At 59.0% G+C, this 57671-nt stretch carries 47 protein-coding genes, 1 pseudogene and 1 riboswitch (2 of these 49 running past the window's edge); of the genes and pseudogenes, 19 read left to right on the top strand and 29 right to left on the bottom strand.

Features of this window, described 5'->3' with window-relative positions; genetic code table 11:
* A protein-coding gene (locus TAN611_RS03705; RefSeq protein ID WP_105229752.1) for a sugar efflux transporter crosses the window boundary here: on the bottom strand, window positions 1–863 show its 5' portion. 322 nt of this gene lie to the left of the window's left edge; 863 of the gene's 1185 nt are visible here — the first part of the coding sequence; its start codon is at window positions 861–863; its stop codon lies off the left edge, out of view.
* A 221-nt stretch (window positions 864–1084) separates the two neighbouring features.
* The gene (sgrT, locus tag TAN611_RS03700; protein WP_105229751.1) at window positions 1085–1261 is read right to left on the bottom strand and encodes a glucose uptake inhibitor SgrT; all 177 of its coding nucleotides are present in this window, start codon (window positions 1259–1261) and stop codon (window positions 1085–1087) included.
* Between the two features lie 92 nt (window positions 1262–1353).
* Here sgrT and sgrR point away from each other — a divergent pair, with 92 nt between their 5' ends.
* The 7 genes from sgrR (at window position 1354) to ilvN (ending at window position 8771) form a co-directional block, all read left to right on the top strand.
* Window positions 1354–3015: an HTH-type transcriptional regulator SgrR gene (sgrR, locus tag TAN611_RS03695; protein ID WP_105229750.1), complete on the top strand. Its 1662-nt coding sequence runs from the start codon at window positions 1354–1356 to the stop codon at window positions 3013–3015.
* A 37-nt stretch (window positions 3016–3052) separates the two neighbouring features.
* A riboswitch (TPP riboswitch) is annotated at window positions 3053–3151 on the top strand.
* A 55-nt stretch (window positions 3152–3206) separates the two neighbouring features.
* Entirely contained in the window at window positions 3207–4193 is a 987-nt protein-coding gene (gene thiB / locus TAN611_RS03690; protein ID WP_105229749.1) for a thiamine ABC transporter substrate binding subunit, read from the top strand.
* Window positions 4169–5776 carry a thiamine/thiamine pyrophosphate ABC transporter permease ThiP gene (gene thiP, locus TAN611_RS03685; protein ID WP_111737733.1) on the top strand — a complete coding sequence of 536 codons (1608 nt, stop codon included), beginning with the start codon at window positions 4169–4171 and terminating at the stop codon, window positions 5774–5776. The genes thiB and thiP overlap by 25 nt, the downstream gene beginning before the upstream one ends.
* Complete coding sequence (gene thiQ / locus TAN611_RS03680; RefSeq protein ID WP_187043634.1) at window positions 5763–6467, top strand: thiamine ABC transporter ATP-binding protein ThiQ; 705 nt, start codon at window positions 5763–5765, stop codon at window positions 6465–6467. The genes thiP and thiQ overlap by 14 nt, the downstream gene beginning before the upstream one ends.
* An 87-nt stretch (window positions 6468–6554) precedes the next feature.
* Window positions 6555–6668, top strand: a complete 114-nt coding sequence (ivbL, locus tag TAN611_RS03675) for an ilvB operon leader peptide IvbL (protein ID WP_154747116.1) — start codon at window positions 6555–6557, stop codon at window positions 6666–6668.
* Between the two features lie 111 nt (window positions 6669–6779).
* On the top strand, window positions 6780–8474 hold the full coding sequence (gene ilvB, locus TAN611_RS03670) for an acetolactate synthase large subunit (protein WP_203067302.1): 1695 nt from the start codon (window positions 6780–6782) through the stop codon (window positions 8472–8474).
* A gap of 3 nt (window positions 8475–8477) precedes the next feature.
* A complete protein-coding gene (ilvN, locus tag TAN611_RS03665) occupies window positions 8478–8771 on the top strand; it encodes an acetolactate synthase small subunit (RefSeq protein ID WP_105229745.1) in 294 nt (97 codons plus the stop codon).
* 30 nt (window positions 8772–8801) lie between these two features.
* Here the strand turns inward: ilvN and TAN611_RS03660 are convergent, their stop codons facing one another.
* On the bottom strand, window positions 8802–9569 hold the full coding sequence (locus TAN611_RS03660) for a DedA family protein (protein ID WP_105229744.1): 768 nt from the start codon (window positions 9567–9569) through the stop codon (window positions 8802–8804).
* 234 nt (window positions 9570–9803) lie between these two features.
* On the opposite strand from TAN611_RS03660, the gene TAN611_RS03655 reads away from it, so the two are divergent.
* The 3 genes from TAN611_RS03655 (at window position 9804) to rluA (ending at window position 16037) form a co-directional block, all read left to right on the top strand.
* Window positions 9804–12158 carry a DNA polymerase II gene (locus tag TAN611_RS03655; RefSeq protein ID WP_203067749.1) on the top strand — a complete coding sequence of 785 codons (2355 nt, stop codon included), beginning with the start codon at window positions 9804–9806 and terminating at the stop codon, window positions 12156–12158.
* A gap of 265 nt (window positions 12159–12423) precedes the next feature.
* Window positions 12424–15330 carry an RNA polymerase-associated protein RapA gene (rapA, locus tag TAN611_RS03650; RefSeq protein WP_203067301.1) on the top strand — a complete coding sequence of 969 codons (2907 nt, stop codon included), beginning with the start codon at window positions 12424–12426 and terminating at the stop codon, window positions 15328–15330.
* A 56-nt stretch (window positions 15331–15386) separates the two neighbouring features.
* A complete protein-coding gene (rluA, locus tag TAN611_RS03645; RefSeq protein WP_105229742.1) occupies window positions 15387–16037 on the top strand; it encodes a bifunctional tRNA pseudouridine(32) synthase/23S rRNA pseudouridine(746) synthase RluA in 651 nt (216 codons plus the stop codon).
* Window positions 16038–16100: 63 nt separating this feature from the next.
* On the opposite strand, the gene djlA is transcribed toward rluA, so the two are convergent.
* The gene (gene djlA / locus TAN611_RS03640; protein WP_105229741.1) at window positions 16101–16928 is read right to left on the bottom strand and encodes a co-chaperone DjlA; all 828 of its coding nucleotides are present in this window, start codon (window positions 16926–16928) and stop codon (window positions 16101–16103) included.
* Window positions 16929–17156: 228 nt separating this feature from the next.
* Between djlA and lptD the strand changes: the two genes are divergently transcribed.
* The 6 genes and pseudogenes from lptD to apaH all read left to right on the top strand — a co-directional run.
* Entirely contained in the window at window positions 17157–19520 is a 2364-nt protein-coding gene (gene lptD / locus TAN611_RS03635) for an LPS assembly protein LptD (protein ID WP_105229740.1), read from the top strand.
* Window positions 19521–19586: 66 nt separating this feature from the next.
* Window positions 19587–20885, top strand: coding sequence for a peptidylprolyl isomerase SurA (gene surA, locus TAN611_RS03630; protein WP_105229739.1), 1299 nt, complete (start codon window positions 19587–19589; stop codon window positions 20883–20885).
* Window positions 20875–21867, top strand: coding sequence for a 4-hydroxythreonine-4-phosphate dehydrogenase PdxA (gene pdxA / locus TAN611_RS03625; protein WP_111737738.1), 993 nt, complete (start codon window positions 20875–20877; stop codon window positions 21865–21867). Before surA ends, pdxA begins: the two co-directional genes overlap by 11 nt.
* On the top strand, window positions 21857–22675 hold the full coding sequence (rsmA, locus tag TAN611_RS03620) for a 16S rRNA (adenine(1518)-N(6)/adenine(1519)-N(6))-dimethyltransferase RsmA (RefSeq protein ID WP_105229737.1): 819 nt from the start codon (window positions 21857–21859) through the stop codon (window positions 22673–22675). Before pdxA ends, rsmA begins: the two co-directional genes overlap by 11 nt.
* Window positions 22676–22688: 13 nt before the next feature.
* On the top strand, window positions 22689–23066 hold the full coding sequence (apaG, locus tag TAN611_RS03615; RefSeq protein ID WP_105229736.1) for a Co2+/Mg2+ efflux protein ApaG: 378 nt from the start codon (window positions 22689–22691) through the stop codon (window positions 23064–23066).
* A gap of 1 nt (window position 23067) precedes the next feature.
* Window positions 23068–23865 (top strand): annotated as a pseudogene (gene apaH, locus TAN611_RS03610) (bis(5'-nucleosyl)-tetraphosphatase (symmetrical) ApaH); the annotation flags it as partial.
* Between the two features lie 93 nt (window positions 23866–23958).
* On the opposite strand, the gene TAN611_RS03605 reads toward apaH, so the two are convergent.
* The 4 genes from TAN611_RS03605 to TAN611_RS03590 all read right to left on the bottom strand — a co-directional run bounded on the left by TAN611_RS03605 (window position 23959) and on the right by TAN611_RS03590 (window position 27988).
* Window positions 23959–25848: a PhoX family phosphatase gene (locus TAN611_RS03605; protein WP_203067300.1), complete on the bottom strand. Its 1890-nt coding sequence runs from the start codon at window positions 25846–25848 to the stop codon at window positions 23959–23961.
* 196 nt (window positions 25849–26044) lie between these two features.
* Window positions 26045–26524 carry a type 3 dihydrofolate reductase gene (gene folA, locus TAN611_RS03600; RefSeq protein ID WP_172606351.1) on the bottom strand — a complete coding sequence of 160 codons (480 nt, stop codon included), beginning with the start codon at window positions 26522–26524 and terminating at the stop codon, window positions 26045–26047.
* A gap of 232 nt (window positions 26525–26756) precedes the next feature.
* Complete coding sequence (locus tag TAN611_RS03595) at window positions 26757–27227, bottom strand: threonine/serine exporter (RefSeq protein WP_105229732.1); 471 nt, start codon at window positions 27225–27227, stop codon at window positions 26757–26759.
* Window positions 27218–27988, bottom strand: a complete 771-nt coding sequence (locus tag TAN611_RS03590) for a threonine/serine exporter ThrE family protein (RefSeq protein ID WP_238404506.1) — start codon at window positions 27986–27988, stop codon at window positions 27218–27220. The genes TAN611_RS03595 and TAN611_RS03590 overlap by 10 nt, the downstream gene beginning before the upstream one ends.
* 146 nt (window positions 27989–28134) lie before the next feature.
* Between TAN611_RS03590 and TAN611_RS03585 the strand changes: the two genes are divergently transcribed.
* Window positions 28135–28749 carry a LysE family translocator gene (locus TAN611_RS03585; protein WP_160028447.1) on the top strand — a complete coding sequence of 205 codons (615 nt, stop codon included), beginning with the start codon at window positions 28135–28137 and terminating at the stop codon, window positions 28747–28749.
* A 56-nt stretch (window positions 28750–28805) separates the two neighbouring features.
* Here TAN611_RS03585 and TAN611_RS03580 read toward each other — a convergent pair whose 3' ends face one another.
* The 11 genes from TAN611_RS03580 to TAN611_RS03530 all read right to left on the bottom strand — a co-directional run bounded on the left by TAN611_RS03580 (window position 28806) and on the right by TAN611_RS03530 (window position 44050).
* Complete coding sequence (locus tag TAN611_RS03580; RefSeq protein WP_238404505.1) at window positions 28806–29486, bottom strand: ankyrin repeat domain-containing protein; 681 nt, start codon at window positions 29484–29486, stop codon at window positions 28806–28808.
* 110 nt (window positions 29487–29596) lie between these two features.
* Window positions 29597–30280 carry an ankyrin repeat domain-containing protein gene (locus TAN611_RS03575; protein WP_232251625.1) on the bottom strand — a complete coding sequence of 228 codons (684 nt, stop codon included), beginning with the start codon at window positions 30278–30280 and terminating at the stop codon, window positions 29597–29599.
* Between the two features lie 110 nt (window positions 30281–30390).
* Entirely contained in the window at window positions 30391–31080 is a 690-nt protein-coding gene (locus TAN611_RS03570; RefSeq protein ID WP_105233208.1) for an ankyrin repeat domain-containing protein, read from the bottom strand.
* 71 nt (window positions 31081–31151) lie between these two features.
* On the bottom strand, window positions 31152–32576 hold the full coding sequence (locus TAN611_RS03565) for a lipase (protein ID WP_203067299.1): 1425 nt from the start codon (window positions 32574–32576) through the stop codon (window positions 31152–31154).
* A gap of 402 nt (window positions 32577–32978) precedes the next feature.
* On the bottom strand, window positions 32979–34832 hold the full coding sequence (kefC, locus tag TAN611_RS03560) for a glutathione-regulated potassium-efflux system protein KefC (RefSeq protein ID WP_105229726.1): 1854 nt from the start codon (window positions 34830–34832) through the stop codon (window positions 32979–32981).
* Window positions 34825–35379, bottom strand: a complete 555-nt coding sequence (gene kefF / locus TAN611_RS03555; RefSeq protein WP_111737744.1) for a glutathione-regulated potassium-efflux system oxidoreductase KefF — start codon at window positions 35377–35379, stop codon at window positions 34825–34827. Before kefF ends, kefC begins: the two co-directional genes overlap by 8 nt.
* A gap of 188 nt (window positions 35380–35567) precedes the next feature.
* Window positions 35568–38792 (bottom strand): carbamoyl-phosphate synthase large subunit, encoded by a 3225-nt coding sequence (gene carB, locus TAN611_RS03550; RefSeq protein ID WP_105229724.1) that lies wholly within the window; start codon window positions 38790–38792, stop codon window positions 35568–35570.
* An 18-nt stretch (window positions 38793–38810) separates the two neighbouring features.
* Window positions 38811–39959 carry a glutamine-hydrolyzing carbamoyl-phosphate synthase small subunit gene (carA, locus tag TAN611_RS03545; RefSeq protein ID WP_111737745.1) on the bottom strand — a complete coding sequence of 383 codons (1149 nt, stop codon included), beginning with the start codon at window positions 39957–39959 and terminating at the stop codon, window positions 38811–38813.
* A 469-nt stretch (window positions 39960–40428) separates the two neighbouring features.
* Window positions 40429–41250 (bottom strand): 4-hydroxy-tetrahydrodipicolinate reductase, encoded by an 822-nt coding sequence (dapB, locus tag TAN611_RS03540; RefSeq protein WP_105229722.1) that lies wholly within the window; start codon window positions 41248–41250, stop codon window positions 40429–40431.
* A gap of 153 nt (window positions 41251–41403) precedes the next feature.
* Window positions 41404–42666 (bottom strand): MFS transporter, encoded by a 1263-nt coding sequence (locus TAN611_RS03535; protein ID WP_105229721.1) that lies wholly within the window; start codon window positions 42664–42666, stop codon window positions 41404–41406.
* A gap of 76 nt (window positions 42667–42742) precedes the next feature.
* Window positions 42743–44050, bottom strand: coding sequence for an alpha-glucosidase/alpha-galactosidase (locus TAN611_RS03530; protein ID WP_105229720.1), 1308 nt, complete (start codon window positions 44048–44050; stop codon window positions 42743–42745).
* A 222-nt stretch (window positions 44051–44272) separates the two neighbouring features.
* Between TAN611_RS03530 and TAN611_RS03525 the strand changes: the two genes are divergently transcribed.
* On the top strand, window positions 44273–45169 hold the full coding sequence (locus tag TAN611_RS03525) for an AraC family transcriptional regulator (protein ID WP_111737746.1): 897 nt from the start codon (window positions 44273–44275) through the stop codon (window positions 45167–45169).
* A gap of 48 nt (window positions 45170–45217) precedes the next feature.
* Here TAN611_RS03525 and ispH read toward each other — a convergent pair whose 3' ends face one another.
* From ispH to ribF, 5 genes are read right to left on the bottom strand one after another with little or no spacing between them, the layout of a single operon-like run.
* Window positions 45218–46171 carry a 4-hydroxy-3-methylbut-2-enyl diphosphate reductase gene (gene ispH / locus TAN611_RS03520; protein WP_105229718.1) on the bottom strand — a complete coding sequence of 318 codons (954 nt, stop codon included), beginning with the start codon at window positions 46169–46171 and terminating at the stop codon, window positions 45218–45220.
* Window positions 46152–46622, bottom strand: a complete 471-nt coding sequence (gene fkpB, locus TAN611_RS03515; protein ID WP_105229717.1) for an FKBP-type peptidyl-prolyl cis-trans isomerase — start codon at window positions 46620–46622, stop codon at window positions 46152–46154. The genes ispH and fkpB overlap by 20 nt, the downstream gene beginning before the upstream one ends.
* A 1-nt stretch (window position 46623) precedes the next feature.
* A complete protein-coding gene (gene lspA, locus TAN611_RS03510) occupies window positions 46624–47130 on the bottom strand; it encodes a signal peptidase II (RefSeq protein ID WP_054305905.1) in 507 nt (168 codons plus the stop codon).
* Complete coding sequence (gene ileS / locus TAN611_RS03505; RefSeq protein WP_105229716.1) at window positions 47130–49946, bottom strand: isoleucine--tRNA ligase; 2817 nt, start codon at window positions 49944–49946, stop codon at window positions 47130–47132. The genes lspA and ileS overlap by 1 nt, the downstream gene beginning before the upstream one ends.
* A 40-nt stretch (window positions 49947–49986) precedes the next feature.
* Window positions 49987–50925 carry a bifunctional riboflavin kinase/FAD synthetase gene (gene ribF / locus TAN611_RS03500; protein WP_105229715.1) on the bottom strand — a complete coding sequence of 313 codons (939 nt, stop codon included), beginning with the start codon at window positions 50923–50925 and terminating at the stop codon, window positions 49987–49989.
* A gap of 392 nt (window positions 50926–51317) precedes the next feature.
* Between ribF and rpsT the strand changes: the two genes are divergently transcribed.
* Window positions 51318–51581 carry a 30S ribosomal protein S20 gene (rpsT, locus tag TAN611_RS03495; RefSeq protein WP_015670851.1) on the top strand — a complete coding sequence of 88 codons (264 nt, stop codon included), beginning with the start codon at window positions 51318–51320 and terminating at the stop codon, window positions 51579–51581.
* A gap of 65 nt (window positions 51582–51646) precedes the next feature.
* Here the strand turns inward: rpsT and nhaR are convergent, their stop codons facing one another.
* From nhaR to TAN611_RS03470, 5 genes are all read right to left on the bottom strand, one after another.
* Entirely contained in the window at window positions 51647–52543 is an 897-nt protein-coding gene (gene nhaR, locus TAN611_RS03490) for a transcriptional activator NhaR (RefSeq protein ID WP_105229714.1), read from the bottom strand.
* A 169-nt stretch (window positions 52544–52712) separates the two neighbouring features.
* Window positions 52713–53882 (bottom strand): Na+/H+ antiporter NhaA, encoded by a 1170-nt coding sequence (nhaA, locus tag TAN611_RS03485; RefSeq protein ID WP_105229713.1) that lies wholly within the window; start codon window positions 53880–53882, stop codon window positions 52713–52715.
* A gap of 232 nt (window positions 53883–54114) precedes the next feature.
* Window positions 54115–55242 carry a molecular chaperone DnaJ gene (gene dnaJ / locus TAN611_RS03480; RefSeq protein WP_105229712.1) on the bottom strand — a complete coding sequence of 376 codons (1128 nt, stop codon included), beginning with the start codon at window positions 55240–55242 and terminating at the stop codon, window positions 54115–54117.
* 106 nt (window positions 55243–55348) lie between these two features.
* Window positions 55349–57265, bottom strand: a complete 1917-nt coding sequence (gene dnaK / locus TAN611_RS03475) for a molecular chaperone DnaK (RefSeq protein WP_105229711.1) — start codon at window positions 57263–57265, stop codon at window positions 55349–55351.
* Between the two features lie 281 nt (window positions 57266–57546).
* Window positions 57547–57671: the final stretch of an MFS transporter gene (locus TAN611_RS03470; RefSeq protein WP_203067298.1), read on the bottom strand. It continues 1189 nt past the right edge of the window; the window shows 125 of its 1314 coding nt (coding positions 1190–1314); its start codon lies beyond the right edge, outside the window — the gene reads right to left on this strand; the stop codon is at window positions 57547–57549.

The following is a 57671-nucleotide window of genomic DNA, read 5'->3' as shown; positions in this document are numbered from 1 at the left end:
AACAGCATCATCCGGCGCTTGCCGAAACGCTTGACCACATAGCCCGCCAGCAGCATAGCCGGGATTTCCAGCCCGGCGGCGATGCCCATCAGAATGCCGGCCAGCCGCTCCGGCAGCCCGAGATCGCGGGTGATATACAGCGGCATATCGATGATATACATGGTGTTGCAGGTCCACATCAGCATCGAGGCGACAAACAGCCGGCGCACGTCGCGGTTGCGCCAGGCGCTGGGCGGCGCGACCGGCGTCACATTCAGGCTGCCGGTTTGCGCCTCGCGCGGCACCGAAGGCAGGCAAAACCCCACCAGCAGCGCGCTGACAACGAAGATCCCCGCGGCGATCAGGAACATGGTGGTAAAACCGTAATTGAGCGCCAGCATAAACGACAGCGGCGGGCCGATGACCCAGGCCAGCGACAGCTGGGCACGCATCACCGAGCTGAACATCACCACTTCACGGCCGCTGCTGTCGGCATATTCCCGCGCCAGGGCGAAAATCTGCGGCATCGCGGTATTGGCCAGCGCCGCCATCAGCACGCCGGCGGTAATCAGCGTCAGATAGTCGCGGTTAAAGGCGAACAGCAGGCAGTTGCCTACCGCCATCAGACAGCAGCCTAAAATCAGCTTACGCCTGTCGCCGCGGGTGTCCGAGCGTTTGGCCAGCAGGAAGCTCACCACGATGCCGGCCACCGCGTTGACGGTATAAAACAGCCCGACCCACAGCGGCCGCACTTTGACTTCCGAAGTCAGAAACAGGCTGAGCGTCGGCGTCTGCAACGCCCCGGCGATACCGGCCAGAAAAGCGACGGCAAGGAATGCGGCGAAAACGGGGTTAAAACGGCGTAGCGACCAACGGTTATTCATAGCGGCATTCCTGAACAAGGCGAAAACGGCGCAATAAAAAAATCAGCGTAGAAGAAGTCAGCGAATAGTAAAAGCACCGCCCGACAACGGCAATCACCCGCCGCAAATAAAAATGCCAGTGGGTCGCCCCACTGGCTGGTGAAAAGCACCATTACTCAGAAACACTTGGTCTCCCCAGGTTTTCAGGCGTCGCCTGAAAACCCACGGATAGCGGGGAAAGATCAGAGGCGCTTGCGATAGGCTTCGTCGCTCAGCGTCGGCATATCCCACTGGGTTAAATGGGACAATATTTCCAGCCTGGCCTGCTCCGGCACCAGCCGGGTCAGCCAGTCGGCGTGCTGGCGGCGAACGGCGGCGAAATAGCGCTGATAAAACTGTTTCGACAATAAAACGTTCATAAGCCCGCCCTCCTCTCTTTCGTCTGAGCAAATTATCGGCGTAATATAGGGAAAGATAAATTGTCGGATTACTGTCGGGGAGTTCCTCTTTTATGTCCACGCCACGCCTGCAACAGCAGTTTATTCGTCTCTGGCAACGCTGCCAGGGCGAAGCCCGCGATACCACGCTGCAGGAGCTGGCCGACGCGCTCAGCTGTTCGCGCCGTCATGTACGCTCGCTGCTTGGCGCCATGCAGCAACAGGGGTGGCTGACCTGGCAGGCAGAGGCCGGGCGCGGCAAGCGTTCGCGGCTGGAGTTTCACTACACCGGCCTGGCGCTGCAGCAACAGCGGGCGGAAACGCTGCTGGAACAGGATCGCATCGACCAGCTGGTGCAGCTGGTCGGCGATAAAAAAGTGGTGCGACAGATGCTCCTGTCCCAACTGGGACGCAGTTTCCGCCAGGGTAAACATATCCTGCGCGTGCTCTACTACCGGCCGCTGTCCAATCTGCTGCCCGGTTCGGCACTGCGCCGTTCGGAGACGCACCTGGCCCGGCAGATTTACAGCGGCCTGACGCGGATAAATGAGGAAAACGGGGAACTGGAGTCCGACCTTTCCCACCACTGGCAGGCGCTGACCCCGCTGCACTGGCGCTTCTATCTGCGCCCCGCTATCCACTTTCATCATGGACGCGAGCTGGAGATGGAAGACGTTATCCAGACGCTGACGCGCCTGACGTCGCAGCCGCTGTTCGCCCATATCGCACGCGTCGACTCGCCGACGCCCCATGTGATCGATGTGCATCTGCACAGCCCCGATTACTGGCTGCCCTGGCTGCTTGGCAGCGTGCCGGCCATGATTCTGCCGCAGGAATGGCGCACTCTGCCGGATTTTGCCCGCCATCCGATCGGCACCGGCCCGTACAGCGTGGTGCATAACCAGCAGAGCCAACTGAAGATCCAGGCGTTTGACGATTACTTCGGCTATCGCGCCCTGATCGATGAAGTGAATATCTGGGTCCTGCCGGATATTACCGAAGAGCTGATGCACTCCGGCGTGCAGCTGCAGGCCGACGATACCGGCAAAAATGAGCTGGAAAGCCGGCTGGAGGAAGGCTGCTACTTTCTGCTGTTCGACCGGCGTTCGCCCGTCGGCGACGATCCGGCCATCCGCAGCTGGCTGTGCGAACTGCTCAATCCTATTGCCCTGCTGAACCTCTCCGGGCCGGTCAGCCAGCGTTACTGGTCGCCGGCCTACGGCATTTTGCCGCGCTGGCACCATAACCGCGAACTGACCCAGAGGCTGAAACCCGCCGCTCTGCGCCGGCTGACGCTGACCTACTACGGCGAACACTCGGAGTTCAACGCCATCGGCGACGCCCTGCAGCCGCTGCTGGCGCAGCACGGTGTAGAACTGACGGTCAATATCGTCGATTACGACGTCTGGCACCGGGGAGAGGCGCAGAGCGATCTGTGGCTCGGTAGCGCCAATTTCACCCTGCCGCTGGAATTCTCACTGTTCGCCACCCTGTATGAGCTGCCGCTGCTGCAACACTGCATGAGCGAAGATCTGGCGCAGGACGCCGCGCTGTGGCGCGATAACCGCCTGCCGCTGGCGGAATTTTGTCGCCGGCTGGTCAGCCAGCATCAGTTGCATCCGCTGTTCCATCACTGGCTGCAGCTGCACGGCCAGCGCAGCATGCGCGGCGTACGGATGAATACGCTGGGCTGGTTCGACTTCAAATCCGCCTGGTTCGCGCCGCCGGAGACATAAGCATCTTTCGCCGGCGGCGCTAACTCTTTACAATAGCGCCGTCTCAACGGGGTGCGGAACAAGGTTTTCGCTGAGAGCAAACCCGTCGAACCTGAACCGGCTAATACCGGCGGAGGGATTTGAGTGCCAGCCAACCGGCTCCCCAGGAGCCCCTCAGATGCCTTTGCTGCCCTAACTATCAGGAGTGCAAAGTGATCAAGAAATTCCTGCCTTGCCTGTTGCTGCTGGCCGCCGCGCCGGCGCTGGCGAAAGACACGCTGACGGTTTACACCTACGACTCCTTCGCCGCCGACTGGGGCCCTGGCCCGGCAATCAAAAAAGCCTTTGAGGCCGACTGCAACTGCGAACTGAAATTCGTGGCGCTGGAAGACGGCGTCTCACTGCTTAATCGTCTGCGGATGGAAGGCAAAAATAGCAAAGCGGACGTGGTGCTGGGGCTGGATAACAACCTGCTGCAGGCGGCGCGCCAGACCAGACTGTTCGCCGCCAGCACGGTGGACCACTCGCGGCTGAACGTGCCCGGCGGCTGGCAGGACAGCACCTTTATCCCCTATGACTACGGCTACTTCGCCTTTGTCTACAACAAAGACCGGCTGAAAAACCCGCCGAAGAGCCTGAAAGAGCTGGTGGAAAGCGACCAGCCATGGAAAGTGATCTATCAGGATCCGCGCACCAGCACCCCGGGTCTCGGCCTGCTGCTGTGGATGCAGAAAGTCTATGGCGACGCCGCGCCGCAGGCCTGGCAGAAGCTGGCGAAGAAAACCGTCACCGTCACCAAAGGCTGGAGCGAAGCCTACGGTCTGTTCCTGAAAGGAGAAGGCGATCTGGTGCTGAGCTATACCACTTCGCCGGCCTACCATCTGCTTGAAGAGAAAAAAGACGCTTACGCCGCCGCCAACTTCAGCGAAGGGCACTACCTGCAGGTCGAGGTCGCCGCTAAATTGCAGGCCAGCCGCCATCCGCAGCTGGCGGAGCGCTTTATGCAGTTTATGCTGACGCCGGCGTTCCAGAACGCCATCCCGACCGGCAACTGGATGTATCCGGCGATCAAAACCCCTCTGCCGGCCGGCTTTGCGCAACTGCCGGTGCCGCAGACCGCGCTGCAATATGGCGCGGATGAGGTGGCAAAACAGCGAGGCAACTGGATCCGTTCATGGCAAAGCGCCGTCAGCCGTTAATCCCCCACTGGCTGTGGCCGGGGCTGCTGGCCGCCGGCCTGATTCTGCTGGTGGCCGCGCTGGCCTTCGGTTCGCTGCTGAACCATGCGCCGCACAGCGACGCCCTGTCGATATGGCAGGATGACTACCTGTGGCACGTGGTGCGCTTCACCTTCTGGCAGGCGCTGCTGTCGGCGCTGATCTCGGTGCTGCCCGCCATCCTGCTGGCGCGGGCGCTGTACCGCCGCCGCTTCCCCGGCCGCGCGTTGCTGCTGCGTTTATGCGCCATGACGCTGGTGCTGCCGGTGCTGGTGGCGGTGTTCGGCCTGCTCAGCGTCTACGGCCGGCAGGGCTGGCTGGCGGCGCTGTGCGCCTGGCTGGGGCTCGACTATCAGTTCTCGCCTTACGGCCTGCAGGGGATTCTGCTGGCGCATATGTTCTTCAACCTGCCGCTGGCGACCCGCCTGCTGCTGCAGGCGCTGGAAAACGTGCCGGTTGAACAGCGCCAGCTTGCCGCACAGCTGGGCATGAACGGCTGGCAGCAGTTCCGCTTTGTCGAATGGCCGGCGCTGCGCCGGCAGATCCTGCCGGGCGGCGCGCTGATCTTCATGCTCTGCTTCGCCAGTTTCGCCACCGTACTCTCGCTGGGCGGCGGGCCGCAGGCCACCACCATCGAGCTGGCCATCTACCAGGCGCTGAGCTACGACTATGACCTTAGCCACGCCGCGCTGCTGGCGCTGATCCAGCTGGCCTGCTGTCTGGGGCTGGTGATGCTCAGCCAGCGTCTCAGCCAGGCGCTGCCGGTGGGCGCAACGCAGGCGATGCAATGGCGCAACCCGCAGGACAGCCGCCGCCGGCGTCTGACCGATGCGCTGCTGATCGTCGCCGCTCTGCTATTACTGCTGCCGCCGCTGCTGGCGGTGGTGGTCGACGGCGCCAATCAGGCAATCGCCAGCGTGCTGCAGCAGCCGGCGCTGTGGCAGGCGCTGTTCACCTCGTTGCGCATCGCCGTCGGCGCCGGCCTGCTATGTCTGCTGCTGACCATGATGCTGTTGTGGAGCAGTCGCGAGCTGAAACTGCGCCAACAGCGACGCTGGGGCCAGGCGCTGGAACTGAGCGGCATGCTGATTCTGGCGATGCCCGGCATCGTGCTGGCTACCGGCTTTTTCCTGCTGCTGAACGACACCGTCGGGCTGCCGCAGTCGCCCTATGCGCTGGTGATCCTGACCAACGCGCTGATGGCGGTGCCCTATGCGCTGAAAGTGCTGGAAAACCCGATGCGCGACGTGGCGGAGCGCTACAACCCGCTGTGCCTGTCGCTGGGCATGCAGGGCTGGCGGCGGCTGCGCTGGATCGAACTGCGCGCCCTGCGTCGCCCGCTGGCACAGGCGCTGGCCTTCGCCTGCGTGCTGTCGATCGGCGATTTCGGCGTGGTGGCGCTGTTCGGCAACGAGCAGTTCCGCACCCTGCCGTTCTATCTTTACCAGCAGATCGGCGCCTATCGCAGCAATGACGGTGCGGTCACCGCCCTGTTATTGTTATTACTGTGCTTCCTGCTTTTTACCCTGATTGAACGTTTACCGGGCCGCGATGATAGAACTTAACCAACTGACCTACCTGTATGAGCACCTGCCGATGCGCTTTGATCTGCGTATCCGCCCGGGCGAACGCGTGGCGGTGCTCGGGCCGAGCGGCGCGGGGAAAAGCACCCTGCTCAGCCTGATTGCCGGCTTTCTGAGCGCGGACGGCGGCAGCCTGCGTCTTGACGGCGACGACCATACCCGCACGCCGCCGGCGCAGCGGCCGGTGTCGATGCTGTTTCAGGAAAACAATCTGTTCGCCCACCTGACGGTGGAACAAAACATCGGGCTGGGGCTGGATCCCGGTCTCAGGCTGAACGCCGGGCAAAAACGGCAGCTGGCGCAGATAGCCGATCAGGTCGGCCTGACGGAACACCTGCCGCGCCTGCCGTCGCAGCTCTCCGGCGGCCAGCGCCAGCGCGCCGCGCTGGCCCGCTGTCTGATCCGCCAGCGGCCGATTCTGCTGCTGGACGAACCTTTCTCTGCGCTCGACCCGGCGCTGCGCGGCGAGATGCTGCAATTGCTGGATACGGTGTGCCGACAGCGCGAACTGACGCTGCTGATGGTGTCGCACAACCTGGACGACGCCGCGCGCATCGCCCCGCGCACGCTGCTGGTGGTGGACGGCCGCATCTATTATGACGGCCCGACGCAGCCGCTGCTGGACGGCAGCGCCCCCGCAGCGCATATCTTGGGCATCAACGGAAAAGCGTGATCTGACGCGCGTTTTTTATGCTGCGGCAATAAAGCGGTTGTGCGAATTTTGCACCTGTGCTTTTATAAAATCCTGAGTTTTTTACTGATGATAAGGTTCCCTGTGATCGCATCCTCGCTGACTTCGACCCTACTAGTTACCGCGCTACCAGCCGCGGTGGTCGTCGTGCGTGTGGTGGTGGTCGTCGGCAATGCGCCGTAGGGTCCGAATCAACGCATCGATTCCCAAACCCCGCCGGCGCAAACCGGGCGGGGTTTCTTGTTTTAGCACCCTGCCCGCCAAAGCTCACCGGCCTTGAGAAAGGACAGGAACATGGCAATTACGGGCACGCCTCACGCAGGCAAACGCTTTACCGGCGCGCAGCTGATCGTTCATCTGCTGGAGCGTCAGGGCATCACCACCGTCGCCGGCATTCCCGGCGGCGCTGCGCTGCCGCTGTATGACGCGTTAAGCCAAAGCGCCACCATCCGTCACGTGCTGGCGCGTCACGAACAGGGCGCCGGTTTTATGGCGCAGGGCATGGCGCGCGCCAACGGTAAAGCGGCGGTCTGCATCGCCTCCAGCGGCCCGGGCGCCACCAACCTGGTCACCGCCATCGCCGACGCCAAGCTCGACTCCATTCCGCTGGTGTGCATTACCGGCCAGGTGCCCTCCTCAATGATCGGCACCGACGCCTTTCAGGAAGTGGACACCTACGGCATGTCCATCCCGATCACCAAACACAACCATCTGGTACGCGACATCCGTGAGCTGCCGCAGGTAATCTGCGATGCGTTCCGCATTGCCGAATCCGGCCGCCCCGGCCCGGTGTGGATCGACGTGCCGAAGGATATTCAAACCGCCGAGATTGAGCTGGACCAGCTGCCGCCGCTGGCGCAGCCAGACGCCGCGCCGGCCTTCAACCCCGCCGACGTGGCCCGGGCGGCGGCAATGATCAATCAGGCCCAGCGGCCGATTCTCTATCTGGGCGGCGGCATTATCTGCGCCGACGCGCACCGCGCCGCGCTGCAGCTGGCCGAGCGCGCCAGCCTGCCGACCACCATGACGCTGATGGCGCTGGGCGCCATGCCGGTCGACCATCCGTTATCGCTGGGGATGCTGGGCATGCACGCCGCGCGCAGCACCAACTTTATCCTGCAGGAGGCCGATCTGCTGGTGGTGCTGGGCGCGCGCTTTGACGACCGCGCCATCGGTAAAACCGAGCAGTTCTGCCCGAACGCCAAAATCATCCACGTAGATATCGACCGGGCGGAGCTGGGCAAGGTAAAACAGCCGCAGGTGGCGATCCACGGCGATGTCGGACAGGTGCTGCAACAGGTGCTGCCGCAGATCGACGCCCAGCCGCGCAGCGCCTGGCTGAATACCGTCAACGACCTCAAGCGCGAATTTCCGTTCAGCATGCCGCACGCCGACGAACCGCTCAGCCATTACGGACTGGTGCTGGCCGCCGCGCGCTGCGTGGATGAAAACGCCATCGTCACCACCGACGTCGGCCAGCATCAGATGTGGGTGGCGCAGGCCTATCCGCTGCGCCGTCCGCGCCAGTGGCTGACCTCCGGCGGGCTGGGCACCATGGGCTTCGGCCTGCCGGCGGCGATCGGCGCGGCGCTGGCCGAACCGCAGCGTAAAGTGCTGTGTTTTTCCGGCGACGGCAGCCTGATGATGAACATTCAGGAGATGGCCACCGCGGCCGAGCACCATCTGGACGTCAAAATCATCCTGATGAACAACCAGGCATTGGGACTGGTGCATCAGCAGCAAACCCTGTTCTATCAGCAGCGCATCTTTGCCGCCGCTTATCCGCAGCGTACCGATTTCCTGACCATCGCCGCCGGCTTCGGGCTGGACACCTGCGACCTGAACGCCGCCGCCGATCCGCAGGCTGCATTGGCGGAGGCCATTGCGCGCCCCGGCCCGTGCCTGATCCACGCGCTGATCGACACTAACGAAAAAGTCTTCCCGATGGTGCCGCCGGGCGCCGCCAACATCGACATGATTGGAGAATAAGCCATGCTACAACCCCAACAGAAATCACAGGTCATTCTCGAACTGGCGGTCCGCAACCATCCCGGCGTGATGTCGCACGTCTGCGGCCTGTTCGCCCGCCGTGCGTTTAACGTGGAAGGCATTTTGTGTATGCCGCTGAAAGACGGCAGGCAGAGCCGCATCTGGCTGCTGGTGGCCGATGACCAGCGGCTGGTGCAGATGATCAGTCAGGTGGAAAAGCTGGAGGATGTGCTGCAGGTAAAACGCCACAGCGAAGACCTGCGGGTGTTTGAACAGCTGGAAGCGTTTTTCCAGTAATGAAACGGGGCGGAACACTCCGCCCCCAGATTACCCGGCCAGCACCTGCCACAGCAGATGGCGGTATACCGGCATCAGCGGCTGCTGGCTCATGAGGTAACAGCAGACAGCGGCGGCGATCCAGCCGACCACGCAGGCCATACGCAGCCGCAGCGGCGTCAGCCAGCGGCTCAGTCGGTCGCTGCCGCGTTTGTCTTCCCGCCACCAGCGCCAGCTGAGCCAGGCGGCCAGCCACAGCAGGACTATCGAACCAAACAGCAGCCACTTAAACAGCGCGCTGTTGTCCGAGGACGGAATATCAATCGCCACCCCCGCCAGAATGCCGGGGAAGAAGTAGACCGGCGGCCAGGTAATGCAGCCGATAATATTCGGCAACGCAAATTTATACGGCGGTAAATCGAGCATGCCGGCCACCATCGGTACCAGCGGCCGCGTCGGCCCGACGAAACGCCCCAGCAGCACGGTAAAGATGCTGTGCTGATGCAGCGCATGTTCGGTGCGGTCAAGCATCGCCTTATGCTTCTGCAGGAACGACCAGCGGTGCAGCGGCTCTTTAAACGCCCGGCCGATAAAATAGGAGATCCAATCGCCGAGGAAACAGCCGATGCCGCCGGCCGCCCAGGCCAGATACAGATCCACCTGGCCGCTGCCGATCAGTGCGCCAACGCTGGCCATCATCACGGTGCCCGGCAGCAGCAACCCCACCAGCGCCAGCGATTCCAGGAAGGTCACCAAAAAAATGACCATCAGAGTGAAAGCCAATGATTGAGCGAGCAAATGTTGTAAATAGGCTTCCATCAAACCTCTGTTCGTTATCTAAAGCGCCTGGGCGAAGGATTGTCCGGTGCGGGCCAGAGTGAGTCAACTCCTGAATTGTATGCGTTTTTGGCAGCGCGGCCACAGGGGATGCAATACTGTATAAAAAACCATGTTATACTTTACGTCTGACAACGCATCGGCGCCGCCCGCGCGATGCCTTCCTATTCGGCTACGCAGATAAATACCGCCTTGAACGATAACGCCGCATCCCCGATGCAGGGTTTCCTGCTCACCCGCCACTGGCGCGATACGCCAGCCGGCACCGAAGTCGAATTCTGGCTGGCGACGGATCGCGGCCCGCAACGGCTGCGCCTGCCGCCGCAGACCTCGGTAGCGTTTATTCCCGCAGAGCAGCGCCAGCGGGCGGAACTGCTGCTGCGCGGCGAACGGCACTGGGAGCTGAAAGCGTTGCCGCTGCAGGATTTTCACGCCCGACCGGTGCTGGGGCTGTATTGCCGCCAGCATCGTCAGCTGATCAAGCTGGAAAAAGTGCTGAAGGAGAACGGCGTCAGCGTCTATGAGGCCGATATCCGTCCGCCGGAGCGCTATCTGATGGAGCGCTTTATCACCGCGCCGGTCTGGTTCAGCGGGCGCTCCGGCGGCGACGGCGTATGGCTTAACGGCCAGATGAAGCCGGCGCCGGACTACCGTCCGCAGCTGAAACTGGCATCGCTGGATATTGAGACCACCGCCCACGGCGAACTGTACTCCATTGCGCTGGAAGGCTGCGGCCAGCGGCAGGTGTATATGCTCGGCCCGCCCAACGGCGGCAGCGAACCGCTGGATTTCGCACTGGAGTACTGCACCAGCCGGCCGCAGCTGCTGGAGCGCCTGAACCAGTGGCTGGAGCGCCACGATCCGGACGCCATCATCGGCTGGAACCTGATCCAGTTTGATTTGCGCGTGCTGCAAAAACACGCCGAACGCTACCAGATCCCGCTGCTTTTCGGCCGCGGCGGCAGCCCGCTGGAGTGGCGCGAACACGGCTTTAAACAAAACCACTTCTTTTGCTCCGCCGCCGGCCGGCTGATTATCGACGGTATTGAAGCGCTGAAGTCCGCCACCTGGAACTTCCCCTCCTTCAGCCTGGAATACGTGGCGCAGACCCTGCTGGGAGAAGGCAAGTCCATCGATAATCCCTATCAGCGCATGGCGGAAATCGACCGGCAGTTTGCCGAAGATAAACCGGCGCTGGCGCGCTATAACCTGAAAGACTGCGAACTGGTGACGCGGATTTTCGCCGCCACCGAACTGCTGCCCTTCTTACTGGAGCGCGCCACCGTCACCGGGCTGGCGGCGGACCGCAGCGGCGGTTCGGTAGCGGCCTTCAGCCATCTGTATATGCCGCGCATGCATCGCCAGGGCTATGTGGCGCCCAACCTCGGCGAACTGCCGGAAGAGCACAGCCCCGGCGGCTTCGTGATGGATTCACAGCCCGGCCTGTACGACTCGGTGCTGGTGCTGGATTACAAAAGCCTGTACCCCTCGATCATCCGTACTTTCCTGATTGACCCGGTCGGGCTGGTGGAGGGCATGCTGCACCCGGACGATGCCGATTCGGTGCCCGGCTTTCGCAACGCGCGCTTCTCACGCAGCAAACACAGCCTGCCGGCGATCGTCAGCCAGATCTGGCAGGGGCGCGAACAGGCGAAACAACAGCACAACAAGCCGCTGTCGCAGGCGTTGAAAATAATTATGAACGCCTTCTACGGCGTGCTTGGCGCCAGCGGCTGCCGCTTCTTCGATCCCCGGCTGGCGTCATCGATCACCCTGCGCGGCCATGAGATCATGCGGCAAACCCGGGAACTGATCGAAGCCCGCGGCTATCAGGTAATTTACGGCGATACCGACTCCACCTTCGTCTGGCTGAAACAGGCGCACGACGAACAGCAGGCGACGCAGATCGGCCGCGAGCTGGTGCAATATGTCAATCAGTGGTGGCAACAGCATCTGCAGCAGAACTACCGGCTGACCAGCGCGCTGGAGCTGGAGTTTGAAACCCACTACAGCCGCTTTCTGATGCCCACCATCCGCGGCGCGGAACAGGGCAGTAAAAAACGCTATGCCGGCCTGATCGCCAGGCCCGGCGCCGAACCGCAGATGGTGTATAAAGGGCTGGAAACGGTGCGCACCGACTGGACGCCGCTGGCGCAGCAGTTCCAGCAGCAGCTGTATCAGCGTATTTTCCTGCGCCAGCCGTATCAGGACTTTGTGCGCGACTACGTCGCCAAAACGCTGGCCGGCGAATTCGACGATCAGCTGGTATACCGCAAACGCCTGCGGCGCCAGTTGGACGACTATCAGCGCAACGTGCCGCCACACGTCCGGGCGGCGCGCATCGCCGACGACTATAACCGCCGGCAGGGCCGCCCGCTGCAGTACCAAAACGGCGGCTGGATCAGCTATGTGATCACCCTGGCCGGGCCGGAGCCGCTGGAAACGCAAAGTTCGCCGCTCGACTACCAACATTACCTGGAGCGCCAGCTGCAACCGGTGGCAGACGCTATACTTCCCTTCCTGCACGATGATTTTACCACCCTGGTTACCGGGCAGATGGGATTGTTTTGATCCCAGCACGGATCGGGAAAACCCCACGGAACGGGCGTGTTAGGACAGAATGCGGGAAGATAAAATTCCTCCGGTTTTGCAGGTGACGAACGCGCCGCCTTCCATTACCATAGCGCCCTTCCCAAATTCTTAACCACTGACCATGCCGTCTTGCGACGTCCGCATGGAGTGAACAGCTATTGCCCGCCCAATCAGAATAAACGGGTATGAACAGGCGCTGCGCCGCAGCGAGAAGACTTACTTAAAAGAATCGAGCCGATAATATATGCCTTTTACTCTTGGTCAACGCTGGATCAGCGATACGGAAAGCGAATTAGGTCTGGGAACCGTCGTGGCGCTGGATGCGCGCATGATCACCCTGCTTTTCCCCGCCACCGGTGAAAACCGTCTCTACGCCAGAAATGATTCACCCATCACCCGCGTGATGTTTAACCCGGGCGATACCATCACCAGCCATGAAGGCTGGCAGCTTCAGGTAGAGGAAGTGAAAGAGGACAACGGGCTGCTGACCTATATCGGCACCCGCACGGACACGCAGGAAAGCGGCGTGGCGATGCGTGAAGTGCTGCTGGACAGCAAGCTCACCTTCAGCAAACCGCAGGACCGCCTGTTCGCCGGTCAGATTGACCGTATGGATCGTTTCGCGCTGCGCTTCCGCGCGCGCAAATACCTCAGCGAGCAGTATCGTCTGCCGTTCGCCGGCCTGCGCGGCATGCGCGCCAGCCTGATCCCGCACCAGCTGCACATCGCCTATGAAGTGGGCCAGCGCCATGCGCCGCGCGTATTGCTGGCGGACGAAGTCGGCCTGGGCAAAACCATCGAAGCCGGCATGATTATCCACCAGCAGTTGCTGGCCGGCCGCGCCGAGCGCGTGCTGATCGTGGTGCCGGAAACGCTGCAGCATCAGTGGCTGGTGGAGATGATGCGCCGCTTCAATCTGTACTTCTCGCTGTTCGACGACAGCCGCTACGCCGAAGCCAAGCTCGACAGCAGCAACCCGTTCGAAACCGAACAGCTGGTGATCTGCTCGCTGGACTTTGTGCGCCGCAACAAACAGCGCCTGGAAGAGCTGTCCGACGCCCAGTGGGACCTGCTGGTGGTCGATGAAGCCCACCACCTGGCCTGGAGCGAGGACGCCCCGAGCCGCGAATACCAGGTCATCGAGCAGCTGGCGGAACATACCCCCGGCGTACTGCTGCTGACGGCAACGCCGGAACAGCTGGGGCAACAGAGCCACTTCGCCCGCCTGCGCCTGCTGGATCCGAACCGTTTCCACGACTATCAGGAGTTCGTCACCGAACAGCAAAAATACCGTCCGGTGGCCGACGCCGTCACCCTGCTGCTGAGCGGTGAGCATCTGGCCAACGACAAACTGAACCTGCTGGGCGAGCTGATCGAAGAGCAGGATATCGAACCGCTGCTGAAAGCGGCCAACGGCGACGGCGAAAACAGCGAGTCCGCTCGTCAGGAGCTGGTGACCATGCTGATGGACCGCCACGGCACCAGCCGCGTGCTGTTCCGCAACACCCGCCATGGCGTCAAAGGCTTCCCACACCGTAACCTGCACCAGATCAAGCTGCCGCTGCCTGACCAGTACCAGACGGCGATCAAAGTGTCCGGCATCATGGGCGCGAAAAAGAGCCTGGAAGCCCGCGCGCGCGACATGCTGTACCCGGAGCAGATCTATCAGGAGTTTGAGGGCGAAAACGCCACCTGGTGGAACTTTGACCCGCGCGTTGAGTGGCTGCTGAACTACCTGATCGCCAACCGCCATGAAAAAGTGCTGGTGATCTGCGCCAAGGCGACCACCGCCCTGCAGCTGGAACAGGTGCTGCGCGAGCGGGAAGCCATCCGCGCCGCGGTGTTCCACGAAGGGCTGAGCATCATCGAACGCGATCGGGCGGCCGCCTACTTCGCTTCCGAAGAGGACGGCGCCCAGGTGCTGCTGTGCTCTGAAATCGGCTCTGAAGGACGCAACTTCCAGTTCGCCAGCCAGCTGGTGATGTTCGATCTGCCGTTCAACCCGGATCTGCTGGAGCAGCGCATCGGCCGTCTGGACCGTATCGGCCAGCAGCGCGATATTCAGATCATGGTGCCGTATCTGGAAAACACCGCGCAGGCGGTGCTGGGACGCTGGTTCCATGAAGGCCTGGACGCCTTTGAACACACCTGCCCGACCGGCCGCACCATCTATGACAGCAGCTACGAGCGCCTGATCGGCTACCTCGCCGCACCGACCGAGCAGGCCGGGCTGGACGAGTTTATCCACGAGTGCCGCCAGCAGCATGACCAGCTGAAAGCCCAGTTGGAACAGGGACGCGACCGTCTGCTGGAGATGCACTCCAACGGCGGCGACAAAGCGCAGGCGCTGGCGGACGCCATCGCCGAACAGGACAACGACGTCAATCTGGTGAGCTTCGCGCTGAACCTGTTTGATATTGTCGGTATCAATCAGGAAGACCGCAGCGATAACCTGATCGTGCTGACGCCGTCCGACCATATGCTGGTGCCGGATTTCCCGGGCCTGCCGCAGGACGGCTGCACCGTGACTTTCGATCGTGAGCAGGCGCTGTCGCGTGAAGACGCGCAGTTCGTCAGCTGGGAACATCCGATTATCCGCAACGGACTGGACCTGATCGTCTCCGGCGATACCGGCAGCTGCGCGCTGTCGCTGCTGAAGAACAAGGCGCTGCCGGTCGGTACGCTGCTGGCGGAGCTGGTGTACGTAGTCGAAGCGCAGGCGCCGAAGCATCTGCAGCTGACGCGCTTCCTGCCGCCAACGCCGATCCGCATGCTGCTGGACCGCAAAGGCACCAATCTGGCGGGGCAGGTGGAATTTGAAAGCTTTAACCGCCAGCTGAACGCCGTTAACCGCCATACCTCCAGCAAGCTGGTCAACGCCGTCCAGCAGGATGTACACGCCATGCTGCAGCAGGCGGAAAGCCTGGTGGAAGCCGAGGCGCGTACGCTGATCGAGCAGGCCAAACAAGAGGCCGACGATAAGCTGAGCAACGAATTGGCGCGTCTGGAAGCGCTGAAGGCGGTCAACCCGAACATCCGCGACGACGAAGTCGAAACGCTGGAGTTCAACCGTAAGCAGGTGCTGGCAAACCTTAACGACGCCAGCTGGCGTCTGGACGCCATTCGTCTGGTGGTTGTCACTCACCAATAACCGGCGATGCACGGGGAGCACAAGCTCCCCGTTCGGCCTTTCTCCGCGGAGCCAACATGGAACCCTACAATCCCCCTACCGACCCGCTGCACATCCTGTATCAGGATGCGCATATTATCGTGGTCAACAAACCCAGCGGCCTGCTGTCGGTGCCGGGGCGGGCGCCGGAAAACAAAGACAGCCTGATGACACGCATTCAGGCCGATTTTCCCGAGGCCGAATCGGTGCACCGGCTGGATATGGCCACCAGCGGCGTGATCGTCGTGGCGTTGAACAAAGCGGCGGAGCGCGAACTCAAACGTCAGTTCCGCGAACGCGAGCCGAAAAAATCCTACATTGCCCGCGTATGGGGGCATCTGGCGCAGGATGAAGGATTGGTGGATTTACCGCTGATTTGCGACTGGCCGAATCGCCCGCTGCAAAAGGTGTGTTTTGAAACCGGCAAGGCGGCGCAAACGGAATACCGGGTGCTGTCGCGCGACGCCGACGGCAGCACCCGGGTGCTGCTGACGCCGATCACCGGGCGTTCGCACCAGCTACGGGTGCATATGCTGGCGCTCGGCCATCCGATCCTCGGCGACGGCTTTTACGCGCCGCCGGCGGCCAAAGCCATGGCGTCGCGTCTGCAGCTGCACGCACAGGAGCTACGCATCACCCATCCGGTATTTCAGACGCCGATGCACTTTCGCGCCGAAGCAGATTTCTGACGCTGTACGGCTTCCACGGCAACGGCCCAATGACGCCCTTGCCGGGAAACCTGCAGGCATACCTTACTTGAAGCCTTTCTCGCGCTTGATCAGATCGTACGCCGACTGAATTTCCTGCGCCTTCTGCTTGGCCATTTCCATCATTTCCGGCGGCAGCCCCTTCGCCACCAGCTTATCCGGATGGTGCTCGCTCATCAGCTTACGGTAGGCACGCTTGATGGTTGCCGCGTCGTCGCTGCTGTTGACCCCCAGCACCTTACAAGCGTCTTCCAGCGTCGGGCCACGCTGCGCCTGCTGGTAGCCGCCGTGCGAATAACCGCCCTGTTGCTGGTAACCGCCGCCAAACTGCTGGCCGCCTTCCATCATGCGCAGGAACTGGTCAAACTGCGCGCGCGAAATCCCCAGCTCTTCGGCGATCACATACAGCACCTGGCGTTCATTAGGGTGCAATGAGCCGTCGGCAAAGGCCGCCTGGATCTGAATTTCCAGAAACATCCGAATCAGGTCGAAACGACCGAAACAGATGCTGCGGAACTGCTGCAGCGACTCACGCAGCGGGAAATGGCTCTCCTTGCCCTCGCGGAACGCCTGCTGCGCCGCGGTGCGCGATTCGCCATGCAGCTGCATGCGATCCATAAACAGGCTGGCGACCTGAATATCGGCTTCGGTCACGCGCCCTTTTGATTTGGTAAGGTGCCCCATGACCTGAAAAGTGGTGCGGAAAAACAGCGTTTGCCGCGTTTGCTGACCGGCGAAAAAGCCCCGGCTGCGCTTATTGTTACGCGCAGTATCGATCATATGGCCGATAATCAGCCCCAAAACTACGCCCCAGAAGCCCGCGCCAGCCCAAACGGCGACAATGACTCCGAGCAGTTTTCCCCAATACTGCATATACTCCTCAATTATATTACTTTCAGCACGCTGCCCGTCGCCGTAATCAGCTAAGGGTTAGGCGATTTTTCCCAAGATTTCGATTATCATACCTGTCATTTACTGCAGCACCTAACAACAGAGCAGTGAAACGGCAGGATTTAACAGTAGCGCAACGTAGATGAGTGATATAGTCTCTGACCGTTTGCCGGACATGACGCCTCTGATGACGGAACACCAAAACCGCGTATGAAAAAAAGTTTCCCAACACTGCTGGCCACAATGATTTGGACGGCACTTTACAGTCAGCACGCGCTGGCCGATCTCGCCGAGCAGTGCATGCTCGGCGTACCGACTTATGATAAACCGCTTGTCAGCGGCGATCCCAATTCCCTGCCGGTCACCATCAACTCTGATGATTCCCGTGCCGATCAAGGCAACGCCGTCTTCAGCGGCAACGTCAAGATCGAACAGGGCAACAGCACGCTGACCGCCAAACAGGTAGAACTTAACCAGGTGCAGGCCGCCGGTAAGAACGATCCGGTACGCACCGTCACCGCCACCGGCGACGTGCACTATGACGATAACCAGATCAAACTGAAAGGGCCGAAGGCCTGGTCAAACCTGAATACCAAAGACACCGACGTCTATCAGGGCGACTATCAGATGGTCGGCCGTCAGGGGCGCGGCGACGCAGACAAAATGAAGATGCGCGGCCAGAACCGTTACACCATTCTGGAAAACGGCTCTTTCACCTCCTGTCTGCCGGGCGACAACAGCTGGAGCGTGGTCGGTTCCGAAGTCATTCACGACCGCGAAGAACAGGTGGCGGAAATCTGGAACGCGCGCTTTAAAATCGCCGGCGTTCCGGTGTTCTACAGCCCGTATCTGCAGCTGCCGGTGGGCGACAAGCGCCGCTCCGGCTTCCTGATCCCGAATGCGAAATACGGCAGTAACAACGGCTTCGAATTTATGCTGCCGTATTACTGGAATATTGCGCCTAACTTCGACGCCACCATCACGCCGCACTATATGACCAAACGCGGCCTGCAGTGGCAGAACGAATTCCGCTACCTGACCCAGCCGGGCATGGGCACCATCGAACTGGACTGGCTGCCGAGCGATAACGAGTACAACAAGGATCATCCGCAGGATGACGACACCCGTTGGCTGTTCTACTGGAACCACAACGGCGTGATGGATCAGGTGTGGCGTTTCAACGTTGACTACACCAAAGTCAGCGACTCGCAGTATTTCAACGATCTGGACTCCCAATACGGTTCCACCACCGACGGCTACGCCACGCAGAAATTCAGCGCCGGTTACGCCGATGAAAACTTCGACGCCACCATCGCTTCCAAGCAGTTCCAGATCTATGACGACGTCAACCGTACCAGCACCGAGTCCTACAAGGTGCTGCCGCAGATCGATCTGAACTACTACAAAAACGATCTGGGGCCGTTCGATCTGCGCGTGTACGGTCAGGCGGCGAAGTTCGTCAATATCAACCCGTACAGCCCGGACGCCACCCGTCTGCACCTGGAGCCGACGCTGAGCCTGCCGATGACCAACGGCTGGGGCTCGCTGAACAGCGAAGTCAAACTGCTGGCGACCCACTATCAGCAGGATATCCCGGACGGCTTCAAGGCCAACTATAAAAGCCGTAACGGCCGCGACGCGCCGGAACTGGACGACTCCGTCAACCGCGTAATGCCGCAGTTCAAGGTCGACGGTAAAATGGTGTTCGACCGCAATATGGACTGGGCGCAAGGCTATACCCAGACGCTGGAGCCGCGCATGCAGTACCTGTATGTGCCATACCGCGACCAGAGCAACATCTATTCCTACGACTCAACGCTGCTGCAGACCGACTACTCCGGCCTGTTCCGCGACCGCAGCTACAGCGGCCTGGACCGTATCGCTTCGCAGAACCGTCTGGCGACCGGTTTGACCTCGCGCATTTATGATGACGCGCTGGTTGAACGTTTCAACGTTTCCGTGGGTCAAATCTATTACTTCAGCCGTTCGCGTACCGGAGACAGCAACTCCGATTACGACAAGAATGATGACACCGGCAGCGTGGTATGGGCCGGCGACACCTATTGGAAGATCGACGATCGCTGGGGCCTGCGCGGCGGCGTACAGTACGATACGCGCCTCGACAGCGTAGCCCTGGGCGACGCGGTGCTGGAGTACCGTCAGGACGGCGAACGCATGGTGCAGCTGAACTACCGCTACGCCAGCCCGGAATATATTCAGGCCACTCTGCCGCAGGTCACCAGCCCTGGCTATCAGGACGGTATCTCGCAGGTGGGCGTCACCGCCAGCTGGCCGATTGCCGACCGTTGGGCCGTGGTTGGCGCGTATTACTATGATACCCGTGCGCAACAGTCCGCCGATCAGCTGGTCGGCCTGCGTTATAACACCTGCTGCTGGGCGGTTAACATCGGTTATGAGCGCAAGATCACCGACTGGGATCGCGGCAACCAGACCAGCAAATATGACAACAAAGTTTCATTCAACATCGAACTTCGCGGTCTGAGCAGCGACCACAGCCTTGGCACTAGCGAAATGCTGCGCTCAGGCATTCTGCCTTACCAGCGCGCGTTCTGATGCTTTGTAATGCTTTGAAAAACGAGAACTTTAACCCGCACTTGCGGATTACATAATGGGAAATGTATGAATAACTGGAGAACGCTTATTCTCGGATTGGTGGTCTGCGCCAATACCGCGTTCGCTGCACCCCAAGAAGTTGATAAAGTCGCCGCCGTCGTGGATAACGGCGTAGTACTTGAAAGCGACGTCAATGGTTTACTGCAGTCGGTCAAACTCAATGCCCAACAGGCCGGGCAACAGCTGCCGGATGATAAAACGCTGCGCCATCAGATCGTTGAGCGCCTGATCATGGATAACATCCAGCTGCAGATGGCGCAAAAGATGGGCATCAACGTCAACGATGCCGATCTGGACAAGGCTATCGCCAATATCGCGGCGCAAAACCGTATGACGCCGGATCAGCTGCGCAGCCGTCTGGCGTACGAAGGCCTGAACTACAACACCTACCGTTCGCAGATCCGCAAAGAGATGCTGATCACCGAAGTGCGTAACAACGAAGTTCGCCGCCGCGTCACTATTCTGCCGCAGGAAGTGGATTCTCTGGCCAAACAGGTCGGCGCGCAGAACGGCAGCGATACCGAAATGAACATCAGCCACATCCTGATCCCGCTGCCGGAAAACCCGTCGCAGCAGCAGGTTGATGAAGCGGAAACGCTGGCGAAACGCCTGGTGGGCGAAATCAACAGCGGCGCCGACTTCGGCAAACTGGCGATCACCTACTCCGCCGACTCGCAGGCGCTGAAAGGCGGCAATATGGGCTGGGGTAAACTGCAGGAGATCCCGACGCTGTTCGCAGAGCGTCTGGTCACCGCCAAGAAAGGCGATATCGTCGGCCCGATCCGCTCCGGCGTGGGTTTCCACATCCTGAAAGTGAATGATGTCCGCGGCGCCAACCAGTCTATTTCCGTGACCGAAGTGCACGCACGCCATATTCTGCTGAAGCCGTCCGTGGTAATGACCGACGATCAGGCTCGCACCAAACTGCAGGAAGTCGCTGCGGCGATCGCCAGCGGTAAAGCAAAATTCTCCGACGAGGCCAAACAGCTGTCGCAGGATCCTGGCTCTGCCCTGCAGGGCGGCGATCTGGGCTGGGCATCACCGGATATCTACGATCCGGCGTTCCGCGATGCGCTGCTGAAGCTGAAAAAAGGCGAAATCAGCAAGCCGGTGCACTCCTCCTTCGGCTGGCACCTGATTCAGCTGGTGGATACCCGCAAGGTGGACAAAACCGACGCGGCGCAAAAAGAGCGCGCCTACCGCATGCTGTTCAACCGCAAGTTTGCTGAAGAAGCGCAGACCTGGATGCAGGAACAGCGCGCCGCCGCCTATGTCAAAATTCTTGATGGCAGCAATGCACAATAAACGTATCGTGATAACCCCCGGCGAACCTGCCGGGGTGGGGCCGGATTTGGTCGTAGCACTGGCGCAACAGGCGTGGCCCGTTGAACTGGTTGTCTGCGCCGATCCGGCCCTGTTGATTGAACGCGCGCGGCAGCTACGGCTGCCGCTGACGTTACGCGACTATCAGCCGGACGCGCCGGCGCAGCCGCAGGCTGCCGCGACGCTGACGGTGCTGCCGGTTACGCTGGCAGAGACGACGGTCTGCGGCCAGCTCAACGTCGCCAACAGCGCTTATGTGGTGGATACCCTGGCGCGCGCCTGCGACGGCTGCCTGAACGGCGAATTCGCCGCGCTGATTACCGGGCCGGTACACAAGGGCGTCATCAACGACGCCGGCGTGCCGTTCAGCGGCCACACAGAATTTTTTGCCGATCGCAGCCACTGCGATCGGGTGGTGATGATGCTGGCGACCGAAGAGCTGCGCGTCGCGCTGGCGACCACCCACCTGCCGCTGCTGGCGGTGCCGGGCGCCATCAGCGAGCAGAGCCTGCACGAAGTCATCACCATTCTCGACCATGATTTAAAAACCAAATTCGGCATCGCGCAGCCGCACATCTACGTCTGCGGGCTGAACCCGCACGCGGGAGAAGGCGGCCATATGGGCCGTGAAGAGCTGGACGTCATTATTCCGGCGCTTGAAACGCTGCGCGAACGCGGCATTAACCTGATCGGGCCGTTACCGGCCGATACGCTGTTCCAGCCCAAATATCTGCAACATGCCGATGCAGTGCTGGCGATGTATCACGATCAGGGGCTGCCGGTGCTAAAATACCAAGGGTTTGGCCGCGCGGTGAATATCACCCTCGGCCTGCCGTTTATTCGTACCTCGGTGGATCACGGCACCGCGCTGGAACTGGCCGGCACCGGTACCGCCGATGTGGGCAGTTTTAAAACCGCCTTAAATCTCGCCATTAAAATGATAAATAACTGTAATGAACAATAGAGTCCACCAAGGGCATTTTGCCCGCAAACGCTTTGGACAAAACTTTTTAACCGATCAGTTTGTCATCGATAGCATCGTCTCGGCCATTCATCCCCAGCCGGGCGAAGCCGTGGTAGAAATCGGCCCCGGCCTTGGCGCCCTGACCGAACCGGTCGGCGCGCGTATGGACCGCATGACGGTAGTGGAGCTGGACCGCGATCTGGCGGCACGCCTGGAAAGCCACCCGCAGCTGAAAGACAAACTGACCATTCGTCAGCAGGACGCCATGACGGTGGATTTCGCCGAAATGGCCGAGCAGGCGGGCCAGCCGCTGCGGGTGTTCGGCAACCTGCCGTACAACATCTCCACCCCGCTGATGTTCCACCTTTTCAGCTATACTCAGGCTATCCGCGACATGCATTTTATGTTGCAAAAAGAGGTGGTCAACCGCCTGGTTGCCGGCCCGAACAGCAAGGCGTACGGCCGTTTATCGGTGATGGCGCAATACTACTGCAACGTCATCCCGGTGCTGGAAGTCCCGCCGACCGCCTTCGCGCCGCCGCCGAAGGTCGACTCCGCCGTGGTGCGTCTGGTGCCGCACCGCGAGATGCCGCACCCGGTCGACGATGTGCGCATGCTGAGCCGCATTACCACCCAGGCCTTCAACCAACGCCGCAAAACCATCCGCAACAGCCTGGGCGATTTGTTTACCCCGGAGCAGCTGAGCGAGCTGGGGGTCGATCCGGCATTGAGAGCAGAAAATATTTCTGTGGCGCAGTACTGTAAGCTGGCAAACTGGCTATCGGCCAATCCGGCGCCGCAGCAGTAAGGAGTAAGTGGTCATGATTGATTCACCCCGCGTATGTATTCAGGTGCAAAGTCTGTATGTGGAATCCCAGTCTCTGCCTGAGGAGGAACGCTATGTCTTTGCCTATACCATTACCATTCGCAACCTGGGGCGTTTCAACGTGCAGCTGCTGGGCCGTTACTGGCTGATCACCAACGCCAACGGCCGCCAAACCGAAGTTCAGGGCGAAGGCGTCGTCGGCGAACAGCCGCTGATCCTGCCCGGCGGTGAATTCCAATATACCAGCGGCGCGGTGCTTGAAACGCCGCTGGGCACCATGGAAGGCCACTATGAAATGGTTGACCACCTGGGTCAGCCGTTCCGCACTGCGATTCCGGTCTTTCGCTTAGCCATCCCAACGCTGATTCACTAACATGTCGACATATCTTATCGGCGACGTTCATGGCTGTTTCGATGAACTGCAGTCGCTATTAGCCCAGGTTTCTTTCGACCCGCAGCAGGACACGCTGTGGTTAACCGGCGATCTGGTGGCCCGCGGCCCGGATTCGCTGGAGGTGCTGCGCTACGTACGCTCGCTCGGGCCGGCGGTACGCATGGTGCTGGGCAATCATGACCTGCATCTGCTGGCGGTATATGCCGGCATCAGCCGCAACAAGCCCAAAGACCGCATTTCGCCCCTGCTGGAGGCGCCGGATGCGGATGAGCTGATCAACTGGCTGCGCCGTCAGCCGGTGCTGCAGGTTGATGAACGGCAAAAACTGGTGATGGCTCACGCCGGCATCACGCCGCAGTGGGATCTCGATACCGCCAAAATGTGCGCGCGCGAAGTGGAAGCCGTCCTCAGCAGCGACAGCTATCCGCTGTTCCTTGACGCCATGTACGGCGATATGCCGAATAACTGGACGCCGCAGCTGAGCGGTCTGGCCCGCCTGCGCTTTAGCACCAACGCGCTGACGCGGATGCGTTACTGTTTCCCGCACGGCCAGTTGGATATGATCAGCAAAGACGCACCCGGCACCGCGCCTGCGCCGCTCAAGCCCTGGTTTGAGCTGCCGCGACTGCTGGACGAACAATACACCATTATTTTCGGCCACTGGGCGTCGCTGGAAGGCAAAGGCACGCCGGACGGCGTCATCGCGCTGGATACCGGCTGCTGCTGGGGGGGCGATCTGACCATGCTGCGCTGGGAGGATAAACGCTACTTCACTCAGCCGTCGACGCGACGCAGTGAGAAAGGCGGCGATACACTGGCGGCATCCTGAAGAGAGGGCGGAAAATATTCCGCCCTTTTCTTTTTCCCGATGTCAGGCGCCGATCACGCCGCCGTCTTTACGGGTAATCATAATCACCGACGAACGCGGCCGCGGGCTGTTGTGCGGGAAGTGAGAATCCCCCTCTTCCCCCGGATGCTGAACGTTAACGAACAGCGTTTTGTAATCCTGGGCGAAGGTGACGCCGGTCAGTTCACAGGATTTCGGCCCGACCATAAAGCGGCGGATTTCACCGCTCTGCGGATCCCCCACCAGCATCTGGTTGTTCCCCTGCCCCTGATAGTCGCCCTTATTGCTGTACTTCCCGTCGGTCAGGATCCACAGCCGTCCCGCGCTGTCGAACCCCAACCCGTCCGGACTGTTAAAGGTATTCTCGGCGGTAATATTCGGCGTGCCGCGATACATGCCTTCCGGGTGGGCAATCGGGTTGCCGCACAGCGCAAACATATCCCAGGAAAAGTGTTCCGCAGTGGCGTCGCCGCCCTCATCCCAGCGGATAATCTGGCCGTAGATGTTTTTCGGCCGCGGGTTGGCCGGGTTCAGCGGCATGCCTTCGTCACCGCGTTTGCTGTTGTTGGTCAGGGTGCAGTAAGCCCGCCCGTCGTGCGGGTTCACCGCGATCCACTCAGGACGGTCCATCTTGGTGGCGCCGACCTGCGCCGCCGCCTTGCGGGCAAAAATCAGCACTTCGGCAGCGTCACGGAAGCCGTTTTCCGGCGTCAGACCGTTTTTACCGAACTCCAGCGCGATCCAGCGCCCTTTTCCCTTCAGCGGCGTGCCGTTGGCATCGCCGTCGAACTGCGCCACAAACAGCGTGCCCTCATCCAACAGGCTGCGGTTATTGGCCGGATTGGCGTTGTCCACTTTACCTTTGGAGACATATTTATAGATATGCTCACCGCGCTCGTCATCCCCCATATACACCACCAGGCGGCCGTTTTTCGCCACCGTGACCGCCGCGTTCTCGTGCTTGAAGCGCCCCAGCGCGGTGTGTTTGATCGGCGTAGAGGTCGGGTTCATCGGATCGATTTCCACAATCCAGCCGTGGCGGTTAAATTCATTCGGGTTCTTCGCCACGTCGAAGCGCTCGTCAAAGTCCGGCCAGTTGCGTTCCGGCTCGTTAGCCTTCAGCGTATAACGCTTTTGCTCCGGCGTGGTCTGGTAATCCGCCTGTTGGGTGCCGAAGTAGGTATCGAAGTTTTCTTCACAGGTCAGGTAGGTGCCCCACGGCGTTTTGCCGTTGGCGCAGTTGCCAAAAGTGCCCAGCACCTTGCGGCCGCTCGGATCGGCGGCGGTTTGCAGCAGCGGATGGCCGGCGGCCGGGCCGCTGAACTGCATCTGCGTATTGGCGGTAATACGGCGGTTATAGCGCGACGGGCGCTCCACTTCCCAACGCGGCGTATCGCCGACGCGTTTGACCGCCACGATCGACACGCCATGCGCCGCCTGCGACTTACGCACGTCTTCCAGACTGGTGGCCTTGTCGCCGCCGTGGGCGAACAGATACTGCTCGTTGACGTATTCGTTATTAATCGCCATCACGCCGTGGTTATCGTCAATCGGGAAGAAGCTCATGCCGTCATTATTGTCGCCGAACTGTTTCTCCTGCTCGGCCGCGCTGTTGCCGCCGTTTGGATCGAACGCCACCGCGCCGTCGACCAGCGGTTCGCCCCAGGAAATCAGTACCTCGGCGTTATAGCCTTCGGCAATAGCAATATCGTCCGCGGTCGAAGCGGCAATGCCTTTGAAGCCCAACAGCTTGTTGACCGGCAGGTCCGCCGCCAGCGCATCGCCGGATACCGACCAAATCCCGCCGCCGAGAAAGCCCGCCAGCCCCACCGCGCCGGCGCTGCCCAATAACAGTTTACGACGGGTCGGATCGATCAGGCGGTCGGCGTTTAATTGCTCAATGTTATTCGTCATGATTTCGCTTCCTGTTAGCTGACGCCACGGTTCAAAGTCACCAGAGTGGCCGGGCGCTCAAAGTTGGGCTTCATACTAATCAGGAAGTGTGACGAAAATGTTACAAGCAACGGACGGCAAAAAATTTACGCGCCAAAACCAGCCAGGGCGCAAATACATTGCGCCCTGGCTGCTGAAGTCATCGGATGGCGGGGAATTAACGGCGCTCTAAAATCTCAAAGCAGTAGCTGTGGGAGTTTTGCGCATCCGCATCATGAAATTCGCTGAACGAGGTTTCCCACTCGTCAGGCTCATAATCGGGGAAGTGGGTATCGCCGCCGATCTCCGCATCAATATGCGTCAGATACAGGCGGTCGGCGCGCGGCAGAAATTGGGTATAGATATGCCCGCCGCCCATGATCATCACTTCTTCCACATTGCCGGCCGCCGCCAGGGCCTCGTCCAGCGAGGTCGCCCAGGTGACGCCGGTTTCGCTGCCCGGCCGGCTGCTCAGCACGATATTGTGACGGCCCGGCAGCGGACGACCAATCGACTCAAAGGTCTTACGACCCATAATGACCGGTTTATTCAGCGTGTTACGTTTAAACCACGCTAAATCCGCCGGCAGGTGCCACGGCATGGCGTTTTCCATGCCGATTACGCGATCCGCCGCCAACGCAGCGATCAGGCTAATGATCATTATTTAACCCTGTATAAACCTAATGGATATGCTGTAGCAGGCTGAGGACAACGCGGTACACCACCGCCAATCGGCCAGTTATATTCCCTGTCGCTCAAGCTTAAAAGCGCCAGCCGCTCAAATTGGACACACTATACGTAAAGCCCCATCGGCCGTCGATAGGGTAAACAAGCAATATGAATATATAAGACAGCTCTTATCAGAATCGCTAATGACACCGAACAATAAACTAAACGCCGGGCCGTTTACGATATAACCACAGCCCCGGTAGCGACAGGCCAATCGACAGCGCCCCGACGATAAAGCAGGCCTTGAGAAAATGGCTGACAACTACCCCCATCAGCACCTCGCTGTAGCCCTGATGGGACAGCTCCACCACCGAGATCATCGCGGTATAGGCCGGAATGCCGGGGAACATCGGAATAACCGCCGCCACGGTAAAGACTTTGGGATGCGCCAGCAGCCAACGCGACCAGGAGATGCCGAGCATGCCGATCAGCACCGCCGCCAAAAAAGAGGCCCACTCAATATTCATCCCCAGCCACATCAGCAACATGCGTGTGCCGTGCCCGACGCCCCCCAGCAGCGCACAATAGCGCAGCGCGCGGCGCGGCACGTTAAACACCATCGCGAACCCCAGCGCCGGTACGGCGGCCAGCAGCATGTCCTGCATCAGCGCCCACAGCAAACTTATGCCCATCCCCGCAGCCCCCACAGCGACATCGCCATCACCACGCCAATACAGGTCGCCAGCGTCAGCAGGCTGGCCATCGCCCAGCGCGCCAGCCCGGTGTTCACATGGCCTTTAAACATATCTGCTACCGCATTGATCAGCGGAAAACCCGGCACCAGCAACAGCACGCTGGCGGCCATCGCCACGCCCGCCGTCTGGCTAAACAGCGGCAGGCGCAGCAATAGGCCGGATACCGAGGTGGCAACAAACGCCGTCAGGCAAAAGTTAATCAGCGGATTCATCTGCCGCTGCGTCAGCCACTGCCGCACCCACATCGCCAGACCGCTGGCGATAAAGGTCACGGCAAAGGCGTCCCGGCCGCCGCCGTTCAGCATGCTGAAGCAGCCGCAGGACAGCGCCACCATCAGCACCACCAGCGGGCGCGGATAGCGCAGCGGCCGCAGTTTTTCAAAGCGTCTGGCGACGTCCTGCGCATCCGCCAGCCGGTGCTCGGCCAAAATAACGATATGCTGTACCTCGGTCACCATCTGCATATTGATGCCACGGTCGACGTTTTTACGCGTGCTGGTCAGGCACTCACCGTGGCTGATGGTGGTCAGGACGATGGCATTCGCCGAGATCGAGCTTTCTACCCGCTCCATCCCCAGCGCCAGGCCCAAACGGCCGGACAGCTGCTCCACCAGCATGCTTTCCGCGCCGTGCTGCAACAGCAGCAGCCCGCACTGGATGCACAGGCGCGTCACTTCACGTTGCTGCTGCCTGCTCATGTTATGTTCCTGCCCCATATCGCCCCACTCACTCCGCTCCATGAATATTCATCATATTGCTGAAGATAGCGGTGGTGGATTGATGCGCATCAGGGTCGGCGGCGTTATTATCGATGCCGTCCTCATTTTTTCCCGAGATTGTGAACATGCTTGAAACCTCGTTATTTGTCGCCGGCATCGCCACGCTGGGCATGCTGTCGCCGGGGCCGGATTTCTTTCTGGTGATTAAAAATGCGGCGCGCTATCAGCGGCTGCCCGCGCTGATCACCGCGCTGGGCGTTATCTGCGGCGTCGCCACCCATATGTCCTACTGCGTCGCCGGGCTGGCGGTAGTGATTACCACCACTCCCTGGCTGTTCAATCTGCTGAAGTACGCCGGGGCGGCGTATCTGATTTGGGTCGGAGTGCAGGCACTGCTGTCGCGCGGCGGCGGCAAGATGAACGTCGGCAACCTGCCACAGCAGCAGGTCAGCCTGAAGAGCGCTTTCGTACAGGGCTACCTGTGCAACCTGCTCAACCCCAAGGCGACGCTGTTTTTCCTGGCGGTGTTTACCCAAGTGCTGCAGATAGATTCCGGGATCGGCGAGAAACTGTGGTACGCGGGGATTATTTTAGGGCTGTCTGTCCTGTGGTGGCCGCTGCTGGTGTTTCTGATTCAAAGCGGCCCGGTACGACGCGGGCTGGAGAAAGCCCAGAAGGTGGTGGATAAACTGCTCGGCGGCATGCTGATTGCTCTTGGCATTAAGGTGGCGCTCAGCTAAACCGCCTTGGAAAGACGGGGGCTGCCGGCTAGCCTCCGTCATGCTCATCGCGCGCGTTACGCCTCCGGCGGCCACTTCACCCCCAGCGCAATCATCTTGTCGCGCAGCTGCTGACACTTCTGGTGGTATTCAGTATCTGGCTGGCTTTTATTAAGGCGCTTTTGCACCAGTGAAGCAAATACCCACCCCTTCTTATTTACCGGGTTAGGATCAGCACCGTGGTCCAACAAATAATTAGCGTGCTCAAAGCTATTGCTGTAAAAAGCTGCCATTAACGGTGTTTCACCTAAAGAATCTCGCGCATCAACATCGGCACCGCGCACAACTAATAATGCCAACGTATCGGTAGTCTTGGCATACATAGTTTCATAGATTATGGGATCATCATTGTCCTTATTTCTAGCATCCGGAGATAGACCACCGTCCAGCATAGCCTTCAGCCAGATATCCTTATCGCCCTTGGCCATCCATACAGCAGGCTTGTATCTTCCCTTCGGTAAAGGGTCCGCACCAGCACTGACCAGCGCCGTAATAATTTCCAGTCGATTGGCCGGATTATCGTTATACATTGCCTCGTTGATGGCGAAAAACAGCGGGGTTAATTTCTGCTCGCCGGGGGTATTCAGATCCGTTTCCGGTGCCAGCTGTTTTACCCTCTCTAGGTCGCCAGCCTCAATGGCCTTGGCCAATATCAGCTGTTGGCCGGTAAAGTAGTCTTCAGGTTCAATTTTTTTCATGCCGTTGCATCCTGCCAGCAAGATTAGCCCCCAAAAAACAACGGCGATACTTATCCATCGGTTACGCATGATCGTCCCTTTGCCTAATGCTGGCCAGTCCATCGCCACCGTTACGCCTCCGGCGGCCACTTTACGCCCAGCGCGATCATCTTGTCGCGCAGCCGCAAACAGTTCTGGTGGTATTCAGTTTCCGGCCGGCTGTCTTTGATGCCGTCTTGCACCAGCGAAGCGAATACCCATCCCTTCTTAGTTACCGGATTTGGATCAGCGCCGTGGTCCAGTAAATAATTGGCGTGCTCAAATTTACTGCTGAAAAAAGCTACCGTTAATGGCGTTTCACCTAAAGAATTACGGGTATCAACATCAGCCCCGCGCATAATTAATAATGCTAACGTATCGGTAGTCTTGGCATACATAGTTTCATAGATCATGGGATAGTCAGTGTCCTTATCTCTGGCGTTCGGAGATAGACCACCGTCCAGCATTGCCTTAAGCCAGATATCCTTACTGGCCTTAGCCATCCATAAAGCCGGTTTGTCCCCCATCCCCCTCGGTAAAGGATCCGCACCAGCACTGACCAGCACCGTAATAATTTCTAGTCGATTGCCCGGATTATCGTTATACATTGCCTCGTTGATGGCGAAAAACAGCGGGGTTAATTTCTGCTCGCCGGGGGTATTCAGATCCGTTTCCGGCGCCAGCTGTTTTACCCTCTCCAGGTCACCCGCCTCAATGGCCTTGGCCAATATCAGCTGTTGGCCGGTAAAGTAGTCTTCCGGTTCAATTTTCTTCATGCCGTTGCATCCTGCCAGCAAGATTAGTCCCCAAAAAACAACGGCGATACTTATCCATCGGTTACGCATGATCGTCCCTTTGCCTAATGCTGGCCAGTCCATCGCCACCGTTACGCCTCCGGCGGCCACTTTACGCCCAACGCGATCAGCTTGTCGCGCAGCCGCAGACAGTTCTGGTGGTATTCAGTTTCCGGCCGGGTACTATTGAGGCGTCTTTGTACCAATGCAGTAAATCCTCGTCCTTTTTTGTCTACCGGATTCGGGTTGGCACCGTGATCCAGCAAATAAATAGCGTGTTCAAAACGGTTGCTGAAAAAAGCTTCCACTAACGGCGTCTGGCCTAAAATGTCATTGGCATCAACATCAGCACCGCGCATGGTCAATAATGCTAGCGTATCCGTATTCCTGGCTTTCAGTGCGCTATAGATAATCGCTTCATTATGATTTCGGTCTCTGGCATCCGGATCCAAGCCACCATCTAGCAATGCCTTTAGCCAGATATCCTTATCCCCCATTGAGACCATTTCCGCCGGGCTGGCCATCCCTCTGGGGAGTGGTTGCAAAGGATCAGCCCCTGCTTTGACCAGCGCGGTCACAATTTGCAAACGTGGTTTGGGATTATTATTGTAGTACGTCTCATTCAAGGCGAAGAATAATAAGGTTAAATCCTGTTCACCCGGGGTGTTTAAATCTGTTTCCGGCGCCAGTTGTTTTACCCTGCCCAGGTCCCCCGCCTCAATAGCCTTGGCCAATATCAGCTGTTGGCCGGTAAAGTAGTCTTCAGGTTCAATTTTTTTCATGCCATTGCATCCTGCCAGCCAAATCATGCCAAACACCATCATGACAACACCGATCCATCGTATTCGCACGGCTATAACCTGCTGGTAATGGTGGTCATATCTGCCTCTTTCTGTAGCTCCAGGCTGTCGATCACCTGCTGCATACCGTGTTTATCAACGGTGCCGCCCTCCCCGCCCGGCAGCCACTTCGCGTTGCCCGCCGCGCTGGGCAATAGCGCAGAGAGCTGATGTTTCACCATCAGCAGCGGAATGTTGTAATAAACGCTCTTTAAATCCTCTAACAGGTGGAACTCCTGCAAGCGCGTCAGCACCTCGCCCCGCACCCGGTAGGCAGCAATTTTTGAGCCGTCGCCGATCGCAGCCCCGCCATACTTTCCCACCGTGCCGGCATTGAGTCCTGCGGCATTAAACGTCCAGGCAGGTTTACCGCTGGCAATCGCCGCCGCAGAAGCAAGGCCGCCGCCTAGTGAATGTCCGGCAATATCTACCTGACCAGAGAAATCCTCTAACTTACTACCGATAAAAACCGATTTTTCATAATAGCTTGAATGAACACCCATTCCTTGCTGACCATTGTTCAGCCAGTCCGTTATATTCTCCATCCGTGTACCTCTGAATACCACGGTCGGTGCCATCTCATTACCAAATACCGATTTATCTGGGGCATATACTCGGGAGAAAAAATCAGGATCATTTACACTGCTATATAACATAGTGGATTTTAAACCCAGCTTTTGTAGCGCTTTGTCATCATTACTAATATCGCGCCACCCTTCGGGCACGTTCGGCATCGTTTCCAACGCGTTAATCGGCCGTCCATCAATGCCATACACATTTTGCGCCAGCCTGGCCTTTTCAACGGCAATATTGTTCTCGCCCAGACGCGTCGCGGCGATGCGCGCATCGGGGTAGATGCTGCGCTGGCCACGGCCAATCAGGTTTTGCCGGGCCTGCCAGCGTTCGCGCTTGCTCATCGCACGCATTGCGGCCAGCGGATCCCGGCGTACCGCCACCGCCGTGGCCGCCGCTACGGCAACCGGCGCTTTCTGCTGCGGCCGGTAGCTGGGCGGCAGCACCGTTGGCGCCGGACGGGTGCAATAGCGGGCAACCATCGCCTCATAGCGGCGGATTATCTGCTGCGTCAGATAGAGCGGCGGCAGAATGGCAGGATAGAGCGTCAGCCGGCCAGCCTGATCGATAAAGAACAGGTGGCGCACCGGCGACCAGCCAAAGCAGTCGTCATCGATGGCAAGCAGCTGACCGCTGTTCAACTCGGCCAGCACCTGCTGCTTAACCTGTCGGTCTTCCCGGTACTGCGACACGCCCACGCCGGAAATCTCACAGCGGGAGACCGGGTAGCGACGGCAGATCGAAGGCAGCGCTGACGCCCCGAACAGGTATTTAGCCTCCAGCGCATAACGCGCCGAGTTAGGGTTAAAAATGCGGGAAAACTGGTAAGGTTCGAGATCTTCCGTTGATAGAGTAATCAATCTCATTAGCGCCATCCTGTGCTAAATATATAAAATTGATATGTAGATTTAATTTATTAAGTTAAAAATAAGCGGCGACGCGATTATTCCCTGAGGGAAATAACCTTACAGACTGTCCGTCACTCATTTTTTACGATATTACACCACCCGAAAGGTATTGCCATACATTTTTATCTACAAAAGACAAAAAAACCGGATTAATTACTGGAACACGTTACTCGAACACCCAAATAAACCACCCCAAAAGCCAATTAATTAATGGGGCAATTAAATAAAACCGTTAATAAAATATCTTTTCTATTTCCAGCGTGGTTATTATTCGTTAATCGTTCCGTTAATAATAAAGCATTAGCGCTTGGCTTTATTTATACGCATAGCCCCTCTCCGAATAAGAGAGGGGCATAATCATTATCCTTTGGCTTCCACAACCTCATCTTCCGGTGCTTTACCGTCAATACTGCCGCGCCAGCCGGTCTCCTGTTCCCGCGACAGGCGTGAGCGGTCCTGCTCAATGGCGTTGCTGAGCATCTCTTTCGCGCGCTGCAGGCTGGCGATACGGAACTCGGTATCCTCGTAATGCTCCACCGTGCTTTCCAGCATCTTATGGTTATAGCAACGGAAGATATCCGCCTTTTCCCGTGCCTCGTAGGCGTCCATCCCCAGCAGCTCCAGCGCTTCACGGCCGATACGCAGCGAGCTTTCAAAGGTTTCGCGCTCCGGTTTCTCCACCCCGAGGCGCCGCAGCTGATACCAGTGGTCAACGTCGCGGGCGCGCGCCACCACCTTCAGGTGCGGGAAGTGGCGTCTGGCCAGTTCGGTCAGTTGCAGGTTGGCCTCAACGTCGTCAATGGCGTTAATCAGCACCTGCGCCTTTTCCGCACCGGCGGCCTCCAGCAAGTCGGCGCGGGTAGCGTCGCCATAAAACACTTTGGTGCCAAACTTGCGCAAGGTTTCGATATGATCCGGATCGTGATCCAGCACCACGGTGCGCACGCCGTTGGCCAGCAGCATACGGCCGGCGATCTGGCCGAAGCGGCCGAAACCGGCGACGATCACGCTGGCGTTCTCTTCGTCGATCACATCCGCCGGACGATCATCCTGCGGCGCACGCTTCTCCAGCCGGGATGCCAGCACCAGCAGCAGCGGCGTCACGGCCATGGACAGCGCCACCGCCAGCGTCAGCGATTTGGCCCATTCCTGCGGCAAGACGCCGGCCGTCTGCGCCGCGCCAAACACCACAAAGGCGAACTCACTGCCCTGCCCCAGCAAAATGGCAAACAGCCCGCGCTGGCGCTTTGGCACCCCCAGCAGCGGCGCCAACAGCCACAGCATGGCCGCCTTCAGCAGCATAAAACCGAGCAGCAGCGTGGCAATCAGCAGCGGGTGGCTGAACAGCGTGCCAAAATCGATCGACATGCCGACGCCGATAAAGAACAGCCCCAGCAGCAGCCCCTTAAACGGCTGAATATCGCTTTCCAGCGCATGACGGTATTCCGAGCTGGCCAGCAGCACGCCGGCCAGAAACGCGCCCATCGCCATCGACAGGCCGGCCATTTCCAGCAGAATGCCGAAACCGAATACCAGAAACAGCGCGACGGCGCTGAAGACTTCGCGCATGCCGGAGCGGGCGACAAAGTGCAGCAGCGGCCGCGTCACATAGCGGCCGAGCAGCACCACCAGCGTCAGCGCGCCCACCACCTTGGCGGCGGAAATGGCAAAGGCGCCGAGCGACGTCGAGGCGCCGCTGTTGGCCAGCAGCGGGATCATCGCCACCAGCGGAATCGCGGCGATATCCTGAAACAACAGCACCGCGAACGCGCTGCGTCCGGTCGGTGACGAAGTCAGATTACGTTCATTCATCGCCTGCATGGCGATAGCGGTGGAAGAGAGCGCCAGCGTCAGGCCAATCAGCAGCGCCACCTGCCAGTTCAGCCCGAGGAAGTAGCAAAAGGCACTGAGCACCAGGCCACAGCCGGCCATCTGCATGCCGCCGCCGCCGAATACCGAAGCGCGCAGCGTCCACAGCCGTTTCGGGTCCAGTTCCAGACCGATGACGAACAGCATCAGCACCACGCCGATTTCCGCAAAGGTCAGGATCGATTCGGCGTCGGACACCAGTTTCAGCCCCCACGGCCCGATGATACAGCCGGCGATCAGGTAGCCCAGCACCGATCCCAACCCCAGACGCACCGCAATCGGCACCAGCAGACCGGCCGATCCCAGATAGATCAGCCCTTCGATCATCATGCCGTGATTATCCATGTTGGTTCTCCTGCGTTTGCGGTTGCTGCGCCAGTAGGTAATCAATCAGCCGCTGCCGGTAGGCCTCTCCCGCCGCCAGCAGCGCCGTTTCGTTACAGGTGAAGGTATTATGCAGCGCAAAGTAGGGCTGCCAGCGCATGCCGCAGTACAGCGCCGTCGCCTGCAGCGGCTGCGCCAGCACGGCAAACTCCGGGTAGTCGCCCAGCTCGAAGTGGTGGCGGTCGCCGCCGCTGGTCACCGCCCACAGGCAGTCTTTCCCTACCAGCGCGTTGCCGTCGTGGCCGTAGGCCCAGCCGTGCTCCAGCACCTTGTCGATCCACAGCTTCAGCAGCGGCGGCAGGCCGTACCACTGCATCGGATGCTGCAGCACCACCATATCGGCGCGTTCCAGCGCCTGCTGTTCCGCATGGATATCGATGCTGAAATCGGGATATAGCTCATACAGCGAGCGGACTTCCACCTCGGGAATATCTTTCACCGCCTGCAGCAGCCGTTGGTTGGCGTGCGAGTGCCGGGGATAAGGGTGTGCGTAGATTATTAGAATCATGTTTATCTCGTCGTTCCTTGCCAATACATCAAGCATATACCAGCCGTCTAGCATGACAGCGGGCAAATTGATTGATAGCGGAAATTTTTAACCTGCATCAACAAGCAAGCTGAATGACTTTGCGCGGGGGTAAGGTATAAAAAAAGGCCCTGCATGCAGGGCCTTGAACAACGGTACGGGCGCGGGGCTTATTTGCCGATGCGCGCGTGCATCTCCTGAACCGAGGTGACCTGTTCGGTCGGATCGGCCTTCAGCGCCATCGCGGTGGCAAAGCCGCCGTTCAGCGTGGTGTCGTAATGCACTTTATACTGCAGCGCGCTGCGGCGAATCAGCTTGGAGTCCTCAATCGCCTGGCGGCCGGCGGTGGTGTTCACGATGTAGGTGTACTCGCCATTCTTGATACGGTCCTGAATGTGCGGACGGCCTTCGTGCACCTTGTTGACCAGGCGCGGGTTGATGCCCGCTTCGCCCAGCACCACCGCGGTGCCGTGGGTCGCATCCAGCTCGAAGCCCTGCTTCAGCAGGCTGGCGGCCAGATCGACCACCCGCGCCTTGTCGCCTTCACGCACCGACAGCAGCGCCCGGCCCTGCTTGCGCATGCCGGAGTTGCTGCCCAGCATCGCCTTGGAGAAGGCTTCAGCAAAGGTGCGGCCAACGCCCATCACTTCCCCGGTAGAGCGCATTTCCGGCCCCAGAATCGGGTCGACGCCCGGGAATTTGTTGAACGGCAGCACCACTTCTTTCACCGAGTAGTACGGTGGAATCACCTCTTCCGTCACGCCCTGCTCGGCCAGCGTTTTGCCCGCCATCACGCGCGCCGCCACTTTCGCCAGCGGCACGCCGGTGGCTTTGGAGACAAACGGCACGGTACGCGCGGCGCGCGGGTTGACTTCAATCAGGTAGACCTCGTTGTCCTTCACCGCAAACTGGACGTTCATCAGGCCGCGCACCTGCAGCTCAAACGCCAGTTTTTCCACCTGCTGACGCATCACGTCCTGAATGTCTTTGCTCAGGGTGTAGGCCGGCAGTGAACAGGCGGAGTCGCCGGAGTGTACGCCGGCCTGTTCGATATGCTCCATGATGCCGCCAATCAGCACGCGCTCGCCGTCGCAAATCGCGTCGACGTCGACTTCAACCGCGTCGTCCAGGAAGCGATCCAGCAGCACCGGCGCATCGTTGGACACGCTGACCGCGGTCTGGAAGTAGCGGCGCAGGTCGGTTTCGTCATAGACGATTTCCATCGCACGGCCGCCCAGCACGTAAGACGGACGCACCACCAGCGGATAACCGATGCCCGCCGCTTTCTCTACCGCCTGCTCAATCGCCGTTACCGTGGCGTTGGCCGGCTGCTTCAGGCTCAGACGGTTAACCGCCTGCTGGAAGCGCTCGCGGTCTTCCGCGCGATCGATGGCGTCCGGGCTGGTGCCGATAATCGGCACGCCGGCCGCTTCCAGATCGCGCGCCAGTTTCAGCGGCGTCTGGCCGCCGTACTGAACAATCACCCCTTTCGGCTGTTCGATACGCACGATTTCCAGCACGTCTTCCAGCGTCACCGGTTCGAAGTACAGACGGTCGGAGGTGTCGTAGTCGGTCGACACGGTTTCCGGGTTACAGTTGACCATAATGGTCTCGTAGCCGTCTTCGCGCAGCGCCAGCGAGGCGTGTACGCAGCAGTAGTCGAATTCAATGCCCTGACCGATACGGTTCGGCCCGCCGCCCAGCACCATCACCTTCGGCCGGTCGCTGTTCGGGTTGGATTCGCACTCTTCTTCATAGGTGGAGTACATATAGGCGGTATCGGTGGAGAATTCCGCCGCGCAGGTATCCACGCGTTTGTACACCGGATGCAGACCATAGCCCTGACGCAGTTTGCGCACCGCGCCTTCGGTCACGCCGGCCAGTTTTGCCAGACGCGCGTCGGCAAAGCCTTTGCGCTTCAGGGTGCGCAGGAATTCCGCCGTCAGGCCGTTGATGCCGCTCGTCGCCACCTCTTCTTCCAGGCGCACCAGCTCTTCAATCTGCACCAGGAACCAGCGGTCGATATTGGTCAGGTTGAACACCCCGTCCACCGACAGCCCGGCGCGGAACGCGTCGGCGATATACCAGATGCGATCCGGGCCGGCGTCTTTCAGCTCGCGGCGGATCTTGGTCAGCGCTTCCGGGTCGTCCAGGCTCACTTTCGGGTCAAACCCGGTGGCGCCCACTTCCAGGCCGCGCAGCGCTTTCTGCATCGACTCCTGCTGGGTGCGACCAATCGCCATCACTTCGCCGACCGACTTCATCTGCGTCGTCAGGCGGTCATTGGCGCCGGCGAATTTCTCAAAGTTGAAGCGAGGGATTTTGGTCACCACGTAGTCGATGGACGGCTCAAACGACGCCGGAGTACGGCCGCCGGTGATGTCGTTCATCAGCTCATCCAGCGTATAACCCACCGCCAGCTTGGCGGCGATCTTGGCGATCGGGAAGCCGGTGGCCTTCGACGCCAGCGCCGAGGAGCGCGATACGCGCGGGTTCATTTCGATGACGATCAGGCGACCGGTTTTCGGGTTCACCGCAAACTGCACGTTAGAACCGCCGGTTTCCACGCCGATTTCACGCAGTACCGCCATCGAGGCGTTACGCATGATTTGATACTCTTTGTCGGTCAGGGTCTGCGCCGGCGCGACGGTAATCGAGTCGCCGGTGTGGATGCCCATAGCGTCGAAGTTTTCAATCGAGCAGACGATGATGCAGTTGTCGTTCTTATCACGCACCACTTCCATCTCGTACTCTTTCCAACCGATCAGCGATTCATCAATCAGCAGCTCGTTGGTTGGCGACAGATCCAGGCCGCGCTCGCAGATTTCTTCAAACTCTTCGCGGTTATAGGCGATGCCGCCACCGGTGCCGCCCATGGTGAAGGACGGACGGATAATGCACGGGAAGCCGACATCGGCGGCTACCGCCAGCGCTTCTTCCATGGTGTGCGCAATGCCGGAACGTGCGGTGTCCAGGCCGATTTTCTTCATCGCCACGTCAAAACGGCGGCGGTCTTCAGCCTTGTCGATCGCATCGGCGGTCGCGCCGATCATCGTCACGCCGAACTCTTCCAGCACGCCCTGACGCTCCAGCTCAAGCGCGCAGTTCAGTGCAGTCTGGCCGCCCATGGTCGGCAGCACCGCATCCGGGCGCTCTTTTTCGATGATTTTACGCACCACTTCCCAGTGGATCGGCTCAATGTAGGTCGCATCGGCCATTTCCGGGTCGGTCATGATGGTCGCCGGGTTGGAGTTCACCAGAATAACGCGGTAACCCTCTTCGCGCAGCGCCTTACACGCCTGCGCGCCGGAGTAGTCAAATTCACAGGCCTGGCCGATAACGATCGGGCCAGCGCCGAGGATCAGGATGCTTTTTATATCAGTACGTTTTGGCATGGTTGTTATGGCTCCTGATTATTTAGCGTTGGAACGGTGAGACTCAATCAGTTCGATAAAGTGATCGAACAGCGGCGCGGCATCGTGCGGGCCAGGGCTGGCTTCCGGGTGGCCCTGGAAGCTGAACGCCGCTTTGTCGGTGCGGTGAATGCCCTGCACCGTGTGGTCGAACAGCGACTTGTGCGTCACGCGCAGGTTGGCCGGCAGGTTGTTCTCATCCACCGCAAAACCGTGGTTCTGCGCGGTGATCATCACCGTATTGTTGTCCAGATCCTTCACCGGATGGTTGCCGCCGTGGTGGCCGAGCTTCATTTTCACCGTCTGCGCGCCGCTGGCCAGCGCCAGCAGTTGGTGGCCCAGGCAGATGCCGAACAGCGGGATGTCGGTGGTCAGGAACTGCTGAATGGCGGCAATCGCGTAGTCGCACGGCTCCGGGTCACCCGGGCCGTTGGACAGGAAGATGCCGTCCGGATTCATTTTCAGCACCTCATCCGCCGGGGTCTGCGCCGGCACCACCGTCAGGCGGCAGCCGCGATCGACCAGCATGCGCAGGATGTTGCGCTTCGCACCGAAATCATAGGCCACCACGTGGAACGGCAGCTCGGATTCCGCTTTGGCTTCCGGCAGCTCGCCGGCCAGCGTCCAACTGCCCTGACGCCAGCCGTAGGCTTCCTGCGTCGTCACTTCTTTTGCCAGGTCCATGCCTTTCAGGCCCGGGAAGGCTTTGGCCTTCTCCAGCGCCAGCGCGGCATCCGGCGCGTCGCCGGCGATGATGCAGCCGTTCTGCGCGCCTTTCTCACGCAGCAGACGCGTCAGCTTGCGGGTATCGATATCGGCAATCGCCACAATATTGTTGCGCTTGAGGTAGTCGGACAGGTTTTCTTCACTGCGGTAGTTGCTGGCAATCAGCGGAAGGTCGCGAATGACCAGGCCTTGAGCGTGAATAGCGGAGGATTCTGCGTCGGAAGCATTGGTGCCGACATTGCCGATATGAGGATAAGTAAGAGTAACGATCTGGCGGGAATAGGAAGGATCAGTGAGGATTTCTTGATAACCGGTCATCGACGTATTGAAGACCACTTCCCCCACTGCCGTACCCTCTGCCCCAATGGCCCGACCGTGGAATTGGGTTCCGTCTTCCAGAACCAATAGCGCTGACTTAATCAAAACACCCTCCGAGGAATAATAAATCACAATATTTGCATATTAATTCAGATATCGCGATCTAAATCAATGCAAAAACCGCCCTCAAGGCTAATTTTTGGCAAATTGGGCGCATTTTAATGATGGGCACCCCGTTTGTCTACTTAAAGCGCCATTTTTTCACTTATTTTTACTGACTACGCGGTTTAATAGGCTTCACAGCCACAAAAACACAGCTAAACCCGAGCGAGTAAACGGTTGCTAGATAGGATGTGGTAAAACGGGCGATTTAATACGCTAAAAACAGGCTTTAATCGTTTAACAGTGAAGAAAAGGGAGGTTTTAAAGGAACAAACTCACATAAATAGTAATGATGATGCAAAAATACAACCAACACCATATTTATCATGTTAAAAAAAAGGACAATAAAAATATTGTCCCAGTATCATAGCCATACGATCAATATAACCACATCACACGGATATAAAAACCATTACAACTGGTCTAATCCCAGCACATCTCGCATATCAAACAGCCCATTATCACGCTCAGACAGCCAAACCGCCGCGCGAACGGCGCCATTGGCAAAGGTCATCCGACTGGAGGCCTTATGTGTGATCTCAACCCGCTCGCCGATATCGGCAAACATCGCGGTATGTTCACCGACGATATCGCCGGCACGAATGGTGGCGAAGCCAATACTCTGCGGATCGCGCTCGCCGGTGTGGCCTTCGCGCGCATAGACGGCGCACTGCTTCAGGTCGCGCCCCAGCGCATCGGCAATCGCTTCGCCCATCGCCAGCGCGGTGCCGGACGGCGCATCCACCTTGTGGCGGTGGTGAGCTTCAACAATTTCAATATCGGTATAGTCGCCCATCACTTTGGCGGCTTTTTCCAGCAGCTTCAGCACCACGTTGACCCCGACGCTGAAGTTGGCGGCGAACACAATACCGATCTGCTGCGCAGCGGCGTTAATGGCCGCCTTGCCGGCATCGTCAAAACCGGTGGTGCCAATCACCATCGCCTTATGGTGGGAAACGCAAAACGCCAGATGCGCCAACGTGCCTTCCGGACGGGTAAAGTCGATCAGCACATCAAAGTCATCCGCCACCTTGGCCAGATCGTCGTTAACGATAACGCCAAGCGCGCCGACGCCGGCCAGTTCGCCCGCATCCGCCCCGACTAACGAGGAGCCGGCGCGTTCCAGCGCCGCCCCGAGCACCACGCCCTGCGCCTGCTGCACCGCCTGAATCAATTGACGCCCCATACGGCCGCCGGCGCCCACAACCGCCATGCGGATCTGTGAATCAGTCATACTTCGCTCTCTTATCAATGAAATGCCTATCCCAGGCTATCGGATCAGGTTAACCGCCCCGCCGGTTCATCGCCAGAGGATTTCCATCATGATAAGAAATTTATGATATCGCCGGGGGGTTATCAGTAACGCTATATCCCCACGGCTACATAATCATGCAGTTTGCGACGGTGCCACCAGCGGTTTACCCGCCCGCGCCGTTAGCGGGCTGCCGCTCAGGGTGAAGGCGGCAATCACGGTAAACAGCAGCGCAATGCAGCCGAGCATCAGGTAGGCGGTTTTAAAGCCGTACGCCACATACATCATCCCCGCCGCATAGGACATACCGATGGCGGAAAACTGTTTGAAAAAGCAGAAGCCGAACAGGTAGATCGACGCGGACAGCTTCACGTCAAACTGGGTGGTGATGTATTTGAAAATGCCCACCAGCAGGAACGGCACTTCAAACATATGCAGCGTCTTGAGCACGATCACCGCCGTCACCGAATCGGCAAATGAAGAGCCGATAATGCGCAGCGACATGATTGCCCCGGCGATCAACAGCGCATTCTTGCCGCCGATACGGTTAATGATCAGCGGTGCAAAAAACATAATGAAGGCATTGAGGAATTCGCCCAGCGTGGTGACATAGCCAAATGCCTGCGTACCACTGTGGCGGTCGCGGAAGAAAGAGGTGAAGAAGTTGGCGAACTGCTGATCGAACACGTCATACACGCAGGCGACGCCGACGATATACATCACCAGGAACCAGAACTTGCGCATCCGCAGCAGCCGCAACGCCGAACGCAGGCTGACCGGGTTCTTGTTCAGCGCCAACCCTTCCGCCACCGCGACCGTGCCGCTTTTTTCCGGCCGGAACAGGCACAGCAGCAGCGCCAGAATCAGCGTGCAGCCGGAAGCCAGCCACAGCGAAAACTGATTATTAATGGTGAAGGTGTAGCCGACGATTGAGGCGCAAATCGCCCAGCCGATACAGCCGAACAGCCGCACCCGCCCGTATTCAAACTGGCTGCGCCGGCTGACCTTTTCCACATAGGCTTCGATCGCCGGCGAGCCGCCGCTGGCCACCAGCCCCAGATAGAGGCCGCACAGCAGCGCGCCGACGATAAAATGGCTCTGCAGCAGTGGCGAGATCACGTAGATAAACAGCGGCGCCAAAAACATCAGCAGTACGATGATCAACCACAACAGATGTTTCTTCAGGCCGAAGCGGTCGGTAATAAAGCCGAACACCGGCTGGCACACCAGCGCAAAGAACGCCATAAAGGAGAACACAATGCCGGTCTGTCGCTGATCGAGCTGGTTGACGTCATGCAGCCAGAGCGGGAAAAAAGGCAGGATAGAACCCAAAATAAAAAAGTAGAAGAAGCAAAAGCCGCTGAATATCCAGAAATTCTTGTTTTTTAGATAAAACATAGCTCGCCATCCCTTTGTACCCGGGCGTGACGCGCGCGCCCGGGATGTTATTGGTGGAAGTGATGCTCGGGATAAATTAGTGGTAGGCCGGCAGCCAGTTTCCGTGCGCCTCGATCAGGGCGTCGCACAGCTGGCGGATATCGTCGATAGACAGTTCCGCCGAGGTATGCGGATCGAGCAGCGCAGCATGGTAGATCGCCTCGCGTTTGTGAGTCACCGCCGCCTCAATGGTCAGCAGCTGCGTATTGATGTTGGTACGGTTGAGCGCCGCCAGCTGCTCCGGCAGGTTCCCCACGTAGCACGGCGTAATGCCCTGACCGTCTACCAGACAAGGCACCTCGACGCAGGCTTCGTTCGGCAGGTTGGTGATAAGACCCGTGTTGAGCACGTTGCCGCCGATTTTGTACGGACGGTCGGTCTCCATGGCTTCGATAATGTAAGAGGCGTATTCGTGCGTACGCGTATGGGTAAGATGCGCGTCGTGGGTCAGTTCCTGCTTCTGCTGTTCCCACTGGGCAATCTGTTCAACACAACGGCGCGGATACTCATCCAGCGGAATATTGAACCGTTCGATCAGCTCCGGGTAGTTGCGCTTGATCCAGTACGGCATATATTCGGCGTTATGCTCCGAAGACTCGGTGACGTAATAGCCGAAGGTTTTCATGATTTCATGGCGCACCATATCGTCATGTTTGCCCTGCAGCGCCGCAGCGCGCCGTTTGATTTCCGGGTAGAGATCCTGCCCGTGACGACGGATATCCAGCAGCCAGGCCATATGGTTGATGCCGGCGATATGGAACTGCACGTCGTCGGTCGGCATATCGACGCTTTTCAGCAATGTGTCGGCGCACACCTGCACGCTGTGGCACAGGCCGACGGTTTTCACGCCGGTATGGCGCAGCATGGCGCCGGTCAGCGAGGCCATCGGGTTGGTGTAGTTCAGCAGCCAGGCGTCCGGGCACACCTCTTCCATATCGCGGGCGAAAGAGAACAGTACCGGAATGGTGCGCAGCGCGCGGAAAATGCCGCCAATCCCCAGCGTATCGGCGATGGTCTGCCGCAGGCCGAATTTTTTCGCGATTTCAAAGTCGGTGATGGTGCACGGATCGTAGCCGCCAACCTGAATGGCGTTCACCACATAGTTAGCGCCCTGCAGCGCCGCGCGGCGGTTCTCCTCCCCCAGATACGGGGTAATGATCGCCTTGCCGTCGTTGACGTTCTGATTGATATTATTCAGCATCGCCAGCGACTCGTTCAGACGGTTGCTGTCAATATCGTACAGCGCGATATCCACTTCCCGCAGCGCCGGCGTACACATAATGTCGCCCAACACATTCTTCGCGAAAATTGTGCTGCCTGCGCCCATAAACGTCACTTTGATCATACTGTTTCTCCACATGCCTGAACTGGGTTAACGATAGGTCTGTAGTGAAAGTAGTGGCTGCGCGCCGGACTGTATATGTAGAAATGTGACCTCATTATGGGTAAAAACGACGGTAAAAAAAAAGTGTGAGCTGGCTCCTACTCCACGCCTCCGCTGGCGTTGCAGATTCAGCTCGGCTGCTATCTTATGGCCAAACGGTGCGAAAAATGGCGGTAGGCAGCGATGCACAAGAGCTTTACCCTGACCAACACCTCCGGTATCGAACTGAACGTGTTTCAGTTCGGCCATGAGGATTGCGCGCCCGGCCATCGTTTCGGCCCGGCGGTGCGTCAGCATTACCTATTTCATTATGTGATATCCGGCAGCGGGACGCTGTACACCGACAGCGGCGAGTTTACTATTCGCCCCGGCGAAGGCTTTCTGATCTACCCCCACGATGTCACCACCTATTGCGCGGACCGGCAGGATCCCTGGCATTACATGTGGATTGAGGTCGACGGCCTGATGGCCGCAACCATTTTCCAACAGTGCCGTCTCAGCCGCCAGATGCCGGTCTATCGGCCCCAGCACTACCGGCCGGAAGCCGAAGAACGGCGCTGTCTGGCGGAGATCGTCGCCCATGAGCAAAACGACGCCTGGCTGAAAATCATTGGCTTAAGCTACCAGTTCTTCGCTGCGCTGATCGCCAATGCACAGCGGGAACAGCCGGCCGCGCCGGCGGAAAAAACCCGCCACCTCAGCAAGGCGGTGAAATACCTGGAAAGCCGCTACCACGAACCGCTCTCTATCGGCCAGCTGGCGGCTTACTGCAACCTTAACCGCAGCTATCTGAGCCGTCTGTTTAAAGCGGAGTTTGGCCTGGGGCCGAAAGAGTATCTGCTGCAGGTGCGCATGAACGTCGCCGCCAGCCTGCTGCGTCACGGCAGCGCGGCGATTAAGGTAGTGGCGCTGTCGGTGGGGTATGACAATCAGCTGCACTTCTGCAAGGCGTTCCGCCAGTTTTACGGCGTCTCCCCCAGCGCCTGGCGCAGCGGTGAAGGCGACCTCACATCCAGCATTGAGCCACGCCTGATGGCAACGGCCAGTGTCGATACCGACATCGCGCAGCAGCGGCGCTGAAAAAAAACGGGGAGCCATGGCTCCCCGCTGTTACTGCATTTCTCTGTCTTAATCGACCTGCTTGATATCGACCCGCAGCTCTTTCGGCACTTCGAACACGATATTTTCTTCACGGCCGCTGATTTCCTGCACGTTCTTTCCGCCCAGGGCCTTCAGCCGGCCGATCACTTCCTGCACCAGCACGTCCGGCGCCGAGGCGCCGGCGGTTACGCCGATATTGCTGGCGTCCTTCAGCCACTGCTCCTGAATATCCATCGCTGAATCAATCAGGTAAGCCGGCTTACCGACGCGCTGCGCCAGCTCCGCCAGACGGTTGGAGTTAGAGGAGTTTTTCGACCCCACCACCAGCACCACGTCCGCATCGCCGGCCAGATTACGCACCGCTTCCTGACGGTTGGTGGTGGCGTAGCAAATATCGTCCTTACGCGGCCCGATGATTTTCGGGAAGCGCTGACGCAGAGCGTCGATCACGTCCGAGGTATCATCCACCGACAGCGTGGTCTGCGTCATAAAGCACAGGTTTTCTTCGTTCTTGACCTGTAGCTGCCACACATCGTCCGGCGATTCGACCAGATACATTCCCCCTTCCGGGTTGCTGTACTGGCCCATGGTGCCTTCCACTTCCGGGTGGCCCGCGTGGCCGATCAGAATCGCTTCAACGCCTTTGCGGCTGGCGCGCGCCACTTCCATATGCACCTTGGTCACCAGCGGACAGGTGGCGTCAAACAGCATGGTCAGATCGCGCGCCTTGGCTTCGGCGCGCACCGCCTGAGAAACGCCGTGCGCCGAGAAGATCAGGATCGAACCGTCCGGCACTTCCGCAATCTCTTCGATAAACACCGCGCCGCGCGCGCGCAGGCTGTCGACCACATAGCGGTTATGCACCACTTCGTGACGCACGTAGATCGGCGCGCCGTAAATCTCAAGCGCACGTTCAACGATGCTGATTGCGCGATCGACTCCGGCACAGAAACCGCGCGGGTTAGCCAGCAGTATTTGCATGCGTCTCCTCCTGCTGCGGATCGATCTCCAGCACCTCAATGTCGAAGGTGATCGGGTGTCCCGCCAGTGGATGGTTAAAATCAACGGTGACCGACTCTTCAGCCACTTCGCGCACCACGCCCGGCATCTCTTTGCCGTCCATCGAGGTGAACAGCATGATGGTGCCGACTTCAGGCACGCCGGTTTCGGCAAAGTCACGACGCAGGAAGAACTGGATAAGATCCGGGTTGTTGGCGCCGAACGCGTCTTCCGGCTGCAGCGTAAAGGCGCACTTGTCGCCGGCAGCCAGGCCGAGCAGCTGTTGCTCCAGCGGCGCAGACAGGCTGCCGTCGCCAAGGCGGAACAGCGCCGGTTTGCCGTTGCCGCGGGTGGATTCCGCCGTTGAACCATCTTCCAGTTTCAGCGTGAAATGCACCAGCACTGCGCTGTTGGGTTGTACCTGGACCGTCATGTTACTCACCTTTACTCGTTGCACGCTTGCCGGAAGGCAAGAAGCCTTCCAGTACGATCATCGCCGCCCCCACGCAGATAAAGCTGTCTGCGAGATTGAAGGTCGGGTAATGCCAGTTGCCGACGTAGAAATCGATAAAGTCGACCACAAAGCCGTGCCACAGGCGGTCAAACAGGTTGCCCAGCGCGCCGCCGATAATAAACGCATAGGCAATGTTGTTCAGCTTTTGCTGCGCCTGGCTGCGGTACATCATCACCAGCAGCACCGCCACGATGGCGACGGCAATGCCGGCGAAGAACCAGCGCTGCCAGCCGCCGTGGTCGGCCAGGAAGCTGAACGCCGCGCCATAGTTACGCGCGTAGTACAGGTTGAAGAACGGCACCAACGGCTGGGACTGGCCCAGCGCGAAATGGCTCAGAATCCACTGCTTGCTGACAAAATCCAACGCCAGCACCACAACCACTAACCACAGCCAACGCAGGCCGGTCGAACAGATCGGTTTACTCATCAGGCAAATTTACGTTTTTCGCCGTCGCCGGCTACGTTGCTCACACAGCGGCCGCAAAGATCTGCATGCTCCGCCACCTTGCCGATATCCGTGGTGTAATGCCAGCAGCGCGGACATTTTTCACCTTCAGCGCTTTCAAAGGCGATTTTCAGCCCCTTCAGCTGTTCGCTCTGCTGCGCATCCGCCGGCGCATCCGCCAGCGACGCGACGCGCGCGCCGGAGGTCAGCAGTACGAAACGCAGCTCATCCTGCAGGTTGTTCAGGTGTGCGGCCAGCGCATCGTCGGCGTACAGCGTGACGGACGCTTCCAGCGAACCGCCCAGACGTTTGTCGGCACGCGCCTGCTCCAGCACCTTGTTGACTTCGCCGCGCACTTTCAGCAGCTCGGCCCAGAACTCGTCGTTCATGCTTTCGCCTTCGGCCAGACGGAACAGGCCGTCGTACCACTCTTCGGTAAAGACGAACTGCGCGCGATCGCCCGGCAGGAAGCCCCAGATTTCATCGGCGGTGAACGACATGATCGGCGCCATCCAGCGCACCAGCGCTTCCGCAATGTGGAACAGCGCGGTCTGGCAGCTGCGGCGCGCGTTGCTGTCGCTCTTGGCGGTGTACTGGCGGTCTTTGATGATGTCCAGATAGAAGGAGCCCATCTCAACCGAGCAGAACTGCATCAGACGCTGCACCACTTCGTGGAAGTCGTAGTTGGCGTAGGCGTGCTCAATGTCTTTTTGCGCCGCCATCGCGCGGCCGACCGCCCAGCGATCCAGCACCACCATGTCTTCCGGATCCAGACAGTCGGTGCTCGGGTCGAAACCGCTCAGGTTCGCCAGCAGGAAGCGTGCGGTGTTACGAATACGACGATAAGAGTCGGCGGCGCGCTTGAGGATTTCATCAGACACCGCAATCTCGCCGGTGTAGTCGGTGGAAGCCACCCACAGGCGCAGAATATCGCCGCCCAGCTTGTTCATCACGTCCTGCGGACTGACGGTGTTGCCGATCGACTTGGACATCTTGCGGCCCTGACCGTCAACGGTGAAGCCGTGGGTCAGCACCTCTTTGTACGGCGCCTTGCCCTTCATCGCGGTGGAGATCATCAACGATGACATAAACCAGCCGCGGTGTTGGTCGGAACCTTCCAGATACATATCCGCGCCGTGGCCCTGGAATTCAGGACGCACGTCAACCACTGACGCATGGGTCGAGCCGGAGTCGAACCAGACGTCCAGCGTGTCCGGCACTTTCATGTAGTTGTCGGCATCTGCGCCGAGGATGTCCGCCGGGTTCAGATCCCACCACGCCTGGATGCCGTCCTGCTCCACGCGCTTGGCGACCTCTTCCATCAGCTCAACGCTGCGCGGGTGCAGCTGCTCGGTCTCTTTATGCACGAACAGCGACATCGGTACGCCCCAGGTGCGCTGACGCGAAATACACCAGTCAGGACGGTTGGCGACCATGGTTTCGATACGCGCCTGGCCCCAGTCCGGGATCCACTTCACGCCTTTGATCTCTTCCAGCGACTGCTGACGCAGACCTTTCTGATCCATGCTGATAAACCACTGCGGCGTGGCGCGGAAGATGATCGGCGTTTTGTGACGCCAGCAGCACGGATAGCTGTGCTGCAGTTTTTCCACATGCAGCAGCGCGCCTTGCTCGCGCAGCATTTCCACGATCAGATCGTTGGCCTTGAAGACAAATTTGCCGTCCAGTTGCGGATGGGTGCCGGTCAGGTAGCAGCCGTTCGGGCCGACCGGGTTGGCGATCTCCAAACCGTATTTCTGGCTGATGACGAAGTCGTCCGGGCCGTGGCCGCCGGCGGTATGCACCGCGCCGGTACCTGCGTCCAACGTCACATGGTCGCCCATGATCGCCGGCACGTCGAAGCCCATAAACGGATGCTGGAAACGCAGCAGCTCCAGATCGGCGCCCTGGCAACTGCCCAGCACCGTCCAGTCGGTGATGCCGGCGCGTTTCATCACGCTGCTCACCAGATCTTCGGCCAGAATCAGGCTCTGGCCGTCAACCTGCACCAATTGGTAGGTGAATTCCGGGTTCAGCGAGATCGCCCGGTTGGCCGGCAGAGTCCACGGCGTGGTGGTCCAGATCACCAGCGAAATCGCGCCGCTGAAGTTGCTGACGCCGAACTTGGCCGCCACCGCCGCCGCATCGCTGGCGTGGAAGGCCACGTCGATCGACGGCGAGGTTTTGTCGTAATACTCGACTTCCGCTTCCGCCAGGGAAGAACCGCAGTCGGTACACCAGTGAACCGGCTTGGCGCCCTTCAGCAGGTGGCCGTTGTCGATGATTTTACCCAGCGCACGAATGATGTTGGCTTCGGTTTTAAAGTCCATCGTCAGGTACGGACGATCCCAGTCGCCCAGCACGCCCAGGCGGATAAAGTCCTTCTTCTGGCCTTCAACCTGCTCTTTGGCGTATTCACGGCACTTCTGACGGAACTCGGCGGCGCTCAGCTTTTCGCCCGGCTTGCCGTACAGCTGCTCGACTTTCAGTTCGATCGGCAGACCGTGGCAGTCCCAGCCCGGCACATACGGCGAGTCGTAACCGGCCATCCCTTTCGACTTGATAATAATGTCTTTGAGAATCTTGTTAACCGAGTGACCAATGTGAATGTTGCCGTTCGCATACGGAGGGCCGTCATGCAAAATAAAGGTTTTTTTGCCCTTTTTGGCAGCACGAATAATCCCGTACAGATCCTGTTCATACCAACGTTGCAGCATGCCAGGTTCGCGCTTGGCGAGATCGCCGCGCATCGGGAACCCTGTTTCCGGCAGGTTCAGGGTGTTCTTATAGTCACTCATGAGATTCTCGTTTCCGTTTTCGGCTATTTAGGTAGAGCGATTAAACCAGTGTCTTTGGCCCGAAGAATTCCCGGGCGCTCACCACATCATTGGCGATTTGCTGCTTCAGCGCGTCGAGCGAAGCAAAACGCTGTTCATTGCGCAGTTTTGCGCGGAGCACCACGTCAATATGGCGCCCATAAAGATCCATTGTGACGTCCAGCAGATGGACTTCCAGCTGCTGGCGCACGCCGGCGACGGTCGGGCGCGTGCCGATATTGGCGACGCCCGGCAACGGTTGCGGGCCAAGGCCGTATACCTCGACGGCATACACGCCTTTCACCGGCGCAACCAGCCGCTTCAGCGGCAGATTGGCGGTCGGGAAGCCGATGGTGCGCCCCAGCTCATCGCCGTGCACCACGCGCCCGGAAATGCTGTAAGGATGGCCCAGCAGCGTTTCCGCCAGCGGCAGGTCATCATCACGCAGCGCATTGCGGATCGCCGTGCTGCTGATGCGCTGCCCGCTTTCACGGAAGGTCGGGGTGCTGACCACCTCAAAACCGTATTCCGCACCGGCTTTCTGCAATAGCGGGAAATCGCCGAGGCGGTTGGCGCCAAAGCGAAAATCGTCCCCTACCATCAGGAACTTCACCCCCAGTTTTTGCACCAGCAGCTCGGCAACAAAGGACTGTGCGGTATTGGCGGCAAAACGCGGATCGAACTTGACGCACAGCAGGTAATCAACCCCGGCCTGCGCCAGATACTTCGCCTTGTCGCGCAAGCGCGTCAGGCGGGCCGGTGCCTTGTCCGCCGCAAACAGCTCCAGCGGCTGCGGCTCAAAAATCATGACGATCACCGGCAGCCCAAGGCGTTTGCCTTCTTGCTTTAGCTGCTCCAACAGCGCCTTGTGACCGCGATGCACGCCGTCAAAATTGCCGATGGTGAGCACGCAACCATGGTGGCGCGCCCGAATGTTGTGAATGCCGCGAATTAGCTCCATAGCTGGCTCAAAACAGTGGAAATCGGCGGATTATACCTTGTACAGCGGTTAAGGTTAACCCGCGATTGCTTCCTTGGATGTAATAGTCACACCATACCGAAGATCGTCGGCGGGAGAAACGCCTAAAGCGCAGTTTATCCGGCAAAGAGAAGCGCCCACAGCCGGGCACGCGTCGCCTTGTCGTCGCCATGGCGTAAAAGCGGGCGAATTTTATCGCGAAACACTGTATTCCCATGACCGAAGCTGGTAAAATCCTGCGCCATCACAACGTAGCGAGTGCCGACCGTACAAACGGCGCTTATTTGCACAAATCCATTGACAAACGAAGGCTAAAAGGGCATATTCCTCGGCCTTTGAATTGTCCTCAATAGAATATATTTGGGAGTTGGACCTTGGCTAATATCAAATCAGCTAAGAAACGCGCCGTACAGTCTGAGAAACGCCGCAAGCACAATGCTAGCCGTCGCTCAATGGTGCGTACCTTCATCAAGAAGGTATATGCCGCTATCGCAGCCGGCGACAAAACTGCAGCACAAAACGCATTCAACGAAATGCAACCACTTGTGGATCGCCAGGCTGCTAAAGGCCTGATCCACAAAAACAAAGCAGCGCGTCATAAGTCAAACCTGACTGCGCAAATCAACGCAATGCAGTAAGCATTACGTTGTCTGCTTGTTAAAAAAACCGGCTTTGGCCGGTTTTTTTACGTCTGCGTTCAGCCTCAGATGGAAAATAGCGCTGAAAAATCCTTGTTGCACACCCGCTGCACCGCCGGATGCTGAATCATACGTTCGGCAAAAATCACGTAGTATTCTTCCTGCACGTTATCGATACGGCCGATCTCCACCACGTCATCATCATTGTAGGTATCCTGCGCATACAGCGTCGGGGCGACAAAAATGGCGTTGTGGTACATGCCGAACGCCTTCATCAGCGCCGCGTCGTCAAACTCCCCCAGCACTTCAACCTGAATGCCCTGGCTGTTGAACCAGTTAAGCAGTTTGCGGCCCAGCATCGAGCGCCGGCCAGGGATCAGCAGTTTACGTTGCTGCAGGCAGGCGGGAAACGGCAGCTCCGGCGCCGGCTGACGGCAGAAAAAACTGATGCCGCACTCACCCAGCTTCAGCGAAAACAGCCCTTCCTGCTGGCTGGAGTCCACCGGGCAGTCCGACAGGATCATATCCAGCTTATGCTGGCTGAGCTGCTCCAGCAGCATCTCATGCGTCGACTCGAAGCAGCGAAGATGAATTTGCTCGTTTTCCACCACCGCCGTTTCCAGCACCTGGCTGACCAGACGTTTGGACAATGCGTCCGCCACGCCGACGTCAAACAGCAGGTTGGACTCTTTGCGATAATTGACGATATCCAGCATTTCCTGGCTGAGCATAAACATCTTGTCGGCGTAGCGAAATACCAGTTGCCCCAGCTCGGACGGCACCAGACCGCGCCCCTGACGCTTGAACAGTTTGCCGTTCAAACGCTCTTCCAGCGCCTTGATCTGGCCGGTAATCGTCTGCGGGGTCAGGAACAGCGCTTCCGCCGCGCCCACTACCGAGCCTTCCTTGCAGACCTGCCAGAAGTAATACAGATGATTAAAGTTGATATGCGACATTCTCACGACGTTGTTCTCCTTACGCTTCGCTGCGGCAAACGGTCTGCCGTATTGAGCGACAAACTCCCTTTTCTTCCTGGCGACATATTTCCTACCTCTGATTCAAGGCCGGAGCCGCCATCACGATACACAGCTCCGACCACAATTGTAGCCCATCTTGCGGCAAGGTTATTGCCTATTTGCCTCTGTGCGCCAGCGACAGGCGCAGCAGCGCATAACCCACCAGCGCCGCCGCGGTGGAGCCTAACAGAATCCCCAGACGCGAGTAGGTACTGAACGCTTCATCCGCCCCGCTGAAGGCCAACGATGCGATAAAGATCGACATGGTAAAACCAATACCACACAGAACCGAAACGGCAAACACCTGTTTGAAGCCGATATCCTCCGGCAAACGGGCGATGCCGGACTTCACCGCCAGCCAGCTGAAGATAAAGATCCCCAGCGGCTTGCCGATAAACAGGCCGGCGGCAATGCCCATCGGCAGCAAGGAAGCCAGACCGTTGAGGGAAACGCCCTCCAGCGACACCCCGGCGTTGGCAAAGGCGAACAGCGGCAGAATCAGGAACGCAACCCAAGGGTGCATCTCATGCTCCAGCGTTTCGGACGGGGACGGCCCCTTTTTGACCTTCAGCGGAATCATAAAGCCGACAATCACCCCGGCCAACGTCGCATGCACGCCGGATTTGAGGATCGCCACCCACAGCACCAAACCGACGATCATATAGATAGAGGTTTTGCTCACCCCGCGCCAGTTCATCAGCGCCAGTACCGCAACGGCCGCCGCCGCAACCCCCAGCGCCGCCAGCGACACTTCATGGGTATAGAACAGGGCAATAATCACGATAACCCCAAGGTCATCGATAATCGCCAGCGCCAGCAGGAACACTTTCAGGCTGGTCGGCACGCGGTTGCCCAGCAGCGCCATCACCCCCAAGGCAAAGGCAATATCGGTCGCAGCCGGAATCGCCCACCCCTGCCGTGCAATGTCATCGGCGCCGTTGAACAGCAGGTAAATCAGCGCCGGCGCCAACATGCCGCCCAGCGCGGCAATCGCCGGGAACACCGCTTTATCGCGCCCGGCCAGCGAGCCCTGCATCAGCTCGCGTTTTACTTCCAACCCGACCACCAGGAAGAAGATCGCCATCAGGCCATCGTTAATCCACAGCAGCAGCGGCTTGGCAATTTCCAGTGAGGCAATCTTCACCATCACCGGCAGGTTAAGGAATCCCTGATACACGCCCTGCAGCGGCGAGTTGGCCATCATCAGGGCGATCACTGCCGCCACAATCAAAATGATGCCGCCTGCCGCTTCCTGACGTAAAAACTGACGAATAATATTGGTCATGCACTGTCACTCCCGACAAAAATACAAAACGTCTCCGCCTTGCATCAACCACGTATAGAGTGAGTATAGCTTGCACGATGATTCGTAAAAACAAGATTATTAGTGCGAAATTATTCGTAAAAACCGATTCAACTGAGAGATTAATCACGCAAACCAACACGCCGCCGCCGTCCCCAAAAGAAAACCCCGGCGCCAGGGCCGGGGTTTTAAGACAGTTAATGCAGCGTTCGCGTTAACGGGTCAAGTCATCAAAGAACTTTTTCACCCCGTCGAAGAAGCTCTTCGAACGCGGGCTGTTTTTATCGCCGGAAGGACCGCCGAGGCTCTCTTCCAGTTCTTTCAACAGCTGCTTCTGTTTTTCGTTGAGCTTGACCGGCGTTTCCACCACCACACGGCACAGCAGGTCGCCCTGGCTGCCGCCGCGCACGGATTTCACGCCTTTGCCGCGCATGCGGAACAGCTTGCCGGTTTGCGTTTCTGAAGGCACCTTCAGCTTCACGCGGCCGTCGAGCGTCGGAACTTCAATCTCGCCGCCCAGCGCCGCCATGGCAAAGTTAATCGGCACTTCGCAATACAGGTTATTGCCTTCACGTTCAAAGATCGGGTGAGCTTTTACCTGCACCTGCACGTACAGATCGCCGGCCGGTGCACCGTGCTCGCCGGCTTCACCTTCACCCGCCAGACGGATGCGGTCGCCGGTATCCACGCCGGCAGGAATTTTCACCGACAGCGTTTTGGATTTTTCTACCCGGCCATGGCCGTGGCAGCTGTTGCACGGATCTTTGATAATCTGGCCGCGGCCGTGGCAGTGCGGACATGCCTGCTGCACGGTGAAGAAGCCCTGACGCATCTGCACCTGGCCCTGACCGTGACAAGTTGGACAGGTGACCGGCGAGCTGCCCGGTTTGGCGCCGCTGCCATGGCAAACGTCACACTCTTCCAGCGTCGGGATACGAATCTCTTTGGTGACGCCGCGTACCGCTTCTTCCAGCGTCAGCTCCATGTTGTAACGCAGATCGGAGCCACGGCTGGCGCGCTGACGACGGCCACCGCCGAAAATATCGCCGAAGACGTCGCCAAAGATATCGCTAAAGTCGGCACCGCCGCCGCCAAAGCCGCCGCCGCCCATACCGCCCTGCTCAAACGCGGCATGGCCGTACTGATCGTAAGCGGCGCGCTTCTGCTCGTCGCCCAGGATTTCGTAAGCTTCCTTGATCTCTTTAAAGCGGCTTTCGGCATCTTGTTCCTGGTTACGGTCCGGGTGGAACTTCATCGCCAGGCGCTTATACGCCTTTTTGATTTCGCGCTCATCCGCCGTTTTGGCGACGCCGAGAACCTCGTAATAGTCTTTCTTCGCCATTGTCTTTATTAGCCCTAACATGCGTGCACGGGCGCAGAGTTGCCTCGACGCCCGTGCTGGTTTCCAGTAACGCGTTAGCGGCGTTACCGTGCCCGCTTAAGGGCGATTATTTTTTGTCTTTCACTTCTTCGAACTCAGCGTCGACAACGTCGTCTTCTTTCTTCGCCGCGTTGTCTGCCGCACCCGCGTCAGCACCCTGTGCCTGCGCCTGAGCCTGCGCCATTTCCATCAGCTTGCCGGAAACCTGCACCAGCGCCTGGGTCTTCGCGTCGATCTCGGCTTTGTCTTCGCCTTTCGCCGCGGTTTCCAGCTCGCTCAGCGCGCTTTCGATAGCGGTTTTATCTTCCGCTGGCAGCTGCTCGCCGGCTTCTTCCAGTTGCTTACGCGTGCCGTGGATCAGGTGATCCGCCTGGTTGCGCGTCTGCACCAGCTCTTCGAACTTACGGTCAGCTTCAGCGTTGGCTTCCGCGTCGTTCACCATTTTCTGGATTTCATCTTCGTCCAGGCCAGAAGAGGCCTTAATGGTGATTTTCTGCTCTTTACCGGTGTTCTTGTCTTTGGCAGACACGTGCAGGATGCCGTCGGCATCGATATCGAAGGTCACTTCGATCTGCGCCATACCGCGCGGTGCCGGCTGGATGCCGTCCAGGTTGAACTGGCCCAGAGACTTGTTATCGCTGGAACGCTTACGCTCGCCCTGCAGCACGTGGATGGTTACCGCAGACTGGTTGTCTTCAGCGGTAGAGAACACCTGGCTGTGCTTGGTCGGGATCGTGGTGTTTTTGCTGATCAGCGAAGTCATCACGCCGCCCATGGTTTCGATACCCAGAGACAACGGGGTAACGTCCAGCAGCAGCACGTCTTTCACATCACCGGCCAATACGCCGCCCTGAACCGCAGCGCCGATGGCAACCGCTTCGTCCGGGTTCACGTCTTTACGCGGTTCTTTACCGAAGAAGTCAGCAACTTTCTTCTGAACCATTGGCATACGGGTCTGGCCACCAACCAGGATTACGTCCTGAATGTCGGATACGGACAGGCCTGCATCGGTCAGCGCCACTTTCAGCGGCTCGATGGAACGCGCCACCAGATCTTCAACCAGCGACTCGAGTTTCGCACGGGTCACTTTGATGTTCATGTGTTTCGGACCGGTCGCATCTGCAGTGATGTACGGCAGGTTAACGTCGGTCTGCTGTGCGGAAGACAGCTCGATCTTCGCTTTCTCAGCGGCTTCTTTCAGACGCTGCATCGCCAGCGGATCGTTACGCAGGTCAATGCCCTGCTCTTTCTTGAACTCTTCCACCAGGTAGTTGATCAGACGGCTGTCGAAGTCTTCGCCGCCCAGGTGGGTGTCACCGTTGGTCGCCAGAACTTCGAAGGTTTTTTCGCCGTCAACTTCGTCGATTTCGATGATGGAGATATCGAAAGTACCGCCGCCCAGGTCATAAACCGCGATGGTGCGGTTGCCGACTTCTTTGTCCAGGCCGTAAGCCAGGGCCGCAGCTGTTGGTTCGTTGATGATACGTTTTACTTCCAGACCGGCGATACGGCCGGCGTCTTTGGTCGCCTGACGCTGCGCATCGTTGAAGTAAGCCGGTACGGTGATAACCGCTTCAGTTACCGGTTCGCCCAGGTAATCTTCAGCCGTTTTCTTCATTTTCTTCAGCACTTCGGCAGAGATCTGCGGCGGTGCCATTTTCTGGCCTTTCACTTCCAGCCATGCGTCGCCGTTATCAGCGCCGATGATTTTGTACGGCATGATGTCTTTATCACGCTGTGCTTCTTCGTCCTGGAAGCGACGGCCGATCAGGCGCTTGATCGCAAACAGGGTGTTTTGTGGGTTAGTGACAGCCTGACGTTTAGCCGGCTGGCCAACCAGAGTTTCACCATCCTGGGTATAGGCAATGATTGACGGCGTGGTGCGGTCGCCTTCGGCGTTTTCCAGCACGCGTGCCTTGTTGCCATCCATAATAGCTACACAAGAGTTGGTAGTACCCAGGTCGATACCAATAATTTTGCCCATCTAAACATCTCCACTAATAAATTCGATTTCGGTCAAGTTGCTAACCTATATGCGGACATTTTTTTACTTTTCAACTGCCCGATTTTTCCGCCTTGTATCCCACGCGTTTCAACGCTCAAACCACGAGGTTGCGGGTGAAAGGCGAAGGTGATACCACGATCAGCAACTGCGGTTGAGAATAAGATGGGGGCATCTGGCCCGGCATCAAGGGGTAAAGTAAAAAAATTTCTTTGCGGCGTGGCGATCGCGCGTTCGGCCGGCCGTCCCTGGCCGGCGATACGTTACAGATCGGCCAGCGAATCGGCGTGCGGCGCCACACGGTCGCCGTCCAGATCGCGGTGCAGATAGATCCCCAGCGCCAGCCCGAGCGCCGACAGCGCCAGCACATAGTAGGCGGGCGCCAGCG

The organism is Serratia sp. Tan611, assembly GCF_905188235.1.
In the GTDB taxonomy this organism is placed as follows: Bacteria; Pseudomonadota; Gammaproteobacteria; order Enterobacterales; family Enterobacteriaceae; genus Serratia_B; species Serratia_B rhizosphaerae.
The sequence above is the reverse complement of the archived record's forward strand: the minus strand, read 5'-3'. Positions and strand labels throughout refer to the sequence as shown.

Coding starts and splice junctions, on each gene's coding strand:
- sgrT (WP_105229751.1), bottom strand. CDS start 1,261: ATGAACGTTTTATTGTCGAAACAGTTTTATCAGCGCTATTTCGCCGCC.
- sgrR (WP_105229750.1), top strand. CDS start 1,354: ATGTCCACGCCACGCCTGCAACAGCAGTTTATTCGTCTCTGGCAACGC.
- thiP (WP_111737733.1), top strand. CDS start 4,169: ATGGCAAAGCGCCGTCAGCCGTTAATCCCCCACTGGCTGTGGCCGGGG.
- thiQ (WP_187043634.1), top strand. CDS start 5,763: ATGATAGAACTTAACCAACTGACCTACCTGTATGAGCACCTGCCGATG.
- ivbL (WP_154747116.1), top strand. CDS start 6,555: ATGATAAGGTTCCCTGTGATCGCATCCTCGCTGACTTCGACCCTACTA.
- ilvB (WP_203067302.1), top strand. CDS start 6,780: ATGGCAATTACGGGCACGCCTCACGCAGGCAAACGCTTTACCGGCGCG.
- ilvN (WP_105229745.1), top strand. CDS start 8,478: ATGCTACAACCCCAACAGAAATCACAGGTCATTCTCGAACTGGCGGTC.
- TAN611_RS03660 (WP_105229744.1), bottom strand. CDS start 9,569: ATGGAAGCCTATTTACAACATTTGCTCGCTCAATCATTGGCTTTCACT.
- TAN611_RS03655 (WP_203067749.1), top strand. CDS start 9,804: ATGCAGGGTTTCCTGCTCACCCGCCACTGGCGCGATACGCCAGCCGGC.
- rapA (WP_203067301.1), top strand. CDS start 12,424: ATGCCTTTTACTCTTGGTCAACGCTGGATCAGCGATACGGAAAGCGAA.
- rluA (WP_105229742.1), top strand. CDS start 15,387: ATGGAACCCTACAATCCCCCTACCGACCCGCTGCACATCCTGTATCAG.
- djlA (WP_105229741.1), bottom strand. CDS start 16,928: ATGCAGTATTGGGGAAAACTGCTCGGAGTCATTGTCGCCGTTTGGGCT.
- lptD (WP_105229740.1), top strand. CDS start 17,157: ATGAAAAAAAGTTTCCCAACACTGCTGGCCACAATGATTTGGACGGCA.
- surA (WP_105229739.1), top strand. CDS start 19,587: ATGAATAACTGGAGAACGCTTATTCTCGGATTGGTGGTCTGCGCCAAT.
- pdxA (WP_111737738.1), top strand. CDS start 20,875: ATGCACAATAAACGTATCGTGATAACCCCCGGCGAACCTGCCGGGGTG.
- rsmA (WP_105229737.1), top strand. CDS start 21,857: ATGAACAATAGAGTCCACCAAGGGCATTTTGCCCGCAAACGCTTTGGA.
- apaG (WP_105229736.1), top strand. CDS start 22,689: ATGATTGATTCACCCCGCGTATGTATTCAGGTGCAAAGTCTGTATGTG.
- TAN611_RS03605 (WP_203067300.1), bottom strand. CDS start 25,848: ATGACGAATAACATTGAGCAATTAAACGCCGACCGCCTGATCGATCCG.
- TAN611_RS03595 (WP_105229732.1), bottom strand. CDS start 27,227: ATGGGCATAAGTTTGCTGTGGGCGCTGATGCAGGACATGCTGCTGGCC.
- TAN611_RS03590 (WP_238404506.1), bottom strand. CDS start 27,988: ATGAGCAGGCAGCAGCAACGTGAAGTGACGCGCCTGTGCATCCAGTGC.
- TAN611_RS03585 (WP_160028447.1), top strand. CDS start 28,135: ATGCTTGAAACCTCGTTATTTGTCGCCGGCATCGCCACGCTGGGCATG.
- TAN611_RS03580 (WP_238404505.1), bottom strand. CDS start 29,486: ATGAAAAAAATTGAACCTGAAGACTACTTTACCGGCCAACAGCTGATA.
- TAN611_RS03575 (WP_232251625.1), bottom strand. CDS start 30,280: ATGAAGAAAATTGAACCGGAAGACTACTTTACCGGCCAACAGCTGATA.
- TAN611_RS03570 (WP_105233208.1), bottom strand. CDS start 31,080: ATGAAAAAAATTGAACCTGAAGACTACTTTACCGGCCAACAGCTGATA.
- TAN611_RS03565 (WP_203067299.1), bottom strand. CDS start 32,576: ATGAGATTGATTACTCTATCAACGGAAGATCTCGAACCTTACCAGTTT.
- kefC (WP_105229726.1), bottom strand. CDS start 34,832: ATGGATAATCACGGCATGATGATCGAAGGGCTGATCTATCTGGGATCG.
- kefF (WP_111737744.1), bottom strand. CDS start 35,379: ATGATTCTAATAATCTACGCACACCCTTATCCCCGGCACTCGCACGCC.
- carB (WP_105229724.1), bottom strand. CDS start 38,792: ATGCCAAAACGTACTGATATAAAAAGCATCCTGATCCTCGGCGCTGGC.
- dapB (WP_105229722.1), bottom strand. CDS start 41,250: ATGACTGATTCACAGATCCGCATGGCGGTTGTGGGCGCCGGCGGCCGT.
- TAN611_RS03535 (WP_105229721.1), bottom strand. CDS start 42,666: ATGTTTTATCTAAAAAACAAGAATTTCTGGATATTCAGCGGCTTTTGC.
- TAN611_RS03530 (WP_105229720.1), bottom strand. CDS start 44,050: ATGATCAAAGTGACGTTTATGGGCGCAGGCAGCACAATTTTCGCGAAG.
- TAN611_RS03525 (WP_111737746.1), top strand. CDS start 44,273: ATGCACAAGAGCTTTACCCTGACCAACACCTCCGGTATCGAACTGAAC.
- ispH (WP_105229718.1), bottom strand. CDS start 46,171: ATGCAAATACTGCTGGCTAACCCGCGCGGTTTCTGTGCCGGAGTCGAT.
- fkpB (WP_105229717.1), bottom strand. CDS start 46,622: ATGACGGTCCAGGTACAACCCAACAGCGCAGTGCTGGTGCATTTCACG.
- lspA (WP_054305905.1), bottom strand. CDS start 47,130: ATGAGTAAACCGATCTGTTCGACCGGCCTGCGTTGGCTGTGGTTAGTG.
- ileS (WP_105229716.1), bottom strand. CDS start 49,946: ATGAGTGACTATAAGAACACCCTGAACCTGCCGGAAACAGGGTTCCCG.
- ribF (WP_105229715.1), bottom strand. CDS start 50,925: ATGGAGCTAATTCGCGGCATTCACAACATTCGGGCGCGCCACCATGGT.
- nhaA (WP_105229713.1), bottom strand. CDS start 53,882: ATGACCAATATTATTCGTCAGTTTTTACGTCAGGAAGCGGCAGGCGGC.
- dnaJ (WP_105229712.1), bottom strand. CDS start 55,242: ATGGCGAAGAAAGACTATTACGAGGTTCTCGGCGTCGCCAAAACGGCG.
- dnaK (WP_105229711.1), bottom strand. CDS start 57,265: ATGGGCAAAATTATTGGTATCGACCTGGGTACTACCAACTCTTGTGTA.